Origin of the sequence: Streptomyces canarius, assembly GCF_014650735.1 — a bacterium.
Classification (GTDB): domain Bacteria; phylum Actinomycetota; class Actinomycetes; order Streptomycetales; family Streptomycetaceae; genus Streptomyces; species Streptomyces olivaceoviridis.
In genome coordinates this window covers 171087-228757 of the sequence record NZ_BMVN01000012.1, presented here as the reverse complement: position 1 = coordinate 228757, position 57671 = coordinate 171087, and the positions used below count along the sequence as shown (strand labels likewise).

Here is a 57671-nt window from a genome sequence, read left to right as displayed (position 1 = left end):
GCTGCCCGCCGGCAGCCGGTCCGTCAACCGCCGCACCAGCCCGTACGGGTCCTCGTCGTCGCCGATGAAGATGACCACGCCGAGCAGCATCAGCGCCACCGGCTGACTGAAGTCCAGCGTATTCGCCGCGTGTTCGAGGATCGCGTCGACGTTGCGCAGATCCTCGTCCAGATAGTCGGTACGGCCCTGCGGTGTGCTGGTCAGCAGGGCACGCGCGTGCGCGAGGACGAGCGGGTCGTTGTCGACGTACACGATCCGGGACTCCGGCGCGATCCGCTGCGCCACCTCGTGGGTGTTGTCGGCGGTGGGCAGCCCGGTGCCGATGTCCAGGAACTGCCGGATGCCCGCCTCACCGACCAGATGGCGCACCGCGCGGCCCAGGAACAGCCGGTCGGCGCGCGCGTACTCCCCGATCCCTGGGTGCAGTTGGCGGATCTGGTCGCCGGCCGCCCGGTCGACCTCGTAGTTGTCCTTGCCGCCGAGCCAGTAGTTCCAGATCCGGGCGGTGTGCGGCTGGCCGGTGTTGATACGGGCGCGCAGCGACACGGCCACGTCGTTGGTGGCTGCCGGGTTGTCGGTCACGTGGGTCAGCTCCTGGGTGCCTGATGGGATGCCTGACGGAATGGCGCCGTGCAAGACGCAATCTAGACGCCCGAGTTGATCTCCGCCGCCCGGCCCGGGGTTTCTCCGGCCGGAGCGAGCCGGGCCCCGCTGCGCGCGTGGCCCCACACCGACTCCGCCGCGACGTACGGCCGCAGGCACGCGGTCAGCTCCGGGTCACCCGTGCCGGCCGGCTCGTCGCAGGCGACGCGGCGGGCACCTCGGCCAGGAAGCCGGCGATCTGCACCCGGGTGTCGTCCCGGGAGCCGACCAGCCGCAGCCCGTGGAGCGCGATCCCGTCCCGCCGGGCGGTCCGCCCCGGCGTCCGCGCGTTCGGCCCGCCCGGGCGGGCTCGTAGCAGGGCGTTCGCGGACACGAGGAGCGTCCGCCGGGCGTCGGCTCCGAAGACCTCCCGACCCTGCCGGTAGAGGGAAACGGCGTCCGCCGGGTCCCCGGGCAGCAGGCCGACGGCCCGGTCCGCCACGAGGAACGCCTTCTCCGTCAGGTGCGCATGGGGCCGCCCGTGGATCGGCCCGTCGGCGGACGGCAGCCATACCAGCACCGCCCGGTCCGTGTTCCCACCGAGCGGGTTCTCCCCGTCCGACCCCGACTCGTCGCAGGCCACCTCCCGGACGCGGCCCTCCGCCGCGCCCCACCGCCCGCGCGTTCCGCCGGCTCCGTCCCCAGCCACGCCACAGCCCTTCGTCCCGACCGGGCCACATGACCAGCATGGCGCACGGCACCGCCCGCCCGTGGGGCCGGCCCGAGTCACCGGGCTTCGCCGGCAACGCCCGCCCTCCTACACTGCGGTCATGGACGACACGCGGCTCGACCGGCTCGGCTCCGGCAAGTACCTGCTGGTGACCAGCCACCGGAAGAACGGCACCCCCGTCGCGACCCCGGTGTGGGTCGTCCGGGACGGCGGCGCGGTCGGGGTGTGGACGGCGGCCGACAGCGGGAAGGTCAAGCGGATCCGGCGCCGCCCGGACGTCCTCGTCGGCCCGTGCGACGTGCGTGGCAATCCGACCGGCGACCAGGTGCCGGCCACCGCCGAGATCGTCGATCCGGCCACCACCGCCCGCTACCGGAGCCTGATCGCCCGCAAGTACGGCCTCCTCGGCCGCCTCACCCTGCTGGGCAGCCGGCTCCGGCGCGGCCTGGACGGCACCGTCGGCGTCCGGGTGACCCTCGGGGAGTGAGGGCCACCCGGAACCGGCGCCCTACGAGGCGTCCAGCACCGAACCGGACAGCTCAAGGCCCCCGGTCCGCGGCTCCCCGGTGTGCGGGTCGATCTGCCGGAACAGCACCGACTCGGTGGACTCCCGCACCCCGTCCTTCACCGTGGGCAGGGTGATCTCCGCGCTCGTCCTCCCCGCCGGGATGTCCGCCCACAGGTAGAACCCGGTCACCTTGGACAGCGGACGCTCCGGGTCGGGCTTCTCCCCGGTGGTGTCCCGCAGCCAGCCGGCCGGGACGTCCTTCGTGGACAGCTCCGGCGCGGTGGCCGGCGCGACCTCGAACAGCGCGCTCATGTCGACGTCCACCGGCTCCGACAGCGACACCCGCCACTTCAGCGTCTGCCCCTCGGTCACCTCACCGGCGACGGGCGTGACGGTCATCGCGGGCGCCGGATCGTCGTCGTGGACGGTGATGCCGCCCCGGTAGGAACCGACGACCGCACCCCGGACCGCCTTGACCAGCACGTCGTACGACACATCGGTGCCGTAGCGGGTGTTGCCCTTCACCTCGACCGGTACGTCGATGTCCTGGCCGCCCGGACGCACCGTCACCAGCCGGTCCGCGGCCTTGCCGGTGGCCGGGTCGAGCACGTACACGCGGACCTTGCCGCTGCCGCCCCGGCCCGTCACCTGGACCGGGACCCGGTAGGTGCGCACGCCCGAGTCGCCCTCGTCCACGGTCGTCCGGCCGATATCCACGCGCGGCAGCGCGTCGGTGCGCACCGCGGGCGTCCCCGGCCGCCAGCCCCACGCGTCCATGAGCCAGGCCCGTCCGGACGCCGAACGGGGCGTCAGCTCCAGGGACTTGACCGAGCGCAGGTCAAGCCCGGCGTGGCCGGCCGCGGTCAGCGGCACGCGGATCTCCTGCGCCCAGTAGGAGGCGGTCCGTTCACTGCCGGGCAACCCGGCGGGCGTGATCCGGCCGAGCTTGGCCTTCTTGCCGGAAGCGTCGGTCAGCGACACGTCCAGCTGGGCGGCCCGGGAGTTCGGCGGCACGAACAGCCGCAGCGCCAGCGCCTTCGCGCCGGACAGGGACACCGGCTTCGCCACGGTCATCCGGGCCGGGCTGCCGGGGCGCGTCCAGCGCAGCGCGATCGCGCTCCGGCCGGTCTCCCGGTCCGTCTCCCACTGCGCGAAGTGCGGAGAGGCCCCCTTGGCACCCGTGCCCAGGCAGGTCCTGGCCGGGCTCGGGTCCACCGCGGCGCACAGCCTGCCGCCGGTCACCGACACCCCGGCGTCCGGCAGGAACCCGCCGCCCCGGCGGGCGCCCACCGCATGGCTGAGGACCCGTGCCGGGTCCGCCGACGGCGCCCGCTTCCCGGAGCCGTCGAGCAGCGGCCGTACCCGGTCGTCCCCGGCGAGGAACAGCCGCGCGGCGGCGGCGATGTAGGTCGAGCCGGCCCGGTGCTGCCGGTCGGCGGTCAGCCGGGTCGCGGCCCGCTTGCCGCACACCGGGTCGTGGTGCTGCGGGTCGTCGAAGAAGTCGTCGTCGGCGGGCGCCGCGGACTGGCCCGGCGTCCACTCCGAGTTGAAGAAGTTGTGGTTGGCGCCGATCACGTACACCGCGCTGTGCAGTGCCGTGCCGTTGCCGACCGCGCGCGTGCCGTCGACGTACACCTCGCCCTGGAGGTCGGAGACGTCACCGTCACAGCCCGGCAGGATCGTCATCGACGGCACGTCCGGCACGGGGTTCTGCCCGAAGACGGTCGGGCCGATGAGGACGGTGCCCCGGATGTGCCAGCGCACCGGCCCGTGGTAGCCGTCCTGGTCGGCGGGCGGCGGGGTGAGGCTGTCCAGCGCGGCCCGGTTGACGCCCTCGCCGCCCCGCGAGTGCCCGACCAGCAGCACCCGCGACAGATCGGCGCGGGGCGCCTCGCGGACCACCTTCGGCGCGGACCGCGGGTGCTCGGCCCAGTCGGCCCAGCGGGCGAGGTGCAGCCGCACCAGCGACGACCGCGCCTGCGCGCCGCCGTCCTCCGCCGCGAAGTCCTGCGCGTTGACGCCGTTGGCCGAGACCGACACGGTCATGTAGCCCTGGGAGGCGAGCAGTTTCTGGTCCCGCAGGTAACCGCGGTGGCTGGGCACCGGCTTGGCACCGGCCTTGCAGGGCCAGTCACCGGTGATGTCCTGCCCCTTGTAGCAGGTGTAGTGACGGCCGTGCAGGAAGAGCGCGAGGGGGCGCTTGCCGGACGCGCCGACCGGCGCGACGACCACGGCGCGCATCTCCACGGGCGCGGAGAACCCCGGCAGCCGCACCGACTTCAGGCTGTACTCGCCCGTCCTGGTGCGGTACGCACCGGGCTTGCCCGGGTCCACCCCGTTCGCGGGCAGCGCTGCCGGCAACCGCGCCGCCGAAGCCGCATCTGCCGCGTCGGGGGCGTCCAACCGCCGCCCGCCGGACCAGACTTCCAGACCGCGCAACCCCGTCGCGGGCCGCCCGTCGAGCGGCAGCCCGAAGGTGTGCCCGTCCGCGCCGGGCCGCGGCACCCCCAACAGCCGCCCTCCGGCCCGGAACTCGACCCGCGCGTCCCCCATGGGCACCGGCCGGGCCGACCGCCACACCAGTCGCGACGCGGAGCCCTCGCCGGCCAGCCGCCACCCGGGCGGCAGTGGCGCGCCGTCGTTTCCCTGCGATGTGCCTTGTGCTGCGGCTGGTTGAGAGTGGGCGACCGCCACTCCCGGGGATGCCCCCGCCACCGCGAGCAACGCGGCGGCGGTCACCCATATACGCCGGGCACGGACCACTGATCCTCCTCGAACACCGACCTCGGGCGTCCCGGCAGTCCCGGACGCCCCTCGCCCCGGGAGGATGCGGAGCGGGGGCTGTGGGTTGCCTGTGCGGGCGAGGTGATGGTCCGCGTGGGCGGAGGAGGGGACCCGGCCGTGGTGTCAGCGGCACCGTGCCGGCGGGCTACGGCGGGTCAGCTCCAGGCCCGGTACGGCTCGTCCAGCAGCTGGAAGACCGGCTCCCCGCGCACCGGGTCCTTGGCGGTGGACAACCGCACCCGGTCGCCGCTGTGGATGCCGATCGGCGGACCCATGACCCGGCCCCGTACGACGAACCCCTCGGCCATCTCGATCAGCGACACATTGCGCGCCGCCGGTGTGTTGCGGTGCACCACCGTGGAGTGGCGGACCGTGCCGACGCCCTCGCTGCGCTCGGTGCGCAACTCACTGCCCTGGCAGACCGGACACAGCAGCCGGTGGTACATCGCGGTGCCGCACCAGGTGCAGCGCTGGAAGAGGATGGCGTCCTTGGAGTCCGCGGCGGCGGGATCGAGAACGCCCGCCGCGGAACCGGCCACCGGATGCGAGGTGCTTGCTGAGGGGGGGTACACGCTGGTCAACTCCCTGCGCTCGGCCGGAATCCCGCGTGCCCGGGGCGGACCGGGCACACGTGTGCGCGGTTGCCGTGCCACCGCGCACGCCGACAGAGTATGGCACTGAGTGTCACTCGTAAAGGCACTCGGTACCCCTCATCACCCCTGTTCCCGGTCAGGCCCGGCCGAGCGCCGTCTCCAGTTCCTGCACGACCCGCCACAGCGGCGCGTCCCGCCGGGACACCAGCACCACCACGTCGTCGGGCCGCCCCGCCCGCGCGGCGGGGGCCGGCGGAGCCTGAGCCGGCCGGCCGTACGTCTTCTGCACGTACCCCAGCGCGTGGTCCACGGCGGCCCCCGGGTCACCCTTGCCCTCCGAACGCAGCCAGGAGCGCAGGGCGTTGTTGTGCGCGGCGACGACCGCCGCCGCGATCACGTCGGCGCGCAGAGTCCCGTCGGGCCGTCCCGCGAAACGGGCGCGGAGGTACTCGGCGAGCGCGCGTTCGTAGCGCCACACCACCGACAGCTCGTACGCGCGCAGGCCCGGCACCCGCCGGGTGAGGCGGTAGCGCTGCACGGAGAAGGCCGGGTTCTCGGCGTACATCCGCAACACCAGCCGGGCCGCGTCGCACACCCGCCGCACCGGCTCGTGTTCCGCGCCGCCGGCCGCGAGGAAGGCGGTCATGTCGGCCAGGCAGCGCTCGTGGTCGGGGAAGACCACGTCCTCCTTGGAGGGGAAGTAGCGGAAGAACGAGCGCCGGCCCACCCCGGCCAGGGCCACGATGTCGTCCACGGTGGTCTGCTCGTACCCGCGTTCCAGGAAGAGCCGGAAGGCCGCCGCCACCAGGGCGTCCCGGATCGGCGGCTTCGCGGCCGGCGCCGCACTGCTGGAGCTCATGGACGGGAACGTAGCACCCGGACGGGATTCGTGGCACTCAGTGCAGCGTGAGTGTCCTTCCGGGGGAACCGAGTGCTTCCGAGGTCACCTCGGAGCGGTCCGACCGGGCCGTGCGGTGCGGGGCGGGAGACGGGTGGTGACCGGGGGTGGCCGAAAGCCGCCGCACCCTGCGGCGTAACCTTTCTCCGCCGTCACCGCCGCCGTCGAAGACGCCGCCGACACCGGCCCCGCACCGCGCCGCACCACCCACCCGCACCGCATCCGCAGCCCCCGCGCCGCCCCGAGGAGCCCCCATGCCCGCCGCCCGCCCCCGCCTGCTCTACGTCACCGACCTGGCGTACCGGGCGCGTGGGCGCCGTTACTGCGACGAGGACATCCACCTCACGTCCCGGCTGCGCGCCCACTTCGACCTGGCCCTGTGTCATCCGGTGGACGCCGCCGCCCTGATGGACGGCTTCGACGCCGTCGTCGTCCGCAACAGTGGGCCCGTCCTCGGCTACCGGAAGGAGTACGACGCCTTCCGCGCGCGGGCGCTCGCCGCCGGGACCCGGGTGTACAACCCGCTCACCGGGAAGGCCGACATGGCCGGGAAGCAGTACCTGCTCGACCTGGACGCCGCCGGTTTCCCGGTGATCCCGACCGTCGACCGCGCCGAGGACCTGGACCGGCTGCCGGCCGCCGAGCGGTACGTGGTCAAGCCGAAGCACGGCGCGGACTCCCTCGGCCTGCGCGTCGTCCCCGGTGGCGAGGTCGCCGGACTCGCCACCGGGGACGTCCTGATCCAGCCGTGCGTCGACTTCGCCTACGAGGTGTCCTTCTACTTCGTCGACGACGACTTCCAGTACGCCCTCTACGCCCCCGACCCGGAGCGCCGCTGGGAGCTGCGGCCGTACCGGGCCACCGCCGCCGACCTGGAGTTCGCCCGCCGGTTCATCGACTGGAACGACCTCGGGTACGGCATCCAGCGCGTCGACGCCTGCCGCGCCGCGGACGGAGGTCTGCTGCTGGTCGAACTGGAGGACGTCAACCCCTATTTGTCCCTGGACGCGCTCCCGGAGGAGGCGAGGGACGCCTTCGTCACCGCGTTCACGGCGTCCCTGAACCGGTTCGCGCGGGGGGTGCTCGTCCCGGCCTGACGGTGATCGGCGAGTACCCCGGCACCCCGCCCCTGACGTGGCGTTCAGGGCCGGGGATCGGTGCGGTGCCACCGTGGCCGTGCCTCACCGCCGCGGCGTCCGGCCACGGACGCGCGGCGCGGGCACACGCGCCGCACCCGGTCTGCCGCGCCCCCGGATTCCGGGAAGGTGTCCGGCCGGCCGACGTGCGGGAAGCGCGTCAGCCGGGAGCGGCTGAGGGACGGTCCGCGGACGGTCTGGTCCGGACCCGGCTCCCACGCGTGGACCCCGCCGACGGGCAGCCGGCGCCGGCCGTCCTCCTCGTCCGTCCACTGTCCGGAGGCGGCGACGGCGTACTGCTTCGGGCATTCCATGGTGTGCTCCGGAGCCGGCCGACCGTGACGGCGACGCGCGGCCGTCCGGTGTGGCCGGTGCGGAGCCCGTCGGCGGCCCTGCGTGCCAGGGGGCGGGAAGGCTCGTACTCGGTCGTCGTGGCACCGTCCTCGACTCGGCTGGTCCGCCTCCGCGTGCCCTGCCGGGCGCCCGCCACACCCCACGGCGCCGGCGGGCCCGCGGGACCGGAACGCCGTGCCTTACGCGCGGGGGACCTCACCCTGCTGCTCGCGGACCGTCGTCGTAGACCAGGAGCCCGTCATCGCGAAGGCGTACACCGGGCGTCGGGCTGTGCGCCATGAGGCGCCCGTCGTGCATCAGGTGCAGGGCGAGCGCGCCACGGGCCAGGACGGCGAAGTCGGCGATCAGGCGCCGGTGGCACCTCCACCACACCGCCTCGCTGCACATCACCGCGGTACGCTCCTCGCCCGCCTGCCGCAGCACGCCGTCCATCGCGGTCACGAACTCCGCGCTGCGCGTGTGAGCGGCGTAGCCCCGGAAGGAATCGTTGCGCCAGACGGTGTCGGGTGAGTCCGGCGACGGCTTGCGCCATCCGCCCAGCCGCCGCTCCCACCGGTAGGCGATCTGCTCCTCGGGCATCCACTCGGCCAGCCGCTGCCGTGACAGGTCCGGATCGCGGCGACTGCCCGGCGCGGTCCTGACGTCCACGACGGCGGCGACGCCGGCTTCCCGCAGGAGGTCCGCCAGCGTCGTCCGTCCGGCCGTGCCGTGGCCGAAGGTGATCAGCTCCAGGCCCGAGCGGGCAGCCCCGCCTGCGGGATCGGTGCGGACATGGCTCATACACCGAGTGCACCACGTGCGGGCGCGCCGGTGCGCGGCGCGGGGCTTACCTGCTCAGGGCCTGGGCACTCGAGAACGACACAAGCCGCCGCAGCCGCCGGCCTCTGTTCCCCGAAGTCATCGGGGCGCCGGCCCGGCCCGCGTTCGCCGCGGCACGCCGGCGGTGGCAGTCGCCGCTTCCGCGAGCCGCGCGACACGTTCTGTCGTCTACAGAAGGGGACGTCATGTATCGCAGCACCGTCCAGCCCGGCACCGGAGGGCGCGCCGGCGCGCCGGATGGAGGCGGGGCGTCATGTGCGGTCTGAGCGGGGAGGTCCGCTTCGACGGGCGGTCGCCCGACCTCGCGGCCGTCGGACGCATGACGGAGCGGCTCGCCGACCGCGGACCCGACGGGCAGGGCACCTGGAGACGGGGCGCGGTGGCGTTGGGACACCGCCGCCTGAAGATCATCGACCTGTCGGACAGCGGGTCCCAGCCCATGACGGACGCCCGGGGCGAGGTCACCGGCGTCTTCAACGGCTGTGTGTACAACTATCCGGAGCTGCGGGAGGAACTGCGCCGTCTCGGCCACCGCTTCGCGTCGACGTCGGACACGGAGGTGGTGCTGAACGCCTACCGGCAGTGGGGGACCGCGTGCGTGGAGCGTTTCCGGGGCATGTTCGCCTTCGCGATCGTCGAGCACCGCACCGGCCGCGTCGTCCTCGCCCGGGACCGGCTCGGGATCAAGCCCCTGTACCTGGCGCGGACGCCGGGCAGGCTCCGGTTCGCCTCCACGCTGCCCGCCCTGCTGGCCGCCGGAGACGTGGACACCTCACTCGATCCGGTGGCCCTGCACCAGTACCTGAGCTGGCACGCCACGGTCGCGGCCCCGCGCACCGTCCTCAACGGGGTGCGCAAGCTGCCCCCGGCCACCGTGCGGGTCGTCGAACCGGACGGCACCTACCGGGACCATTGCTACTGGCAGCCGTCGTACACGCGCCGGCCCGAGTACGCCGGCATGACAGCGGCCGAATGGCGGGACGCGGTGCTGGACGCGCTGCGCGTGGCCGTGCGCCGGCGGACGGTGGCGGACGTGCCGGTCGGTGTCCTGCTCTCCGGCGGCCTCGACTCCAGCCTCATCGTCGCGCTGCTGGCCGACGAGGGGCAGCGCGACCTGCTGACGTTCAGCGTCGGGTTCGAGACGGAGGGCGGCGAGGAGGGCGACGAGTTCCGCTACTCCGATCTGGTGGCCCGGGAGTTCGGCACCGACCACCGCCGGCTGATGGTTCCCTCCGAGCGGGTCTCGACGGCTCTGGACGGGGCGTTCGCGGCGATGAGCGAGCCGATGACCAGCCACGACGTGGTCGCCTTCCACCTGCTGTCCGAGCAGGTGTCCCAGGAGGTGAAGGTCGTGCAGAGCGGGCAGGGCGCCGACGAGGTCTTCGCCGGTTACCACTGGTACCCGGAGCTGGCGTCGGTCCCCCGCGAGGACGAGCCGGAGCGGTACGCCGCGACCTACTTCGACCGGTCGCACGCCGACCTCGCCCGGGTCCTGCGGCCCGGGACGCTGCCCCACGACGACGTCTCGGGACGCTTCGTCCGGGAGCACATGGCGCGGCCGGGGGCGGAGACGGCGCTGGACGCCGCCCTCCGGCTGGACACGCACGTCATGCTCGTCGACGACCCCGTCAAGCGGGTCGACAACATGACCATGGCCTGGGGCCTGGAGGCCCGGGTGCCGTTCCTGGACCACGAACTGGTCGAGCTGGCGGCGGCCTGCCCGCCGGAACTCAAACTGGCCGACGGCGGCAAGGGGGTGCTGAAGGAGGCGGGCCGCAAGCTGCTGCCCCACGAGGTCGTCGACCGCCCCAAGGGGTACTTCCCCGTGCCGGCGATCCGGCACATGGCGGGTCCCGTCCTCCGGCGCGTGCGGGAGGCACTTCAGGCACCGGAGGCAAGGCAACGCGGTGTGTACCAGGAGGCGTACGTGGCGGAACTCCTCAGGGCGCCCGACGAGCACCGGACCAGGCGGGGCGCGAACGCGCTCTGGCAGATCGCTGTGCTGGAGATATGGCTTCAGACCCACGGAATCAAGTGACCGACGACCGGGGCGCGCGGGCGGCGCACGGCCCGGCACCCGCCGTCATCCGCTCCGGACCACCAGGTCCGACAGGTCCGGGCCCCGACCGGTCCCCGGACCGCCGTACCGGGGACCTCCTCGACGCCGCCCGTGCCGCCGCCCCCGCACCGGTGCCGCTGCCCGAGGCGGGCGGCCCGCGAGACGCGGTGACACGGCTGCGCGCGCACGGCTGCTGGTACCCCTCCGCGAACGCCGACGGCAGCGAGACCGCCTTCATCTGCGACCGGGGAGGCGTCCCCCAGCTGTGGGCCGGGCCCGTCGACGGTGACGAGGTACGGCTGCTCGACACCTCACCGGACCCGGTCAAGGAGGTGTCCTGGTCACCGGACGGGCGCTGGATCGCGTACACCACGGCGCCGGGCGGCGGTGAGCACTCACGGGTGCTCTGCGTACGGCCCGACGGCACCGGCCGCCGCATCCTGGCGGGAGCCGACCCGGCGAGTTCCGCCTATCTGGGCTGCTGGGCCCACGACGGCTCGGCCGTCGCCGTCACCGTCGCGGCTCCGGCCGCCGCCGCGTACGGCGTCCTCGCGAGGCAGGCCCTGACGGACTCCGGCCCCGCGGACGACCGGCTCGCCGGGATGCGCCCGGCGGCCGACTGGGCGGACCGGGACGGCCACGCCACGCTCCTCGGCCCGGCCGCGCACGACGCCGCCTCGGGGGTGGTGCCGGACGGAGCCCCGGCCGGCACCACGGCACCGGCGGCCCGGCCCGACGGCGGCCTGTCGGTCTACCTGATCGACCCCGACGGCCTGGCCTCGCCCGTCCTGCTCACCACCGAGACCCACGCCGCCTCGCTGCGCGCGTGCGACCTCAGCCTTGACGGCGGCCTCGCGCTGCTGCGCCGGGGACCGCGCGGACGGCGCGAGGCGGTCGTCCTGCGCACCGCCGACTCGGTGACCACCCTCGTCGTGCCGGTCGCCGACGGCGACCCGTGGATCGGCCGGTTCTCCCCGGACGCGCGGACACTGTGGCTGCGCAGCAACGACGACCGCGAGTACGCCGCACTCGTCGCGATCGCCCTCGACGCCGACGGCGGGCCGCACACGGTGTCGGTCGCGGCGGAGCGTGCCGGAAGCGACCTGGAACTCCTCGCGCTGGCCCACGACGGCCGCACCGCCGCGCTCGCCTGGAACGTGCGCGGCGCGAGCGAACTGGAACTCGTCGAGACCTTCCCGACGGGGCGGACCCCGGACGACACGGGCCCGGCACGGCCGTTGCCCCTGCCCCACGAGGTCGTCACCCGCGTGACCGCCGCCGGTGCCGGGCGCCTGCTGCTCGCGCTGTCGGGGTCGCAGCGCCGCCCGGGCCTGTGGTGGGCCCACGAGGGCGTGTCGCTGCTGCGCACCCCGTGGTCCTCCCGGGACGAGGACGCCGTCCCGCCGGGCCGCCCACCGGTGCGCCCCGTCCCCGTGCGCCTGACCGCGCGGGACGGGCTGCCCCTGAGCGGCTGGTACTACCGGGCGCCGGGGCGCGCCCCCGACGAACCGGCACCCTGTGTGATCCACCTGCACGGTGGCCCGGAGGAACAGGAACGCCCGGTGTTCCACCCGCTCTACCACGAGCTGGTCGGGCGCGGCCTGGACGTCTTCGCACCCGACGTCCGGGGCTCCCTGGGGCATGGCCGCTCGTTCGTCGACGCCGACCTGGGCGCGGGCCGCTTCGCGGCCCTCGACGACGTCGCGGACTGCGCGGTCCACGCGGTCACCGCGGGCCCCGCCGATCCCACGCGGCTCGCGGTCATGGGCCGCTCGTACGGCGGCTATCTGACGTTCGCCTCCCTCGTGTGGCACCCGGACCTGTTCCGCACCGGAGTCGCCGTCTGCGGCATGTCCGACTTCCTCACCTTCTTCGCCGGTACGGAGCCGTGGATCGCAGAATCGGCGGCGCACAAGTACGGCCACCCCGAACGCGACCGTGAGCTGCTGCACGCCCTGTCGCCGATGAGCCGCATCGACGCGCTGCGCGTCCCGCTGCTGGCCGTCCACGGCGAACACGACACCAACGTGCCACCGGGGGAGTCCCAGCAGTTCGTACGGGCCGCGCGGGAGCGGGGAATCCACGCGGAACTGCTGACCCTGCGCGACGAGGGGCACGACTTCCTGCGCGCGGACAACCGGCGCCTGTTCCGCCGCGCCGCGGCCGACTGGATGCAACGGCACCTCCACACGTGAACCCCCCCGCCTCATCAAGGGGGAGCGGGGCCGCCTGAACGAGGCCGCGGCGGGCGCCGTATCCGAGGACGCGGGCCGCGCGGACCCCGCCCTCGCCCGCGGGACGGAAGGAGAACCAGGTGCCGACACCGCCCGACCCCGAACAGCCGCCGCCCGGACCGGTCCTGGAGCCCGTCCGGGTCGTACGCCTACGCCGCTTCGACGCCCTCGCGGAACTCATGCGGGAGATCCGGCCCGATCCGGTGACCCACGAGGACGACACCCGGGAACTCCCGCCCGTACCCGCCTCGGCCCCTCCCCCCTCGGGTACCCCCGGCCCGAGCGCGGGCCCGCGCCGGGCCACTGTGGCCGCGGCCGTCGTGGCGGCGGCCCTCGTCGGCTTCGGCTGCGCCCTGCTCCTCCCCGGCCGTCAGCAGGCCGCCGCGACCGCCCGCCCGGCCCCGCCGGTCACGACCGCACCGCCGGCCACCGCACCAGGCGGCCCGCCGGCTCCCACCCCGTCGGCCGGACCCACGGCCCCCGCCACCGCGCCCGACCCCGACGGCCCCGGCACCCTCCGCCGGGGCGACACCGGGCCCGACGTCGCCGACCTGCAACAACGCCTGCTGCGCGTCCCGGACGTCTACCGCGACGGCTCCACCAGCGGCACCTACGACACCACGCTCACCGAGGCCGTGGCCCGCTTCCAGCTCTGGTACGGCGTCAGCGGCGACGAGAGGGGTGTGTACGGGAACGACACGCGCCGCGCGCTGGAGTCCCGCACCGGCGTCGGCGACGATTCATGAGCGGCACACCGGGCACACGAGGACCACCGGGCGGCGGCGGACGGGAGCGGAGCGGCATGGCGGACGAGAGCGGCACGCGGGGCCGACAGGGGCGACCGGACCTGGACGGCTTCTTCGACCGGCTGGACCCGGACATGTGCGTGGTGACCGCCGCGGCGAGCGGCAGGCGCGCCGGTTGCCTGGTCGGCTTCGCCTCGCAGTGCTCCATCCAGCCGCCCCGGTTCGCCGTCTGGCTGTCCAAGGTCAACCAGACCTACCGGGTCGCCCGGGCCGCGCAGTTCCTCGCCGTCCATCTGCTCACCCGCGACCAGCGGGACCTGGCGGAACTCCTCGGTGGCGAGACGGGCGACGAGGTCGACAAGTTCGCGCGGCTCGCCTGGCGGGAGGGGCGGGGCGGCACCGCCGTCCTGGAGGACACGGCGGCCTGGTTCGTCGGTGCCATCCTCCAGCGCACCGACGGCGGCGACCACGTCGGCTTCGTGCTCGACCCCGTCGAGTGGGGCGAGGGCCGCAGCGGCCCCCTGTTGCGCCTGTCCGACGCCGTCACCATCGACGCCGGCCATCCCGTGGACTGAGCCCGGCGGGCCCGGACCGATCCGGACGCCGCCGTCAGCCCTCCGCGGCCTCCGTGGCGTCCTGCGCGTCCTCCAGGGGCATCCGGATGTCGAGCACGCACACGTCGTCGCGCCGCTCGTCCGCCAGCATCGCCGCGAGCAGCGCGTCCAGGGACCCGGACTCGCCGCGGCCGTGGGCGCGCACCACCTCGGCCAGCCGGGCGAAGCCCGCGTCCAGGCCCTCGCCGGGGCGTTCGACCAGGCCGTCGGTGTAGAGCAGCAGCCGGTCGCCGGGTTCCAGACGCAGCTCCCGCGACTCGTACGCGGGGGCGGCCGTCGCGCCGAGCAGCATGCCGCCGGGCCGGTCGAGGAAGCGGACCTCGCCCCGGCGTACCAGCAACGGCGGCGGGTGCCCCGCCTGCGCCCAGGCGAGGACGTGCTGGTCGGGGTCGTAGCGGGCGAGGACCATGGTGGCGCTGATCTGGCTGTCGCGGGAGTGCAGCAGGAGCTGGTTGAGCCGCGCCAGCGCCCCGGTGAGCGAGGAGCCGGTGCTGACCATGCCCTTCGCGGTGAACCTGAGCTGGGCCATGGTGGCCACCGCGTCGATGCCGTGGCCCGCCACGTCGCCGACCACGAACAGCGCGTCGTAGTCGGGCAGTTCGATGGCGCTGAACCAGTCCCCGCCGACGTGGATGCCGGCCTGCGCGGGCAGGTAGGCCACCTCGACGCGCAGCCCGGCCAGCCGCACCGGCTTGCTGGGCAGCGGCAGCAGGGCGTGCTGGAGCCGGGCCGCCAGGGCCCGTTCGGCCTGGAGGATGCCGCGCTGGAGCAGCATCGCGCGCTCGCTCTCCACCAGCGCGAGTTCCGCGCTGCGCTGCGCGGTGAGGTCCTGGACGAAGCCGTGCACCTCGACCGGGGTGCCCTCGGGCGTGGTGGCGGCCTCGGCGACCATCCGCAGATGCCGGATCCCCTCGGGCGTCTCGATGCGGAACGGCACGTCGAACGGGTGGCCGTGGGAGACGAGTTCGGCGATCGCGTGGGCCAGCGGCCCGGTGTCGTCGGGCAGTACCAGGTCGGGCAGCTCCTCCAGGCGGACCGGCCGTTGCCCGGGGCGCAGACCGAGCACGGCGTACGTCTGCGTGGCCCAGGAGATCTCCTGGGTGACCAGGTTCCAGTTCGCCCAGCCGAGGTTGCCGAGCCGCTGCACGTCGGCCAGGCGCTGCTCCTGGCGCTCCACCGGGTCGTGCCGCAGCCAGGTCACCACCAGGCGCTCGCCCAGCGGAGCGGCCCGCACGGTGTAGGTGGCGGTCACGGGCACCTCGCCGACCACGTCCTGGTAGGCGAACGGCTCGCCCTCGAAGGGGACCCCGGTCTCCAGGGCCTGGAGGTAGCCCCGCCACAGCGGTTCGCCCGCGACCGACGGATAGCTCTCCAGGACACGCCTGCCGACCATGTCGCGGCCGGTGCGGCCGAACACGTCGACCGCCTCCGGGGTGGCGGCGTCGATGAGGTAGTCCTCCACCTCGCCGGAGGGGGCGCGCAGCGGGGTCAGCAGGATCGTCGCGCCCGGCAGCGCGTCGAACACCGCCTGCACGGTCTGCGAGGTGTCCCCGGGCGCGCCGCCGCGCGGGTTGTCGAAGGCCCGCAGCCGGCCCGCGCACAGCCGGGCCACGGCCCGCAGCAGCTCCCGCTCGCGCCGTGTGAACGGCTCGCCGCGCCGGCGGAGCACCCCGAGGGCGACGCACGCGGTGTCCCCGGCCGGCACGGGCAGCCAGGCCCGGGTGGGCCACCGCTCCGGCGGATCGCCGATGAGCAGGTACCGGGTGCGGTCCAGGGCGATGTCCTCCAGCCAGCGCGGCTCCCCGGACTCCAGGGCGTCCAGCGCGGCGACGCTGGTCACCGGGGGGAGCCGGCGCCACTGGGCGGCGAGGGTGGGGTCGAGGCCGGCGTAGCCGATCAGTGCGAGCCCGCCCTCGGGCGGCCGTTCGTACAGCATCACCGCGTCGGCGCCCGCCTCGGACGCGAGGTGGTCCAGCAGGCATCCGGCCAGTTCGTGCGGCGAGCCGACCCGGAGCAGGTCGCGGCCGATGTGGCCCAGGGCGCCCGTCAGGTCCGTGGAACCGGCGGGCACGCTCTCCCAGGAGCGGACGGCGGCGGCCGGGGCGGGAGGCGTCGCGGGCTGCTGCCGGGGCGGCAGGGCGCCCAGGGTGAGCCAGCACTGTTCGAGGAGGGTGCGGTTGCCGTCCTTGGCGCGCTGGACCAGCTCCTGGTGGGCGGCGTCCGGGGTACAGGATGTGACGGCCATCAGCACGCCCTTGGCCCGCTCCAGGACCGCGGAGGTGGCGGCCACGTCCCGTAGCCGTTCCAGTTCGGCGCGCTGCCGGGCCACGACCTTGGCCAGCGCCGCGAGATCGGCGCCGGTTCCGCCGTCGACCGGGGGCAGGGGCTCGCTCGTCACGCGATGAGCATGGCACATCCGGGCCCGTTCGATCACTCGTCTGCCGGGTCGGGATTCACCCGACCGGTGGACATGATCGACGGCTCCGGAAGCGGTCGGAGAGGCGCCCGGGCAGGGCAGGGCGAGGAAGCGGCGAGGGAATGGTGCGGGATCGGCCTGGCCAGGTCAGCGGACCGTGACGCGGGCGGCCAGCGCCTCGCTGACCGCGCGGACGCTGCGCGCGATGTGCTGCAACTGCAACACCTCCGCCGCGTACAGCTTGATCGTGTGCTCGATCACCGATTCGGGCAGTCCGAGCACGGGCAGTTCGGCCCGCGCGGTCTGGAGGGCGGTCCGGGCGACCCGGATCTCCTGCTGCACCTGGATCTGCGCGTGCCGGGCCAGCAGGACCGGGTGCCGGATGAGCGCCGGGTAGCTGGCGTAGCGCGCGGGGATCAGCTCGCGCAGCCACTTGGCGGCCGAGCGCTCCCAGTCGTACGAACCCGGCGTCTTGACCTGACAGGGCCAGTCTGGGCTGATGCGCGTGCTGGTCAGGGGCATGTTCATCGCTTCCGGTGTGCGGCGTCGGAGGGTGGTCGACGGGTTCGGGGCGGCCCCGGTCTAGGGGATGACCGGGGCCGCCACGGGCGCGTCGCGCAGACGACGCGCCCCGGTACACCCCGGGCGCCGACGTGGGTAGGGGACGGCGGCAGGGGGTGTCCGTGCACGGGCCCCGGGCGCGGGGAACCGGCGCTGCGTGCGGTGGGGCGTGCGCATGGGCGGTCCGTCGGCTTTCTCGGGGCGGTGGGCGAGGGAGCCCGCCCGAGCAGTATTTATATATGCCGATCGCTTTGCAAGACGTATGAAAACATTCATGCGCGTTATGAGGTGAATCGTCCCCGTCCACGGCACGGATGACCGCAAGATCTTCACGGATGCCCGAAAGCGGGCGGGAGGAACGGCCGTACCGGCCCCGGTTCAGTCCTTGAGAAAGAACTGGTGCTGCTCGGAGAGCTGCTCGTACTTCTCCAGCCGGGCCTGGGTGCGCTCCGGATCGGCGTCGGTCATGGCCTGCAACAGCGCCGCGGCCAGCACCCCGGGCGCGGCGTAGGAGTCGAACACCAGCCGGGAACCGGTGCCGGTGGCGAAGGTGACGTCGGCCTCGTCGGCCAGCGGCCCGAGCGCCAGGTCCGTCACCAGGGCGACCTTCAGACCCGCGCCGCGCGCCACCCGGACGGCGTGCAGCGTCTCCTGGGAGTGCCGGGGCATGGCGAAGGCCAGCACCCAGCTGCCGCCGGCCTCGCGGGACTGCAACAACGCGTCGTAGGCCACGCTGCCGCCGCGGGTCACCAGCCGCACGTCCGGGTGGATACGGCGGGCCGCGTAGCCGAAGTACTCGGCGAGCGACACCGAGATCCGCAGGCCCAGCACGGTCAGCGGGGTGGAGCGGGACAACTCGCGGCCGACGTGGATCACCCGGTCGGGGTCGGCGAAGTCCCGCCGCAGGTTCTCCAGGTTCTCGATCTCGGCGTCCACGGCCGCCTGCAACTCGTTGGCCCGGTTCTCCTCGCCGGGCCCGCCCGCGAGGCTGCTCAGCGCGATCGACTGGAGCTTCTCGCGCAGCGCCGGGTAGCCGCTGAAGCCGACGGCGGCGGCGAAGCGGGTGACGGAGGGCTGGCTGACCCCGACCCGGTCGGCGAGCTCGGTGATCGACAGGAACGCGGCCTCGGTGATGTGCTCGATCAGGTACTGGGCGATGCGCCGCTGCCCCGGCGACAGACGCGGGCCGTCGAAGAGTTCCCTGAGCCGGGAGGTCGGGGCGGCCTCGGCCGCGGGCACCGTCCTGCCCGACGTGATCGCTGATGCCTGTGCGCGTGCCTGCTGCGGCGAGGGCACCGGTCGGCCTCCTTTGTCTGCCACGAGGACTCAACATAGCTCACCGACCGTCGTGACCAGGGGGTTGAGAGGCCGCGCTCACCGCCGGTACAGGCCGATGGAATGGCCCACTTCGCCGACCGGCCGACTGCTCGCCAGCAGCTCCGCGAGCCGGCCGCGCGCCTTGGCGGCGGCGGAGTCCGACACCGCCAGCAGCCCGTGCACCCGCTCCGGCGGCACCGTGCGCGGATCCGCCGCGCGGATGCCGTACGACGCCGGGACGCCACTGCCCTTGTACACCAGCCACACCCGCTCGCCCGGGTACCGCTCCCGGAGCCGGTCGGCGAGCCGGCCCAGGTCCTGGCCCCAGTCCACGTTCGAGTCGTGCAGCAGCCGGTGGGTGTGCGCCGGACCGCCGAACGCCTCGTTGGCGTACGGCAGGTAGTACGGGAACGTCCGCAGCGAACTCACCGCCACCCACAGCACCAGGGCCCCGGCCAGGAGCCCGCGCCACCGCCACCGGAGGGCCGGTACGCAGGCCGCCGCCACCGCGAGGAACACCGGGACGCACAGCGCGTACCGGGTGCCGAAGTCCCGCGCCCCCGTCATCGCCGCCGCGAGCAGCACCAGGGGCGGCACCAGCACATACGGAGCCGCCGGGCGCAGCCGCCGCACCGCCACCACCGCGACGGCACCGGCCGCGCCCAGCGCCAGCAGCCCGAGCGGGGTCTTCACCAGCAGGGCGGCCGGCAGGTAGTACCAGAGCGAGCCGGTGTACAGGTGCCCGAACAGATACCCCTGCCAGGGCCGTTCCTCCAGCGCGAACTGCACCCGCATCCCCGCCCGGTACGCCGGCGGCACCGGCAGCAGCTCCACCAGCCGCGCCCGCGGCCCGTGCGCAGCCGGCACCGGCCCGGCGGGTTCGAACCGCAACCGAGGGTCGACGACCAGGTACGCGGCCCACACCACGGCGAGGGCCACGACCGCGACGACGGCGGCGGCCACCAGCGCCGACACCGCCGGGCGCCGTGCCCCGAGCCAGGGCAGGGGCCACCGACCGCGCCGCGAGACCGGGGCGGAACGGTGGGCGGTGAGGGCGGACACCGCCGCCAGCGCCATCAGCACCGGTACCGCGGGCAGGGTGCTCATCCTGGTCGCCGTGGCCGCGCCCAGCGCCGCCCCCGCGAGCGGCAGGTACGGGACGGGGCGGTGCCGGGCCCGCCACGCCAGCCAGGCCGCGGTCAGGACGCATCCGGCCGCCGGCAGGTCCAGCGTGGCCAGGGAACCGTGCGCGATCACGTCGGGCGAGAACGCGTACAGGGCGAGCGCGACCAGGCCGCCCGCCGTACCCGTCAGGTCCCGGGCGAAGGCGAACACCACCAGCCCGCACAGCAGCGTCAGCGCGATCACCGGCAGCCGCGCCCACAGCATCAGCCGCCAGGGATCGTTGCCCGACCCGTACAGCAGGTGCCGGCCCACCTGCCCCTGGTCGCCGGTGTACGACGGGTCGTAGTGCGGGTCCGCCACCACCACCCCGGCCGCGATCAGCAGCTTCCCGAGCGGCGGATGCTCGGGGTTGTACCGCAGTCGGTGCTCGCGTACGTAGTCGGTGGCCGTGGCGACGTACACCGGCTCGTCGATGGTGGGGGTCTGCCGCACCGCCGTGGTGACCATCGCCGCGGCCATCTGCCCGAGGAGCAGGACGACCAGGACCGGCGGCAGCCACCGCGGGTGCCGGCGCAGCCGGGCCCACCGCCCCGACGGGCCCTGTCGTACCGGGACCGCGGCGGGAGCGGCGGGGGTGAGGACCGGGTGCTGTTCGCGCGCCATCATCCGTCCCGCGGCGGAAGGGGCCGTGCGGGAGCGGGCGGGCTCGGGGGCCTGATCACGGCCCTACCGTCGCACCGCCGCCGCCCCCGCGGCCGTCACCGCCGCACGAGTCGCACCGGCAGACCTTCTGCCGTGTACACGGGTACGGCCCGCGGCCCGCCGCAGTTCACCTCGATCCGCTCGAACCGCCCGGCCGGGGCGCGGCGAGGACCGGCGGGGAGGCTCAAGGCGCCGGGCGTGTGTGCCGAGGGTGGATGCGCGGGCCGGGCCGACCTGACGCACGCGACCGGGTCACGGCCCCGCCGGCCGTCGGGGGACCGTCGGTTCGCGGGGAGGGGTACGTCGGCCGGCGGCGCGTCAGCTCACGGGGCGCAGCACACCGGCCGGCACCACCAGGTCCGCCCACTGCCGTGTGGTCGCGACCAGGTCGGCGTTGCGCTGGTCCGAGCCCAGCACCCAGGCCACGGCCGCCTCGTGCTCCTTGCCGAACTCCTCGTGCCGGGCGACCAGCCGGCGGATCCGCTCGTCCTCGGCGATCTCGCAGAACCACACCTCGTCCAGGCACTTCCGCACCCGCGCCCACGAACCCTCCCGCAGCAGCAGGTAGTTCCCCTCGGTCACCACCAGCCGGGCCCGCGGCGGCACCGGGATCGCGCCCGCGAGCGGCTGCTCCAGCACCCGTTCGAACCCCGGCGCGTACACCACCTCGTCGGTCTCCTCGCGCAGCCGCCGCAGCAGCGCCGCGTACCCGGCCGCGTCGAAGGTGTCCGGCGCGCCCTTGCGGTCCCGGCGGCCCAGCCGGTCCAGCTCGGCGTCCGCCAGGTGGAAACCGTCCATCGGCACGTGCGCCGCCCACGGCGGGCCGTCGCCGTTCAACGCGTCCACCAGCCGCTCGGCCAGCGTCGTCTTGCCCGAACCGGGGCTGCCCGCGATGCCGAGCAGGGCACGCCGGCCGTCCCGGGGCAGGGCGCGGGCACGGCCGAGGAGGTCGTCGAAGGTCAGCGGCACACAGAGAGTGTGGCATCCCCCGTCCGCCAGGAGTGTGGCGTGCGCCACCCACTGGAGGGCCGCTTCGCGGGGAACAGTCCGGATATGACTCAGCTCGGTCTGCCCGACACCATCCAGGCCTGTCTCTTCGACCTCGACGGGGTCGTCACCAAGACCGCCGTCGTGCACGCGGCGGCCTGGAAGGAGACGTTCGACGCCTTCCTGCGTGACTACGAGGGGGAACAGGGGCGGCCGTTCGACGCCGTCACCGACTACGACGAGTACGTCGACGGCCGCCCCCGCGCCGACGGCGTCCGCGCCTTCCTCGCCTCACGCGGCATCCACCTCCCCGAAGGCGGCCCGGACGATCCGCCGGACGCCCGCACCGTGCACGGCCTCGGCAATCGCAAGAACGACCTGCTGCTGGAGAAGATCCGCACCGGCGGGGTCGAGGCCTACGAGGGCACCCTGCGGTACCTGGAGGCGGTCCGCGCCGCGGGGTTGCGCACCGCGATCGTCTCCTCCAGCGCCAACTGCCGGGACGTGCTGCGCGCGGTCGGCGCCGAGCACTTCTTCGACGTACGCATCGACGGCGTGGTCGCGGCCGAGCGGAACCTGCCGGGCAAGCCGCACCCCGACACCTTCCTCGCCGCCGCCCGGGACCTCGGCGTCGAGGCGTCCCGCGCGGCCGTCTTCGAGGACGCGCTGGCCGGCATGGACGCAGGCCGCGCGGGCGGCTTCGGCCATGTCGTCGGCGTGGACCGGGTGGGCCAGAGCGACGCGCTGTACGCGCACGGCGCCGACATCGTCGTCAAGGACCTGGCCGAACTGGGAGGCAAGCAGTGATCACCGACCGCTCCTACGGCGTCGAACCGTGGACCGTCCGGGAGACCGCCCTCGACCTCGACGTCCTCGCCCAGAGCGAGTCGGTGTTCGCCCTGTCCAACGGCCACGTCGGCTGGCGCGGCAACCTGGACGAGGGCGAACCGCACGGCCTGCCCGGCAGCTACCTCAACGGCGTGCACGAGGTGCACCCGCTGCCGTACGCGGAGGCCGGCTACGGCTACCCGGAGTCCGGACAGACCGTCATCAACGTCACCAACGGCAAGGTCATCCGGCTGCTGGTGGACGACGAGCCGTTCGACCTGCGCTACGGCCGGCTCGTCGCCCACGAACGCGTCCTGGACCTGCGCCGCGGGGTGCTGGAGCGGACCTGCGAGTGGACCTCCCCGGCCGGCTCCACGGTCCGGGTGCGCTCCACCCGGCTGGTCTCGCTGACCCAGCGGGCGGTGGCCGCCGTGGCGTACGAGGTGGAGGCCGTCGGCAGCCGCAGCCGGGTGGTGATCCAGTCCGAGCTGGTCGCCAACGAGAGCCTGCCCGACCCCGACGGCGACCCGCGCGCGGCGAAGGCGCTGAAGTCCCCGCTGGAACAGGAGGACGGCTTCGCCTCCGGCAACCGGCTGCGGCTGGTGCACCGCACCCGGCGCAGCGGTCTCAGGGTGGCCGTGGCCGCCGACCACGTCGTCACCGGACCCGAACGCACCACCAGCCGCAGCGAGAGCGGCATCGACGTGGCCCGGCTGACCGTCACCTCCGTACTGGAACCCGGACAGACGCTGCGGATGGAGAAGCTGGTCGCCCACGGCTGGTCCGGCACCCGGTCGCTGCCCGCGATGGCCGACCAGGTCGACGCCGCGCTCGCCGCCGCCGGACACGACGGCTGGCAGGGCCTGCTCGACGACCAGCGGACCTGTCTGGACGACTTCTGGGTCCGCGCCGACGTCGAGGTGGAGGGCGACGAGGAGATCCAGCAGGCCGTCCGGTTCGCGCTGTTCCACGTCCTCCAGGCCGGCGCCCGCGCCGAGCAGCGCGCCATCCCCGCCAAGGGACTCACCGGCTCCGGCTACGACGGGCACGCCTTCTGGGACACCGAGATGTTCGTGCTGCCCGTGCTCACCCACACCGCGCCCGCCGCCGTCGCCGAGGCCCTGCGCTGGCGGTACAACACCCTGGACGAGGCCCGCGAACGCGCGGCCCAACTCGGGCTCGCCGGCGCCGCGTTCCCCTGGCGGACCATCGCCGGCCCGGAGGGCTCCGCGTACTGGCCGGCCGGCACCGCCGCCTTCCACGTCAACGCCGGCATAGCCGACGCCGTCATCCGGTACGTTCAGGCCACCGGCGACACCGCCTTCGAGCGCGAGACCGGCGTCGAACTGCTGGTGGAGACCGCCCGGTTGTGGCGCTCGCTCGGCCACCACGACACCCACGGCGTCTTCCACCTCGACGGCGTCACCGGCCCCGACGAGTACAGCGCGGTCGCCGACGACAACACCTACACCAACCTGATGGCCCGCCAGAACCTGCGCGCCGCCGCCGACGCCGTCGAGCGCCACCCGGACCAGGCGCGGCGGCTCGGCGTGGACGAGGAGGAGAGCGCCGCCTGGCGGGACGCCGCCGATTCCATGCACATTCCCTACAACGCCGAACTCCGCGTCCACGAACAGCACGCCGGCTTCACCCGCTACCAGCGCTGGGACTTCGAGGGCACCCGCCCCGACCAGTACCCGCTGCTCCTCCACTTCCCCTACTTCGACCTCTACCGCAAGCAGGTCGTCAAACAGGCCGACCTGGTGCTTGCCATGTACACCTGCGGCGACTACTTCGAGCAGGAGCACGACGAGGAGCAGATCGCCCGGAACTTCGCCTACTACGAGCCGCTGACCGTCCGCGACTCCTCCCTGTCCGCCTGCTGCCAGGCCGTCATCGCCGCCCAGACCGGCCACCTGGACCTCGCCTACGCCTACACCGCCGAGGCCGCGCTGATGGACCTCCAGGACCTGGAGCACAACACGCGGGACGGGCTGCACATCGCCTCCCTCGCCGGCACCTGGATGGCCCTGGTCGCGGGCTTCGGCGGCATGCGGCACGACGGCGACCGGCTGCGGTTCGCACCCCGCCTGCCCGAGCGGCTGCGCCGCCTCGCCTTCACCATCCAGTTCCGCGGACGCCGGCTGCGGGTGGACATCGGCGCGGACAAGGTGACGTACGCGCTCCTGGACGGCCCACCGCTGACGCTCCGCCACCACGGCGAGCCGCTCACGGTCGGCACCGACGACCCGGCCGTCCGCGCGGTACCACCGGCACCGCGACGCCCCACGCCCCAACAGCCGGTGCACCGGGGGCCGGGCGGCGGGGAAGGCGGCGCGTTCGGCGGGTGAGCGGCTGTCGGCCGGGGCTGGACCGGGCGAGGAGGGCACCGGGTGCCGGGGCGTGGGCCGGAGTCCGAGGCACGCCGCGCGCCGGGCGGGGGTGGGGTGCCGGATGGGGGGCCGGTGCGGGTGGTGGCCGGGCTCCGGGCCGGGCGGTGGCTGAGGGTGCCGTGCGCCGGCCGGGGGTGGGTGCCGGACGGGGGTGAGGGTGCCGCGCGCCGGACGGGGGTGGGGTGCCGGATGGGGGCGGGTGCGGGTGGTGGCCTGGGCCCCGTACCGGGCGGCGGTTGAGGGTGCCGTGCGCCGGGCGAGGGTGGGTGCGGGTGGTGGCTCGGGCTCCGTGCCGGGCGGTGGCTGAGGGTGCCGTGCGTCGGGCGGGGGTGGGGTGCCGGATGGGGCCGGGTGCGGGTGGTGGCCCGGGCCCCGCGCCGGGCGGCGGTTGAGTGTCGCCGGTGCCGAAAGCGTGGTGAGCGTCGGTCTCTGGTGGCTCGGGCCCCGCACCGGAGGGCTGCTGAGTGTCCCCGGGTGTCGGCGTGCTGAGCGTCGGCTTCGGTGGCCTGGGCCCCGTACCGGGCGGCGGCCGAGTGCCCCCGGGGGTCGGCGTGCTGAGCGGTGCGCTCGTGCGCGGAGCGGCGCGGGCTCGCGTCCCTCAGTCGAGCGCCCCGGACAGCAGGTGCAGCAGGTCGCCGGTCGCGTCCGCGGCGAGCAGGGCCGGGAGGGCGCCGAGCGCGAGGACGGCGAGGGCCGCGGACCACAGACGCGGCGGCGGGTTCGTCTGGAGGGCCGCGATCCGGCGGGTGACGGCCCGGTCGGTGAACTGGAGGGCGCAGCCCACGCGCGCCCGGCCCGCGCTGAGCGCGGCCCGGGCCAGCGCCCGCGCGGTCACCCGCCGGTCCCCGACGACGGCCGCCGCCCGCTCGTCGGCCCACCGCTCCACGAGGAAGGCGACCGCCGCGCGCACCGGTTCCAGCAGCGGATCGGCCGCCGCCGCGAGCGTGACCGCCGACACCAACAGCCCGTGCCGGTGCGTGAGATGGGCCCGTTCGTGGGCGAGGAGCACCCGTCGCTCCGCGGGGCCCAGCGCGTTCAGCATCGCGGAGGTGACCAGGATCCGGCCCGGCCGCCCCGGGATCGCGAACGCCCGCGGCACCTCCGAGGCGGCGACGATCAGCTCGGTGTCCGCAGGCTGTCCCGCGCCGAGCCGCCGTAGCGCGCGCCGCGTGCACCGCTCGGCGCGCACGGCCCGGTGGACGCGCACCGCGACGGCCGCCAGTGCCAGACAGGCGGCGAGCCCGATCACCGTGGGCACCGGGTCGGTCAGCGGGTGCCCGTCCTCGCGGGCCTCGCGGATCACCGGCGGCGCGTCCCCGAGCAGCGCGGTGGTCAGCAGGAGGAGCGACCAGGTGGTGGCCGCCGCCGTCAGCACCGCGGCCGAGGCCAGCACGCGCGCGGCGAGCGCCGGCGCGGCCCGCCGGGCGAGCACGGGAGCGACGGCCGACAGCAGCAGTGACAGCGCCAGCGGGGCGTACACGTCGAACGTCATGCGCCGCACCTCATGAGCCCGGCCTCACGCGCCGTCTCCGGCGAGCAGCTCGCGCAGTGCCCGCTCCTCCTCGGCACTGAGCCCGGTCACGAACTGCTGGAGCGCGGCGATCGGGTCCGGCCCCCGGTCCAGGGCCTCGTGCATCGCCTCGGCGGTCAGTTCGGCCGCGTTCTTGGCCGGCCGGTACGCCCCGCGCCGCCCGTCGGCGTCGCGGAGCACCAACCCTTTGTCGTACAGCCGTTTGAGGATCGTATGGACCGTGTTGTACGCGAGCCCGCCACCGATCTCGTGCTGGATCTCCGCCGGGGTCAGCGGTCGCTCGGTGGCCCAGAGGGTGGCCAGCACCTCGCTCTCCAGCTCCCCGGCGCTGCGCCGCTCCGCTCTGCCGCGGGACCTTGTGCCAGCCATGCCTCAACCTTACAGCGCGTAGGGCCGTCGGCCGGATGGCCCTGCCTGCGGGCATGGTCAGGCCATTCACGTTAGTTTGACCGTGTTTTCCCCTACTCCCGCCTCCGGCCCTACGGGCCGTAGGGTGACCATGGGCCCTACGGGCTGTAGGGGACGGGGACGGAGGGGTGGTCATGGCCGGCAGTGCGCATGCGACAGTCGACGCGGTGAACCGCGAGCACGCGCGCCGCGCGTCCGCCGGCTCCGGGCACGCCGTCTGGCCGACGGCGGTCGTCGCCGCGGCCTTCAGCCTGGCCCAACTGGTCCTCGTGCGCCCCGGTCTGGGGCTCGGCTGGGACGAGACGGTGTACGTCAGCCAGGTCAGCGGACACGCTCCCGCCGCCTTCTTCAGCGCACCCCGCGCCCGGGGCGTCTCCCTGCTGGTCGCCCCCGTGGCGGCGTGGTCGTCGTCCACGGCCCTGCTGCGGGTGTACCTAGCCCTCCTCTCCGGCCTCGCCCTGTTCCTGGCCCTGCGCGCCTGGCGGGGGCTGTTCCCCGTCCGGGTCCTCGCCTTCGGCGGCGCCCTGTTCGCCTCCCTCTGGGTGACCTTGTTCTACGGCCCGCAGGCCATGCCCAACTACTGGGTCGCCGTCGCCGCCCTCGCCGCCGTCGCCTGCTTCCTGCGCGCCCCGACCGACCGGGGCGCCCTGTGGGGCCTGGCGGGGAGCGCGGCGGTGATGGCGTGGATGCGGCCGGTGGACGCGGTCTGGGCGACGGTGCCGCTGCTCGCCCTCGGCCTGGCGCGCCGCCACCGGCGGGCCCTGCTCGTCCTGCTCGCCGGGCTCGCCGCCGGCGCCGCCGAGTGGGTGATCGAGGCGTATGCGAGCTACGGCGGTCTGGCGCGCCGGCTGTCCGACGGCTCGGCGATCCAGGGCGGCCTGGGCTGGCACTTCGCCGTCGTGGACCAGCTGCGCGGCCTGGGCGGGCGCACGCTGTGCCGGCCGTGCACCGGCGCCCTGCCGCATCCGCTGGTCACGCTCTGGTGGTTCGCGCTGCCCGTGCTGGCCGCCCTCGCGCTGGTCGTCGCCCGGCGCGGACGGCGCCGGGCGGTCACGGTGCTGCCGCTCGCCTGCGCGGCGACCGCCGCCTTCCCCTACCTGTTCCTGATCGGCTACGCGGCACCCCGCTTCCTGCTCCCCGCCTACGCCCTCCTCGCGATCCCGGTCGCCGGCGCACTGGCACACCTGATCGCGAGGTCGTGCCCCCCGGCCCACCGCTCGACCCCGCCCTCGGCCCCTGCCCCGGCGGACCGTCCGACCCCGGACTCGCCCCCGGCCCCGGCGGACCGTCCGACCCCGGACTCGCCCCCGGCCGACGTTCCGACCCGGGACCTGGCCCCTGATCCGGCCCCCCGCCCGACCCCCGACCCCCGCTCGCGTCCGGCCCCGTACCGGTCCCCGTGTCCGACCCCGCCCCCCGGCCGGCTCCCGCCACCCCACTCGACCCGGCGCCCGCTGGCCCTCGTGCTGGTCTGTGCCTGTCTCGCCGTCCATCTCGCCGTGCAACTCGTCGTCCTCCTGCACGTGGTCGGCTCGGCCACCGCCGCGCACGACGCCTGGGGGCGCACCGCGGCCGAGATGCGACGCCACGGGGTACGGCCGCCCTGTCTGGTCACCGGACACGAGGCCATCCCCGTCGGCTTCGCCGCCGGCTGCGCCTCCGCCGCGACCGCCGGGCCCAACGCCAACACCACCGAGGACGGCATCACCCGGACCGCGCGGCGGACGCCGGTCGCCACGCTCGTGCCGGCCGGGTCCGCGCCGCCCCGGTACGCCCGCGACTGGCCGTCCGTACCCGTCGGCGCGGTCCGGCTCTACTACGTCGTACCGGGCGCCGCCTCATGACCTCCCCGGCCGGGCTCACCGCCTCCCTCGGCCGCCGGCGCGCCCGCTGGCAGGCCGGCGCCTGTCTCGCCGTACTGCTCGGCGCGCTGTACCTGGCCCACCGCCACTGGCCCGCGGTCGAGAGCGGCGCCGGGCGGCTCGCGGTCGCCGACCAGGGCTGGCTGCTGGTCGGGGCCGCCGCGGCCACGGGCACCTGGGCGGCCTCCGCGCTCGCCCAGCAGGGCGCCGTCGTACCGCGGCTGCCCGGACCCCGCCTGGTCGCCGCACAGTTCGCCGCCTCCGCCGCCAACCACCTGCTGCCCGCGGGGCTCGGCGCGAGCGCGGTGAACCTGCGGTTCCTGACGCGCTGCGGGCTCCCGGCCGGCCGCTCGGCCGGCGCGCTCGCCGTCAAGGCCGGCGCGGGCGCCGCCGTCCGCCTGGCACTGATCGCGCTGCTCGCCCCGGCCTGCCCCGGGCTGCTGCGCCTCCCGCACCTCTCCCCGACGGCGGTCGCCGTCGCCCTGGGTGTCGTCGCCCTCGCGGCGGCCCCGCTCGCCACCCCCTGGTGGCCGCGCTGCCGGCGAGCGCTCGCCGGCGTGGTGGCCGACATCCGCGCGCTGCACGCCTGCCCGGCCCGCGCCGCGGCCCTGTGGGGCGGCTCCCTGGCCTTCGCCGGGCTGCACGCGCTGGTCCTGATCGCCGTCACCCGGGCCGTCGGTCTGCCGCTCGCGCCGCTCCAGGTGGCCCTGCTGTACCTCGCGGCGAGCAGCGCCGCCGCCCTGCTGCCCTCCCCGGGCGGCCTCGGCTCGCTGGACGCCGCGCTCGCCCTCGCCCTCACCGCCGCCGGCACCCCGGGCGCCGCCGCCGCGTCCGCCGTCCTCGGCTACCGGCTGCTGACCGTGTGGCTGCCGCTGCTCCCCGGCCTGCTGGTGCTCGGGGTACTGGTGCGCCGCAAGGCCCTGTGAGAACGGGGGAGTTTCCCGCGGGCCCGCTTCAGGTAGGAGTCGGGTACTGCCGTGTGACACAGGAGGGGGAGTCATGCCGGGCAACGACAGCGCGGGCCTGCCGAGCGAGGCCTTCTTCACACCGGGGACGTCGTCCTTCACCGAGTTCCTGACCGCGCACCGCCCCGGGCTGCTGCCCACCGCGCCCCCGTTCCCGCCCGGCGTCCGCGTGCCGGCGGACCGGTTCCCGCACGGCACCACCGTGCTCGCGCTCACCTACCGCGACGGCGTGCTGATAGCAGGGGACCGCCGGGCCACGATGGGCAACCTCATCGCCCAGCGCGACCTGGAGAAGGTGCACCCCGCCGACGACCACACGGCCGTCGCCTTCGCCGGCACCGTCGGCCTCGCCCTCGACATGGTGCGGCTCTACCAGGTCGAGCTGACCCACTTCGAGAAGATCGAGGGCGTCCCGATGACGCTCGGCGCCAAGGCGACCCGCCTCGCGGCCATGATCAGGCAGAACCTCGCCCAGGCCATGCAGGGGCTCGTCGTCGTCCCGCTGCTCGTCGGCTACGACCTCACCGTGCCCGGGGGCGGACGCGGCCGGATCTTCAGCTTCGACGCGGCCGGCGGGCTCTACGAGAAGCGGCACTTCCACGCCGAGGGCAGCGGCTCCCCGTACGCCCGGGGCGCCCTGAAGAAGCTGTACCGGCCGGACCTGTCCCGCCGGGAGGCGGCCCTCGCCGCGCTCCAGGCGCTGTACGACGCCGCGGACGACGACTCGGCCACCGGCGGCCCGGACCTGCACCGCCGGATCTTCCCCGTCGTCTCGGTCATCACCGAGGACGGCTTCGAGCGGCTCCCGCAGACGGAGACGGAGGACCTGAGCCGCGAGACGGTCCGGCAGCGCGCCGGCCGCCCGGACGGCCCGCACGCCTCACCCTGACGGGCACCGCCGGGTCCCCCGGCGTGGCGAGCCGGCTTTCCCTCCCCATGGGAAAGGCCTGTCGCGGCCTTTACTGCACACGGCTTGCAGGTACGGAGGGTTGGCACGAGGCTGTAGAGCGCAGCCGCCCCGCACCGCCGGAGGGCATCACCTCCCGTGACGGCCGCCCCTGATCCCGCTCCGCCCCTCCCCGCCCGGGCCCGGGGACCCACACCCCGGCCCGGCACCGCGTCCACGGCTCCATGACGCGGCAGGAGTGGATCAGGGGCGGCGGGACGGCCGGCTCCGTCCTCCCCCCGCACCCGGTCGGCCGGCGCGCGCTCGCCGGCGTCGGGGCACCACGGGCACCACGGCACCCCGGCTTCGGCAGCGGGGGAGAAGTGGACGGCGGGCCTGGCCGAACGGTCCGCCGACTGATCTGCCCGGACACCGGCGGGGTTAATGATCCGGTCACGGGAAACGCGGACCAGGACCGCCCGCGAACCCGAAGGAGGCGACCATGAGCGACCAGCAGTCCGAGCAGACCCCCATGGCGGACGACGCCTACCAGCCCACGGGCAGCAACGAGGAACAGGAGGACGCCGGGCCACTGGACTTGCAGGACGCGATCGGCGAGCGCTCCTACGACGACATGCTCGACGAGGGCTACTCCCCGCCCGAGCGACCCCTCGGCGTCACCAAGCACGGCACCACCGCCGCCGAGCAGCACGAGGGGGAGAGCCTGGACGAACGGCTCGGCCAGGAGGTCCCCGACGTGACCCCGCCGGCCGGCGACGAGATCGGCGACCTGCCCGGCGCCGAGGGCGAGCCGGTCGACCCCGAGGCCGGCGCGGCCCGCGCGGGCCGGCTGGTCGCGCCGGACGAGGGTGCCCACGCCGACACCACCAAGGAGGAGATCGCCGAGGACGTCGGCATCGACGCCGGAGCGGCCGGGGCGGAGGAGGCGGCGGTGCACGTCGTACCGGACGAGACCCGACTGCCCGAGTGAGCGGCGACCGGCGACACTCAGCGGTGGACCGGTCGCCCTCCGTGTGACACCCCGCGCACAGGGCACCGGCCGGACTCGACGTCCGGCCGGTCTCCCCGTTCGGGTCCCTGTGCTCCCCGGACCGCCCTAGGGCAGCAGCTTCTCGATGGCCGCCGTGCCCTCCGACTCCAGCTTGCGACGCGCCCAGTCAAGCGTCTTCGGTGTGACGTCCCGGCCCGCCGCCATCACCAGGTCCTCCGGGGTGACGTCCTTGGCGGGCGCGGAGTGGAGCAGGGCGTCCGGGGTGCAGACGTCGTCCGACGAACGGGACTCTTCGGGTGTGGATGTCGACATGATGCCTCCTCCTCGGTCCGGATGACCGCATCCGTGCCGGTGCCTGTCGAACGGGGCACACTCTCACCATTGCCCTCCCCGGCGCACCCTGCATCCGGAAGCGCCTCGGGAGCGGGTGAGGACCTCCTGCCCACACCACGGCGAACCACTCGCCTAAGCTGGAAAACACTCGCATCAGGCACATACCGCCCGCACCGCCCCGCTCCCCGGGAGGCCGCCGATGGCCGATTCGCCGTTCCACGGGAACGGACCCCGTGACCACCGCTACCTGCCCATCGCCGAGCACGGACTCATCGGCGATCTGCGCACGGTGGCCCTGGTCGGCAGCAACGGCACCATCGACTGGTACTGCTGCCCGTCCTTCGACTCCCCGAGCGTCTTCGCGGCGATCCTCGACGCCGAGCGCGGCGGCCGGTTCGAGCTGGCCGCCGCCGTGCCGGCCCGCACCAAGCAGTTCTACTTCCCCGACACCAACGTGCTGATCACCCGGTTCTTCACCGAGGACGGGGTCGGCGAGGTGCAGGACTTCATGCCGATCACCGGCGAGGGGCCCGGGGACGCGGGCCGGCACCGGCTGATCCGGCGCGTGGTGTGCGTCCGCGGCACCGTCCCCTTCCGGGTGCTGGTCGCCCCCCGCTTCGACTACGGCGCCGCCGCGCACACCGTGCGCCCTCTGGACGGCATGGTGGTGTTCGAGTCGCCCGCCCAGTCGCTGTCGCTCACCTCGACCGTCGCCCTGGAGTGCGACGAGCGGGACGCGCGCGCCGACTTCAAGCTCGGCGAGGGCGAGTCCGCCGTGTTCGCCCTCGACCAGGTCGACGGCGAGGTGGCCCCGCGCGGCTGCGCCCACGCCGAGGCGGAGCACCAGTTCAACGCCACGGTCGCCTACTGGCGGCGCTGGCTGCACCAGTCCCGCTACCGGGGCCGCTGGCGCGAGATGGTGCACCGCTCCGCGCTCACCCTGAAGCTCCTCACCTACGCCCCCACCGGCGCCATCGTCGCCGCCCCCACCACCAGCCTGCCCGAGCAGCTCGGCGGCGAACGCAACTGGGACTACCGGTACGTGTGGGTGCGCGACGCCGCCTTCGCCGTCTACGCGCTGCTGCGGCTCGGCTTCACCGGCGAGGCCGAGGCGTTCATGCGCTTCCTGACCACGCACATCAGCCCCGGCTGCGGCGACGGCTCCGGTCCGTTGCAGATCATGTACGGCATCGACGGCCGCACCGAACTGCCCGAACGCGAACTGCCGCACCTGGAGGGCCACCGCGGCTCCGCCCCGGTCCGGGTCGGCAACGCCGCCGTCGGCCAGCTCCAGCTCGACATCTACGGCGCCCTCATCGACTCCATCTACCTCTACGACAAGTGGGCCCAGCCCATCTCCAGCGGCCAGTGGGACGACGTGTGCCGCCTGGTCGACTGGGTGTGCGACCACTGGGACCAGCCCGACGAGGGCGTGTGGGAGACCCGCGGCGGGCGCAAGGACTTCACGTACTCGCGGCTGATGTGCTGGGTCGCCATCGAGCGGGCCATCCGCCTGGCCACCCACCGCGGGCTGCCCGCCGACCACCGCCGCTGGCGCCAGGCCCGGGACGACATCTACCGGTGGATCATGGGATGCGGCTGGTCGCAGCGCCGCAGCGCCTTCGTGCAGTACGAGGGCGGCGACGTCCTGGACGCGTCCCTGCTGATGATGCCGCTCGCCAAGTTCATCGCCCCCACCGACCCCAAGTGGCTGTCCACCCTGGACGCCCTCACCCAGGACCTCGTCTCCGACTCGCTCGTCTACCGCTACGACCCGCAGGCCAGCCCCGACGGACTCCGCGGAGACGAAGGCACCTTCTCCATCTGCTCGTTCTGGTATGTAGAGGCGCTGGTCCGGGCCGGCCGGCTCGACGAGGCCCGGCTGGCCTTCGAGAAGATGCTCACCTACGCCAACCACCTCGGCCTGTACGCCGAGGAGATCGGCCGCACCGGCGAGCAGCAGGGCAACTTCCCGCAGGCGTTCACCCACCTGTCCCTCATCAGTGCCGCGTTCAACCTGGACCGTGCCCTCGGCTGAGCCGCCCGCACGTCCCGGTCGGGCCACGTCTGTCACCGCCGTGTCACAGCGCGTCCGCGCCCCACAACCACCCCCGCCCCCGCCGGGTCGAACCATGCGCCGGCACCGACCAGCCGGCCGACGGATCACCGATCACCCTCGGGGGTAAGGGACATGACCAGCAACACCCGACGCACCGCAGGCTCCGCCGCCGTCGCCGCGGCCTCCTTCCTGCTGCTGGCCTCGGCCGGCATCCTCGCCGCCCCGGCCGCGTTCGCGGGCGTGCCCGGCGGCACCACGGCCGCCGACCGCAACAGCGACTTCAACGGCGACGGCTACACCGACCTGCTCACCGGCGTCCCCGAAGGCACCGTCGACGGCAAGGAGGGCGCCGGCTACGTCACCGTGCAGTACGGCGCCCCGAACGGCATCGGCACCGACGCCACCGTCCCCAAGGGCCGGGTCCAGGTCGTCAGCCAGTCCACCCAGGGCGTGCCCGGCACCTCCGAGGCCTGGGACGACTTCGGGCAGGCCGTCGCTACCGGCGACCTGGACGGCGACGGATACGACGACGCGGTGATCGGCGCGCCCGGCGAGGACGAGGGCACCGTCGCCGACGCGGGCCGGGTGACCGTCCTGTACGGCTCCGCGAAGGGACTCGGAGCGGAGCAGAACGCCTCCGTCACCGCCGCGAAGCCCGCCGCCGGCGCCCGCTTCGGACTGTCGCTGGCCGCCGCCCGGTTCACCGGCGACATCGACTCCGACCAGCTCGTGGTGGTCGACCAGAACGTCGGCCTCACCGTGTTCACCTGGCACGCCGGCGTCCTGCGCCAGGTCGGCGCCCCGCACTCCACCGGCCACCGGCTCCAGCCCGGCTACGTCACCACCGGCGACTACGACCGCAACGGCTTCGCCGACCTCGTCGTCTCCGGCTACAGCCCCGACGACGACTACACCAAGGGCTGGTCGGCGTACTACGCGGGCGGCCCCGACGGCCTCGCCTACCGGCGGGACCTGCACGGCGGCCTCGGCTCGGCCTCCGGCGACATCGACCGCGACGGCTACGACGACCTCGTGGTCGGCCAGCTCAGCGCCGCCGACGAGGCCACCGGCGACGCGGACGCACCCGGCGGCCTGGTCGGCGTCTACTACGGCGGCGACGGCGGCCCGGCCGGCACCCAGGGCCCCGGCACCGCCCCGCAGTGGTGGTCCCAGAACTCCCCGGGCGTCCCCGGCACCGCCGAGGACGGCGACGCCTGGGGCGCCGACCTGTCCGTGGCCGACGTGAACGGCGACGGGTACGCCGACGTGGCGGTCGGCGCGCCCGGCGAGGACATCGGCACCGTCGCCGACGCCGGCGCGGTCTGGCTGCTGCCCGGCTCCCGCACCGGTCTCACCGGCAGCCACGCCCAGTCCTTCGACCAGAACACCCCGGGCGTCCCCGGCACCGCCGAGGCCGACGACGCCTGGGGCGCCCAGGTCCGGCTCGCCGACACCGACGGCGACGGCCGCGCCGAGCTGGTGGCCGCCGCGCCCGGCGAGAACGCGGGCGACGGCGCGGTGTGGCTGCTGCCCGCGAGCGGCGGCGGGCTGCTCGCCGACGGCTCCTGGTCCTACGGTGCCGCCGCGCTCGGCGGCACCGCCCACGGAGCCCGCTTCGGCGCCGTGATCGACGAGTAGCAACGGCCCGATCGGCCGGTGTGCCCGCAGGTCGCACGGGTACCCGGGGCGACGGCAAGCGGAATCGGCACAGGGTCGACAGAAGGAGGAGACCCCGGATGACCAGCACCAGCGAGACCGGCGACGTCACCGGCACCCGCGACAAGGACTACAACCTGATCTGGTACGTCGAGGCGTGCCTCAGCAACGCCCTGCGTCTGGAGCAGTACATCCAGGACGCCGAGCGCGACAAGGACAACGAGGTCGTGGAGCTCTTCCGCAAGGCACAGTCCGACAGCCGCAAGGGCGCCGAGCTGGGCAAGCAGTTGCTGCGCTCGCGACTCGACGGCGGCTGACCGTCGCTCGCTCAGGCGAACCGGGAACTCGGGACCGGCCCGGCGGACCGCACACGCGCCCGTTCACCGCGCAGCCACGTGCCCTTCACGACCGTGGCGAACGCGGCGAACTCCGTGTCGCCGTCCGCCGGGCCGTCGCCGTCCCCGGGGTCGGGCGACGGGTCCGCCGCGGTGATCCCGGCGGCGATCTCCGCCTCCGGCCGGTCGTCCGCCGGCCCCCGCTCGACCCCGCCGTCCGCTGACCGGCGCAGTTGCGGACCCCACGGCGCCACCACCGACTGGTGCAGCAGGGCGGCACTGTCCGGGGTGACGGCGGGCGGGTCCGTCCAGCAGCACGCGTGCGCGTGCAGCACCTGCCCCGGGGCGCGTTCGAACAGCTCCCCGACCAGCTCCGGCCCGCCGTCGTGCGCCGCGAGCCCGTCGAGGTCGTACGCCACGACCACCGTGTCCCCCCGGCCCGGCGCGAACGGCTCCGCCGGCAGGCCCAGCACCTCGGCCGCGGCCAGCCCGAGGACGCGCGAGTCCCGGTCCGGCAGCAGCGACACCGACCGGGGCCGTACCCCGGTGGCGGCCAGCAGGTCCCGCAGCCGCAGCAGGCCGCGCAGACACTGGTCCGGGGTGTCCTGCAACCAGGCGTAGCGGCCGTTCATGCCCGCGTCGTAGCCGTACGGGGACAGCGTGCCGAGGACCGTGCCGCCGAGCACGTACTGCCAGCCCCGCAGATCGGCCGCGTCGAGCCGGCCCGCCCGCCCGGCGTCGGCGGCCCGCGCCAGCATCCGGTCCTGCCGGTCCCGCGCCGGCCGCCACCGCTCGTCCTCCGGGTCGGGCAACAGCGCGTGCTGACGCCGGGCCAGCTCCAGATCCCCGCCCAGCACGGCGTTGAACACCAGCAGATACCGGTCCGGCCAGTCCGCCAGACGGTCCTCGTGGCGGGCGAGTTCGGCCACCGCCTCCCGGTGCCGGCCCTCGTCCTCGTACGCCGACACCAGCTCCCGCAGCACCGGCAGCGCCCCGCCGCTGAGGCGAAGTGCCGCACGCAGCGCGGGAATCGCCAGATCCGGCACCCCGCGTTCGACACACGCGTACCCGAAGTCGTAGAGCGCCCGGGGGTCCTCGGGGGCGGCGGCCAGCGCGGCGGAGGCGTCGGCGAGATCGCCGAACCCGGCCGAGCCCGCCGCCCGCGCCACCACCAGGGCCACCTCATCGAGCGGCTGATCCTCCCTGGCCGCCCGCACCTGCCGCAGCGCACCGGGTACGTCCCCGGCGTCCAGGGTCTCCCAGGCGGTGCGGAGGGCGGGCGACGTGGGCCGGGCGGTGCGGCGACTCCTGCGCGAGAACATGCCGGAGATCATCACCCGCGGGCCGGCGGGTCCTCGAACGATTTCCCCGCCCCCCCCGCACGCTCAGGGAAGCGGCTGCTCCGCCCAGATCACCTTGCCGTGCGGGGTGTACCGGGTGCCCCAGCGCTCGGCGAGCTGGGCGACCAGGAACAGGCCCCGGCCGCCCTCGTCGGTGCTCGCCGCGTACCGCAGATGCGGCGAGGTCGTGCTGCGGTCGGACACCTCGCAGATCAGGGTGCGGTCGCGCAGCAGCCGTACCCCGATCGGGCCGCGCCCGTAGCGGATGGCGTTGGTGACCAGCTCGCTCAGGATCAGCTCCGTCGTGAACGCCAGCTCGTCCAGGCCCCAGTCGGACAGCCGCCGGGTCACCGAGGCCCGCACCTCCGACACCGCCGCCGGGTCGGACGGCACCTGCCACTGCGCGACCCGGTCGTCGCCCAGCACCCGGGTGCGGGCGACGATCAGCGCCACGTCGTCGCTCGGCCGGGCCGGCAGCCGGTCCAGCACGGTACGGCAGGTGTCCTCGGGGGAGGCTCCCGGCGTCCGCAGCAGCGCGTCGCGCAGCAGGCCCAGCCCCTCGTCGATGTCCCGCTCCCGGTCCTCCACCAGACCGTCGGTGTACAGCACCAGCCGGCTGCCCTGCGGCAGTTCCAGCTCGGCCGTCTCGAACGGCAGCCCGCCCAGGCCCAGCGGCGGCCCCGCGGGTACGTCCAGGAACTCCACACCGCCGTCCGGCCGCACCAGCGCGGGCGGCGGATGGCCGGCCCGGGCCATCGTGCACAGCCGGGACACCGGATCGTAGATCGCGTACAGACAGGTCGCGCCCGTCACCACGGACGCGCCCGCCGCCGGTGCCTCGTCCTGGTCGAGCCGGCCGACCAGCTCGTCCAGCAGGCTCAGGAGCTCGTCCGGCGGCAGGTCCAGCGAGGAGAAGTTGTGCACGGCCGTGCGCAGCCGGCCCATCGTCGCCGCCGCGTGCAGCCCGTGCCCCACGACGTCCCCGACGACGAGGGCCACCCGGGCGCCGGACAGCGGCAGCACGTCGAACCAGTCGCCGCCCACCCCCGCCTGGGCCGGCAGATAGCGGTAGGCGATGTCCAGGGCGCCCTGCTCGGGCAGGCTGCGCGGCAGCAGGCTGCGCTGGAGGGTGACCGCCATGCTGTGCTCACGGGTGTACCGGCGGGCGTTGTCGATCGACACCGCCGCCCGCGCCACCAGCTCCTCCGCGAGGGCCAGTTCCTCGGCGTCGAACGGCTGCGGCTTCTCCGCCCGCCAGAAGCTCGCCACGCCCAGTACCAGGCTGCCCGCCCGCAGCGGCACCGTGATCATCGAGTGGATGCCGAACGCCAGCACCTGGTCCGTGCGCTCCAGGTCCTGCGCCCGCCAGCCGGGCTCGTCGCGCAGCCGCGGCACCTCGACCGACTGCCCGGTCGTCAGGGCCCTCGCCTGCGGCGAGGTGGTCACGAACCGGATCCGCTCGCCGAGCGGATACAGCGGGGACTCCTCGCGGACGCCCGCGCAGGCCGCGCGGCGCAGCGCCGTCCCCGGCCGCGGCTCCTCCCCGCCCAGCACCGCGTCGAACAGGTCCACCGTCGCGAAGTCCGCGAACCGGGGCACCGCCAGCTCCGTCAGCTCCTCCGCGGTCCGGGTCACGTCCAGGCTGGTGCCGATGCCCACGCCCGCCTCGTACAGCATGTTCAGCCGCTCCCGCGCCACCTCCGCGCGGCCCGACAGGGCGCGCAGCTCGGTGGAGTCGCGCAGCGTGGTGACGCTGCCCGGCGGGCCGCCGCGCAGGTCCGTGGGCCGCTGGTTGACAGCCAGCAGCCGGTCCTTGACCAGGTGCACCTCGTCCGTGGCGACCCGCCCCGAGGCCAGCAGCCCCGCCGTCTCGTCGTCCAGGCCCAGCTCCAGCACATGCCGCCGCTCGGCGTCCGCCGGCAGGCCCAGCAGGCGGTGCGCCTCGTCGTTGGCGAGCAGCAGCCTGCCGTCACCGCCGACGATCAGCACACCCTCCCGGACCGCGTGCAGCACCGCGTCGTGGTGCTCGTACATCCTCGTCATCTCGTACGGCCCGAGGCCGTGCGTCTGGCGCAGCAGCCGTCTGCTGACCAGGGCCGTGCCCGCGGTCGCCAGCGCCAGCGCGGCGGCAGCCGCGGCCAGCAGCAGCGGTAGCTGCTGGTCGGCGGCCCCGCCCACGTGCGCGGTGGTGATCCCGGCCGCCACCAGGCCCACCACCTGACCACCGGAGTCCTTCACCGGCACCACGACCTGCACCAGCGCCCCGATGGTGCCGTTGACGTGCTCGGTGACCGTGCCGCCGGCCACGGCCGGGGCGATGGTGCCGACGAACTTCTTGCCGATGCGGTCGGCCCTGGGGTGCGTGTAGCGGATGCCGTCGGTGTTCATCACGACGATGAAGTCCACGCCGGTCGCCTTGCGGGCCGCCTCCGCGCGCGGCTGGAGCACGGCCGTGGGGTCCGGGGAGCGCAGGGCGGCGGCCGTGCCGGGCGCGTTGGCGAACGTCTCGGCCACGGCGAGGGAACGATTGCCCGCCTCGGCGTCGCTGTCGCGCCGCACCTGGAGCACCTGGGCCACCACCGCCGAGACGACCAGCAGCAGCACGATCACCACTTGCAGGACGAACACCTGCCCGGCCACGCTGCGCCCGGTCACCGCCGCCCGCAGCACCCCCGGCCGGCTTCCGCCCGTGCCGCGGTCCGCCGCCGGCCGGCTGTGCGGTGCGCGCGGGTACCCGAAAGAGCGGGGCGGCCGAGTCACGGGCCGGCCGGGCAGTCGCACCATGTGCCCATGTCTACACTGCCCGGCGCCCTCAGGCGAGACCATCACCCGAGGCGGCGACGGCCGAGCGCCGGGCAGGGGGCGGCCCCGGGTGGGCGGGGTGGGCCGGTCACCGGCCGGGAGCGGGTGGCGGACGGCGGGCGGCCAGCAGCAGGGCCACGTCGTCGGGGCGGTCGGTGGCGTGCCGGGCGGTGGCCGTCAGCCGGTCGGCGACCCCGGACAGGGACCGCCCGCCGCCCAGGCCGGCACCGGCACCGGCCTGGGCGAGCGCCAGCCGCAGGGACGCGATGCCGTCGTCGATGTCGGCGCCGGGCCGCTCCACCAGACCGTCGGTGTACAGGGCGAGGATCGCGTCCGGCTCCAGCCACAGTTCGGTCACCGGGTATCGGGCGTGCGGATCCACGCCGAGGACGACGCCCCCGGAGATGTCCAGCAGCCGGGTCCGGCCGTCCGGGCAGCGCAGCAGCGGCGGCGGATGGCCCGCCCGGGCGACCCGGGCCCGGCCGGTGGCGGGGTCCAGGCGCACGTAACAGCAGCTGGCGAACTGGCCGGGGTCCAGGTCGATCAGCAGGTGGTTGGTGCCGCTCAGGACCTCGTCCGGCGGCCGGTCGCCCAGCGCGAACGCGCGCACGGCGCTGCGGAGCTGGCCCATCGTGGCCGCCGCCTGCACCCCGTGCCCCTGCACATCACCGATGACCAGCGCGAGCCCGTCCCCGGCCTCCACCACGTCGTACCAGTCACCGCCCACGTCCATGCCCTGCGTCCCCGGCAGATACCGCCCCACCGTCTCCACCCGCGGATGCGTCGACAGCCGACGGGGCAGCAGGGCCTGTTGCAGGCCGCGGGCGAGGGCCGCCTCGTCGTCGTAGCGCCGTGCCCGTTCCATCGCGTGCGCGATCAGCCCGGCGAGCGCGGTGAGGACCGTGCGTTCCTCCGTGCTGAAGGCGCGCTCGCGGTCGAAGCCGAGGATGCAGGAGCCCACCGGCCTGCCCGAGGCGATCAGCGGCAGGAAGGCACGCGAGCCCTCCTGCGCGTCGAGGGCGATCCCCGGATAGGCCGCCGCGATCTGCCCCATGGACTCGAAGAACAGCGGCCGGCCGGTGGTCAGGGTCTCCACACCGGGCACGTGCGCGTCGAGGCCGATGCCCTCGAACGGCGCGAGGAAGCCCTGCGGGAACCCCGTCTCCCAGGCCAGGTACAGATGCCGGTCCTGGAGCAGGTAGATGGCCAGCCGCCGGCCGCCGAACGCGGGCAGCAACTCCTGCATGACCACCGCCGACACCTGCCGGGCGGTCACCGCGTCCGTCAGCGCGATGGCCAGCGCGATCGGCCGGTACAGCGGCGTCATCGAGCGGGCGCCCGCCACCGTGTCCTCCGGGGCCCCGGCCGCGGGCGCCGGCCCGCTCGCGGTGTCCACCCGGCTGGCCGGGGCGAGCACGCAGGTCAGCAGGTCCGTTCCGGGGTGCACCGAGACCGCCAGCCAGTCGCCGTCACCGGGTTCGTCCCGGTCGTCGGCCGGCCGACGGGCGTGGAAGCGCACCGGCTCGGGGCAGAGCAGGGCGCCGCGCAGATGGTCGTCGTACGGCGGCCCGGTCAGCCAGGGCAGCGCCTCCCACAGCGCCTGCCCCAGCAGCCGCTCCCGCGCCCGGCCCGTGAGCCGGGCCGCCGCCGGGTTGGCGTACACGATCAGCCCCAGCCGGTCCAGGCAGAACACGCCCTCCGGCAGCAGGTCGGCCGCGCCGTCGGCGGAGGCGGCCGTACCGGGGTCGAACACCACCCCGTGGACCGCCGTCCCGGCGCGGTCCGCGCGGTCCGCGTCGGCCGGCCACAGGTCCAGCAGCCGCGGCGTGCCGTCGCGGGCGCGCAGGCTCAGCGGCGCGCTCGGCGGTTTCCCGGCGGCGGTGTCGCGCAGCGCGGCCAGGATCCGGTGCGCGTCGGCGGGGGCCACGGCGTCCGCGAGCGCCGTCATGGTCCCCGCGAACTCGCCGGGGCGCAGCCCGAGCAGGGCGTGCAGCCGGTCGTCCGCACGGACCACGGAAGTCGCCGGGTCACAGCTGAAGCGTCCTACGGCGACCCGGGCGGGCCGGCTCGCGGGCGGCCGTACGCACAGCGGCTCGCCGTCCCAGACGATCGCGTCCTCGTCGCCGTCGGCCAGGCCGAGCAGTTCGGTGCCCAGGCCCTCGGCCAGCCGGCCGAGCAGTTCCCGGTCGAGCAGGTCGTCCACGGTGTCCGCCACCGCCGGGTGCAGGACCGTGAGCACCCCCAGCGGTGCGGTACCGCCCGGCACCGGCACGTGCACCGACCCGAACGGGAAGGGCAGACCGGCCGCGAACTGCGGATACCGGCGCATGGTCTCCGTGACGTTCGGCAGGACCACCTGGATGCCGAGCCGGTAGGCGTCGGCGACCGGGAACGGACGGCCGACGTGCAGCCGCCACCAGGACCTGAACAGCGGACCGGGCAGCCCCGTGAGCACCGCCAGGCGCAGCAGGCCCGGGGTGCGGGAGCGCAGGTACACGCCCGCCGCCCGGCCGCCGGCCGTGGTGAGGACGCCGGTCGAGACGTCGGCCAGCAGCGCGGTCAGCCGGGCCCGCGTACGGACCGCCTGCTCGTCGCTCCCGGCCATCGGCCCCACCTCGTCCCGTGCGGCTCCGGGTGGATGACACAGCAAGAATGCGCCACGAAGCGCGCGGTACGCACCTGGGCGGGGTGGAGAGGGCCATGGCAGGCAGGGGTGGGGCCCCCGGTACCCGTCGGAGGACACCGGGCCGGCTCACACCAGTGCCCCGCCCGAGTGGCGGGCTCCGGGGCCCGCTCCTAGTAATGGAGTCCGTGACGCGGCGACCGCAGACGGGGCGCGGGTGCGGTCGCACCCTTCTCCTGGAGACGAGATGACGACCTGCTCTTCATCCCCCCGTCCCGACGACTCGGTGATACCCACGGCACCGGCTGCCCCCGGCGCCCCCACCTCGTCCCCGCACCTCCTCACGCGGCCCGTACGGCCGCTCCCCCCAGAGGAACCCGCGCACGGCGACCCCCTGCGCAGCCTGGTCCACGCGGCCGTCGCCGACCGCCCGCTGGAGGACGTGGTCCGGCTCATCACGCTGCTGGAGAGCACGCCCGAACCGGCCCGGACGACAGCCGACGTGCTGCGCGCGGTCGCGGTCGACCGGTCGGTGGAGGACGTCACCCGTCTGGTCACGCTGCTGACCGAACCGCCCCGGGACAGCGACAGCGCCGACGAGGCGATCCGGGCCGCCGCTCAGCGCCGCCCCCTGGAGGACGTCTCCCGGTTGGTGCAACTGCTGCACCGCGGCCCGGCGGAATCCCGCTGCGCGGAAGCCGCCGTGCGGGCGGTGGCGGTGCACCGGCCCGTGGAGGAACTCGCCGAGCTGATCGGTCGGCTGGCGGCGGAACGGCGGACGAGTCAGGCCGAGGAGCGGTCGGGGTCCGCCGCCGTGGCACCGGCGGTCGTACGGGAGGTGGGGTGGTCGGCCCCGCAGGCGTCGGCGGAGGCGGGGCGGTCCGCCCCGGAAGAGCCGGCGGTGCAGGGACGGCCGGCCGCGGCAGGGCCGGTGAAGACCCGGCGCATCGTTGTCGACGGGCGGACGAGGGCACCGCGGTCCGACGCGGAGGGGCGGACGGAAGGACGACGGGCGGGTGCGGACCGGGCAGGGGACGACCGGACGCCGACGGCCTGCCTGTGGGTGGCCCGGTGCGCCGCGCTGCTGGTGTTCCTGTGCGGGACGGCGCATGCCCCGCGCTACTGGACCGGGCTGTCCCACGGCGCCCTCGGGGCCACCCTGCTCGCCTCGGCGCTGTGCGGGCTGCTGGCGCTCGCCCTCACCGCGCGGGCGGCGCCGGCCCGGCTCGTGGCGGCGACGGCCGCGGTCGGGGTCACGGCGGTGCTCGCCGCCGGGCACGTGCTCGGCGGACGGTTCAGCCTGCCGGACCCGGCCCGGGTGCGGGCGGCGACCCTGGCACCGTCGTGGCTGGCCGGTCCGACCGCCGCGGCAGCGGCACTCGGCGCACTGGCGGTCCTGCTCACGGCCCTGACCCTGGGCAACGCCGAGCCGGACGAGGCCGGTCGAGGTCGTCCGGCCGGGTCGGGCCCGGTGCCCTGACCGGTGCCGCCGGGCTCCCTCTACGCCGAGGAGGCCGGGTGCTCGGGGGGTGCCCATGGGCGCAGCACCAGGTGGCCGTCCTCCCGGGTGGCCGCCATGGCCGACGGGAACGTGTCCGTCTCCAGGCACACGGCCACGTCCTCGGGATCGACACCGGCCCACCCTTGCCGCACACCGTCGGCCAGCCGTGCGGCGGCGGTGGAGCGCCGGGCCCGCGCCAGGTAGGGGCCCGGGTCGGCGTCGTCCGTTCGCACGCGTTCGGCGATGTACTCCGCGCAGGCCCGGTCCTCCTCGGCCCGTCCGCCGTCCCCGGTGACCACGAAGGTCACCGCCTGCGCCCGTACCCGCCGCAGCGCCCCGGCGGTCGCCCCGGCCACCGCGAAGCTCGCGCACAGCAGCAGCCCGGCGTCCGCCACGGCCAGCGCCCCGGCCGTCCCGGCGGTGGTCTTCTGGACGACCGTACGGCCCCGCAGGTCCAGCGCCCGCAGCCGGGCGGGCGAGTTGACCAGGTCGAACCCCGGCGTCGGCGCCCCGTCCTGGCAGGCGAGCCAGTCCGGATGACGGGCCTTCAGCGCGAGCGCCTCCCGCAGCGTGCGGGCGAAGACGATCCGCTCGGCGCCGCGCCGGAACGCCCAGGCGGCCACGGTGAACGCGCGCATCACGTCGACGACCACGGCCACGCCGGGGGCCGCCGGGGCACCGGGTATGCCGGTGAACACGGGTCGCATCGCCCCATGGTGCGGCATACCGCCGGTGCGGTACACCACGCCCGGCCGGTCAGGGCTCGGTCGTCCCGCCCGGCAGCGGCCGGGCGGCGCGCAGGCTGCGCAGGGCGAGGAGCAGGACGCCGATGTCGTCCAGGTAGACCGGGTCGGGCAGCAGATCGGTGGGCAGCACCAGATAGGCGACCGCGCCCCAGAACACCCACCGGGGCCCCGTCGGCAGCCCCGCCCGCCGCAGCGTCCGCCGCGCCCGCACCAGCCGCACCAGCAGCCGGACCGCGACGGCGAACAGCACCGCCGCGACGACGGCGGCGATCACCAGCAGGGTCGTGGTCGTGTCCATTGCGGCTCCTTGCCGGGCGGGGGCGCCTACGAACGGTACGACCGTCCATGTACCCCGACGGACTCCTACGATGAACGCTCGTCCGCATCGCCGCCGGCGCCCGCGGCCCCCGCGCTGTCGTCCGCCGGCGCCGTGCCGTCCGGTGGGGAATCCTCGGCAGACCCTTGCTGCTGCCGGCCCTTGGTCGTCAGCTTGAGCCGTTCGAACGTCCGCGTCAGCTGCTGCAACGCGCCCGGTGTCCGGGCGGCGGGCCGCTGCTGGGGGAGGGCGGGCGCGGGCACGTCGCGGTACGCCGCCAGGGCTTCCAGCGCCTGCTCGGCGGCCTGCTTGTACAGGTCCCGGGACTTCGTCATCGCCTCCAGCGCCTCGGCGTACATGGCGACCAGCCGCCGCTCGCGCTCCAGCTGCTCCTGAAGGGTCATCAGGGTCCAGTTCTCGCGCAGGTCCGTCAGCGCCTCCTCGGCGTCCGCCGGCAGCGGCCGGGGCAGGGCGACGAAGTGCCGTAGCGCCGCGAGGAGTCCGGCCGGTTCCGAACCGTCCAGGAAGACGGTGCGCACGCTGTGCTCCCGGCCGTCGTACCCCTCAGGTGCCGGATCCGGCGGCAGCAGCACCGCGCCGCCGCGCGGCACCTCGACGCCGAGGTCCTTCAACGCCCAGTTGACGGCGCGCAGTTGCTGCGGTGTGGCCCGGTGCTCGATGACGCGGTGCCGCAGGCCGGGCGGCAGCAGCCGCACCAGCGGCAGCCGGCCCCGCTCGTCGGGTGTCATCGCCTCGTGGACGACGACATGGACGCACCACGCCTCCCGGGCCGCGTCCCGCAGCCGGCGCCGCATGTCCTTGTCGTCCTCCGGCAGCGCGTTGACGTGCCGGAAGCGCAGGCCCGCGACCGTGGGGTGATGGTCCCAGGAGCCGTCGTCGTCCTCACCCGAGCCGCCCTCGGGCCAGAAGAGCGTCGCGGGCGACGGCCAGGCGTCGTCCCACGGACGCTCCGCCTCCGCGACCAGCCGCCACTCGTGGCCCGGCAGCCGGCCCTCCTGCGGTACGAGGGTGAGCCGGGCCCGCACGGTCACCGTGCCGCCGGCTCGCCAGCGGGCCTCGAAGACCCGCCGGGCCGGGTCCCCGGCCGCGGGCGGCTCGGCGAAGTCGTCGATGTCACCGCTCTCCTTGTGCCGTCGCAGGGTGCGGCGGACGACGTTCTCGGGGGCGGGACCGGTGTGGCGGCCCCGGGCCGCCCAGAGGGTCTGCGGGGTGGTGGCGCGGTCGCCGGCGGAGTTCGACATGAGCCAATCTGCTGATGGGGGCGGGTGTGCCTCCCAGTATCACCGTTCGGCGGGGCGACACGGCGGCGGGGGCCCGGCCCCGCGCGTCGCCCGGGAGTGCGACCGGAGCGCGGGGTGTGCGCCGTACGCCCGGGGTGTGCGCGGTGCGCGTCAGGTGAGCGCGGTTCACCCGTGCCCGGCCGGCGGTCGCGGCGCCCACAATGTCCGGCGAACGGGGCCCGCCCATCCATCCGCCCAGGGGCGGACCCCGTTCACCCCTGCCGGCACCCACCGGAACGCCACCCACCCCCGCGCGCCCGCCGCTGACCGGTCCCGGGGACGTTTCCCGGAGCCGTTGCGCACGCGTCGCCGTGCGAGCCGTTCGCACGGGCGGCGCGGCACCGCACGGAACGGGGCGGGGGCCGGCGCACCGGCGCCGGCCCCCTGGGACCCGGAGGGAGGAGGGTGCTTACGCCCCGCTCTCCCGCAGCATGTCCTCACGCTCGACGATCTTCACGCGCTCGCGGTCCTGCGGCTCGCCCAGGGCTCGCTCGGCGGCGTCCAGCCTGTACCAGCCCTCCCAGGTGGTGAAGCGGACGTTCCGCTCGGCGAGGAAGGCGTCCACGGCCTCCGGCTCGGGCGAGGCGGGGGTGTGCAGACGGCCGCCGGCGAAGTCGTCCAGCAGGTTGGCCACGGTCTCGTTGGCGTCGCCCTTGGTGTGGCCGATGAGACCGACGGGGCCGCGCCGGATCCAGCCGGTGACGTAGGTGGACCGCAGGTGGGTGCCGCCCTCCTCGATCACCCGGCCGCCCTCGTCCGGCACGGTTCCCGAGTCGATGTCCCAGGGCAGCTTGGGCAGCTTCTCGGAGAGGTAGCCGACCGCGCGGTAGACCGCCGTGACGTCCCAGTCCTTGAACTCGCCGGTGCCCTTGACGTTGCCGGTGCCGTCCAGGGCGGTGCGCTCGGTGCGCAGACCGACGACCTTGCCGTCCTGGCCGAGGATCTCGGCCGGCGACTCGAAGAAGTGGAGGAAGAGCTTGTGCGGGCGGTCGCCGACATCGCGGATCGCCCAGTTCTCCAGCGTCTTGGCGACCATGTCGGCCTGCTTGTTGCCGCGCCGGGTCTCGATCGAGCCCTCGTCGTAGTCGATGTCCTCGGGATCGACGATGACCTCGATGTTCGGGGAGTGGTCCAGCTCGCGCAGCTCCATCGGGCTGAACTTCGCCTGGGCCGGGCCACGGCGGCCGAAGACGTGGATCTCCAGGGCCTTGTTGGCCTTCAGACCGTCGTAGACGTTCGGCGGGATCTCGGTCGGCAGCAGTTCGTCGGCGGTCTTGGCGAGGATGCGGGCGACGTCCAGGGCGACGTTGCCGACACCGAGCACGGCGACCTTCTCGGCCTCCAGGGGCCAGGTGCGGGGCACGTCCGGGTGACCGTCGTACCAGGAGACGAAGTCGGCGGCGCCGTAGGAACCGTCCAGGTCGATGCCGGGTATGGACAGCTCGCGGTCGGCCATCGCGCCGGTCGAGAAGATCACCGCGTCGTAGAAGGCGCGCAGGTCGTCCAGGCTGATGTCCGTCGGGTAGTCGACGTTGCCGAACAGACGGATCTGCGGCTTGTCGAGCACCTGGTGCAGGGCGGTGATGATGCCCTTGATGCGCGGGTGGTCGGGCGCGACGCCGTACCGGATCAGGCCGAACGGGGCGGGCATCCGCTCGAAGAGGTCGATGGAGACACCGGGGTCGGCGGCCACCTCGGACTTGAGCAGGGCGTCGGCGGCGTAGATCCCGGCGGGGCCGGCTCCGACAATGGCTACCCGCAGGGGGCGCGGCATGATCTGGTTCCCTTCGAGCGTGAATGGGCGACTTGATCACGAAGCCTAAACTAAGGCACACCTAAGTCGGTACGCGGGTCCGGTCTATGACCTCATAAGTTGATCTTATGCCTTACCTAGCGGTGCCTTATGGGCGGGCAGTGCCGTCGGGTCCCCGTCAGGCGGGCCGGATGATTCGGTGGATCGCTGCCTCGCCGGCGCCGTAGATCGACTCCTCGCGGATGGACGACCCCGGTCCGGGGGCGTGGACCATCATTCCGTCGCCGGCGTACAGGCCCACGTGCCGGTCGTCCTGGAAGAAGAGGACGAGGTCGCCGGGTTCGAGCCCGGCCGTCGTGAGGGGCGTTCCGGCCAGCGCCTGCTCGTGCGCGGCGCGCGGCAGCGTGACACCGGCCGCCTTCCACGCGGCCTGGGTGAGGCTGGAGCAGTCGTAGGAGTCCGGCCCGGTCGCACCCCACACGCAGGGCTTCCCGAGCTGCGCCCGAGCGAACGCGATGGCCTTGGCGGCACGGAGGGCGCGAGGCGACTCGACGGAGGCGGGCGCGGACAGGGGGAGGGGCAGGGAGCCGGTGTCGGTCACGGAAGCGGTGATGCCGACCGGCGGAGCGGCTGCCATCGGTGCTGCCGACGGAACGGGTTCCGCGTCCTGTCGCTGCCACGGGACGGTCGAGGTCATGGCGGGGTGCGCCGTCTGCTGCACCCCAGCCGACCAGTCGGGCGGTACCGGTACCGGCTGAACGGCGGTGTCCGGCAGGCCGAGCCGGGCGGTGCGTCCGGACAGCAGATCACGCGCTGTGTCGAGCCTGCGCCGAGTTGCGGCCTTCGAGGCGGCGGGGGACAGGCGAACGAATCCGGCGGAGCCGGGGAGTGTCCGGGGCAGCTGAACCGCCGCCCGCTGGGCGGCGGGCTGCGCGACGACCGGCAGAACGTCAGGACTCACCGATTCCGCCGCGCCCCAGTCGGCCGTGTCTGTCGTACTGCCGCTCAATCCCAGGGCCGCACCCGGAAGTTCCATGCTGCTCGCTGTGTCGACCAGCGCCGTCCGCACGGTCTCCAGGGCCGGCAGGAACCCGCCCGTCGGGTCCGTCGTCGAGCCCGTCGTCAGTTCGGACACTGCCTGCCCGGTGCTCGGTTCCCGTGCCCCGGACCGCTGTTGAGGCAGGCCGCCCATTCCCAGCGCCCGCCGCTCACCGCCCGGCAGGGCGCGGCTCTCCCCGCCGCCGACCGGGAGAGCGGGGAGGCCGAGGCCCTCGCTGCCGCCCGTCGGGAGGCCGAGGTGCTCGCTGCCGCCCCCCGGCAGGGCGCGGGCCTCCCGCTCACCCCCCGCCGGCGGAAGCCGGTCCGTCGACGCTCGCGAACGCGCCGGTGCGGCAGCCCTGTCGGGCAGCCGGTCCGCGGGCAGTACGGCGGGGACGGTCGGGCCGACATCGGCGCGTACCGCGTCGAACCACTGCCGGGCGACCTCGTCCAGTGCCCGGTCCGGACGCTGGCCCGCCCGCTTGGCCAGCGGTACGCCACGCGAACGCGTCCGGGCGGCCATGGCCCGGGTCGCGTTGAAGTTGCCGGTGTCGTTCTCCGCCCGGTCGTAGAGGGATGCGATCCGCTGGCGGACCTCGTCGCGACTCTCCGGCGCCATGGAAGACGTGCTCCTTCCTTGCCCCGCAGGGCAGTTGGGCGGCTCGCCGGGGCAGAGCCGGGCGGCGGCCTCGCGTCAACCTAGCCAACGTGTGTACCTCGTGTGAAGGTTGAGGTGTGAAATGTCCGATACATATTCGTGATGTTCGCGACGGTGTTCGAGAGGGGAAGAGCGGCGGCCATGGTTTCCTGTGAAGCCCCGGTGAATTCGCGATTCTGTTGAACGCGGTGGCTCCGCCCGCCGTATGAAGCCGGGGAGCTCCATGCCCGACCGCCCGGCCCCACCCACCGGCGGTCAGACCACCGGCGATCACACAGGGGACGACCTTGGTACGCAACAGGCGCAGACGCCCGACCGGCGCACGACGCGCGACCCTCGCCGCCATGGCCCTGATGCTCGGCGGAGCCGGGCTCGTCGGGGCGAACGTCTACGCCTCGGCCACCGAGGGCTGGGGCGACGGATCCGGCACGGACGCCTCCGGGCACGTCCTGTCCTCGGGCACGGCGACCATCGACTGCCCCGATGTCGGCGGCCGGCTGACGGCAGTGCCGGACGCGGCCCGTCCCGAGGTCGACCGCGAACTCGCCGCGCTGGACCAGCAGATCGCGGCGGCGTACCGGCAGGTGCAGCAGGCGGGGCGGGACGGCGGCGAGGACGCCGGTTCCACCGGGGAAACCATCATGAAGCCGCTGGAGGAGAAGCGGTCGGAGTCCATCGGACGGATCGCCGACGCCGTCGGCCGGGCTGGGGAACGCCCGCGGGGCCTGGACGATCTGGCCGCCTGCACCCTGCGCCCCGGCGACAACGGTGAGCCCACCGGTACGCCGGACGACCACGGCCGACAGGGCGGCACCGGCCAGGCGCAGGACGGGGCCGGTGCGGACCAAGGCGGCAGCGCTCAAGGACAGAGCGGCGATCGTCAAGGCCAGAACGGCAGCGCTCAAGCGCGAAACGGCGCCGGGCAGGGCGGCAACGGGCCCGTCGTGTCGGACTACGCGGACATCACCGCCGTACCGCCCGAGGCACCGGCCCCGCCGCCGCAGGCCGACGCCTCGCGCGGCACGTTCACCTCCGACTGCGGTGTCAACGCGGGCGGCCTGTTCAACTCCGACAACGTCATCGTCGCCCCCGGCGTCTCCAACGGCGCCCACCACTTCCACGACTACATCGGCAACCAGGGCAACAACGCCTTCGCGAGCGACGAGGACCTGGCCAAGGCCGGTACGAGCTGTGCCGACCAGGGCGACAAGTCGTCGTACTACTGGCCGGTGCTGCGTCTCCAGAACGGCACCCAGGAGCGGGACGCCGGGGCCCCGGGCGGCGGGACGGAGGGCAACGCGGGCCGGATCGTGACACCCGAGCAGGTCACGCTGACCTTCGTCGGAAACCCGCGCGGCAAGGTCACCGCCATGCCGCGTCTGCTGCGCATCGTCACGGGCGACGCCAAGGCCTTCGTCAACGGCCCCGGCAACGCCAACGCGTCCTGGAGCTGCACCGGTTACGAGAACCGGCAGCTGAAGGACAAGTACCCGCTGTGCCCGCCGGGCAGCGACGTGGTGCGCACCTTCCGCTTCCAGAGCTGCTGGGACGGCCGCAACATCGACAGCGCCAACCACCGCACCCACGTGGCCTTCACGGCCGCCGACGGCTCCTGCCCGGCGGGCTTCCAGCCCGTTCCGCAACTGGTGCAGCGCATCGTCTACGACGTCGACGCGCCGAGCCTCGCGGACGGCGGCCGTACCGTACCGCTGTTCGCGGTGGACTCCTTCCCCGAGCAGCTGCACAAGCCCGTCACCGACCACGGTGACTTCATCAACGTCTTCGGCGAGGACCTGATGCGCGAGATGGTCGACTGCATCAACTCCGGCCGTGCCTGCGGTTCCTCCGCCGACGACGGCTCCGCCACGACGCCGACGCCCACGGCGAGTTCGAGCGCCACGGCGGCGCCGGGTGACGCCTCCAGCGAGGAGAACGGCGGGAGCGAGGAGAACGGCGGGAGCGTCACCTCCCCGCCCGCGCCGTCGGCGTCCCGGTCCGCTGAGACGCCACGGCACGACGCGACGACGTCACCCGCCCGCACCACCCAGCACGACACGGACGACCAGGCGGCACCTGCCGTGTCCGCCGCACCCCGGTCCACGCCGGTGCCGAGCCAGGCCGCCCCCGCGCCCGCCGCCGTCGCGTACGCCCCGCCGACGGCCGCGGGGACCGAGCCCCGGGCGAGCCGGGGCGGTCTGGCGGAGACCGGCGCCCATCTGTGGCCCGCGGCCATCGGCACGCTGCTCGCCCTGTCGGGTCTGTTCATGCTTCTCCGGGCCAGGCGCCTGCGCTACTGACCGTGCGCGCACGACGGCGGCCCCCCTTCGAGGCGGTCGCCGTAGTCCGCCCACGACCTCTGGCAGGAACACCTACGCCCCCTTGTGGGAGCGCTCCCAAGGAGGTGAGGATAGGGCATGCCGTCTCTCCCTCCGCACCCGCTGATCCGGCCCTACCGTCCCGCCGACCGCGACGCCGTGGCCGACGTCTGCGTCCGCACCGCGCACAACGGGGGCGACTCCCGGGCCCTCTACCCCGACCGGCGCCTGATGCCGTCGCTCTTCGCCGAGCCGTACTGCCACTTCGACCCGGACCTGGCCTTCGTACTGGACGACGGCACGGGCCGGGCCGTGGGATACATCGTCGGTACGGCGGACACCGAGCGCTTCGTGGAGGACTTCCGGCGGAGCTGGATCTCCCGGCTGGCCGGCCGCTATCCGGAGCCCGCCGCGCCGCCCCGCACGCCCAGCGAGGAGATGATCCGCCTCCTGCACCACCCGGAGCGGATGCTCGTCCCCGAACTCGCCGCCCACCCCGCCCATCTGCACATCGACCTGCTGCCGCCCTGGCAGGGGCGGGGCCACGGCCGCCGCTTGCTGCACACCTTCCTGGACGCCCTGCGCGGACAGGGCGTCCAGGCGGTCCACCTCGGCATGGTCACCGTCAACACCGCCGCCCGCGCCTTCTACGACCGGGTCGGCTTCCACGAGATCCCGGTCGCCGACGCGGGCCCTCTCACCTACCTGGGCCGGTCCACGGCCCGTGGGTGAGCGGCGGTCCTCAGCCGAGCTTGAGCGTCTGCTTGGCGAGGTCGTAGGCGGGCCGCATCTCCTCGTGCTCCTGGGTGTCCATGCCTCCGAGGTGCAGGACGACGGGGCCGTCGGGCGTGCTGACGGCGAAGGCGCTCTCCCTCTTCGTCTCGTCCAGGAGCTTGCTCGTGTAGAGGTACTCCACCTCCACCGCGGAGACGCCGCCGCCGGTCTTGAAGGAGTGGTACGTGGCCTTGCTGACGTTGTCTTCGGCGGCGACGAACGCGCGCAGCGCACCGCCCGCGTCCGCGTCGCCGGTCTTGCCCGTCCACACGCGCAGGAAGCCGATGTTGCCGGCCGGCTTGGCGTCGATCTCACAGGCGGCCGTGACCGGGCCCTGCCGCAGGAAGGCGTCGGCGAGCGCCCCGCTGAGATCGCCGTCCTCGCCCTTGGAGGACTTGGCCGACTCCTTGTCGGCGTCGATCGACTTGGCCTTCCAGTGCTGGGCGATGTCGAAGCTCACGGGCAGTTCGCAGGCCGAACCGGCCGCGCCGATCGTGCCGCCGCGGACCGCCGCCGTCCCCTTCGCGCCCGTGCCCCCGGCCGCCGTGCCCTTGGTGCTCGCCGACGCGCTCGCGGACTTCTCCCCGGCGCCGTCCGCGGACTCGGCGCACCCGCCGAGCACCGCGGCGAGCGCCGCCGCCACGACGATGCGGCCTCCGACGGTCCCCACCCCGACCTGCACTGTTGCCTCCCCTTCGGTTCAGAGCGGTCACTGTAACCGAGGGCACCGACAACGCCGACCGCGATGCGGGTCACCGGCTGCGGCTCACCGGCCGCCTGTCACCCGGCCTCGCGCACACAGTGCAGGAAGAGCTGCGGCTCGGGTCCCGCCTCGGGGGCGCGCGGGGTGAACACGGTCTGCTCCTCGGCCAGGACCGTCAGGCCCGCGCCGGAGGCCAGTTCGGTGAACGCCTCCGCGGTGAAGCTCGTGATCCGCACCGGCTGCCCCATGAAGCGACCCTCGGTGTCCTCCAGGTCCAGCGGCACGGTGGCGAGCACGACGAAGCCGCCGGGTCGTACCGCACGGACCAGCTTCGCCACGACGGCCGCCTGTTCGGCGCGGGACATCTGCACCAGCGAGAAGTACGCGCACACGGCGTCGAACGAGTCCTCCGGCAACGGCGTGTCCCGGATGTCGGCGAGCCGGAACTCGGCCCCGGGCACCTGCCGCACGGCCAGGTCGACCATGACCGGTGAGACGTCGATGCCCAGCACGCGGTGCCCGGCCTCGGTCAGTGTCCGCGCGGTCGGGCGGCCCGTCCCGCTGCCCACGTCCAGCACCCTGCTGCCCGGCGCCAGCCGCTCCACCAGCCAGCGCAGCGACGCCCGGTGCGGTACGGAGTCGGCGAACGCCTGCTCGTAGGCGAGCCCCAGCGCGTCGAACACCACGGCGGCCTGCGCCCTGCGGTCCTCGTCGACCACGACTGATCCTCCTGTCCCGGTCCGGCCGCGCGTCCCGCCCCCCGAGGAGCCGGTGGCGTGGCCTGGAACCGTGCCTTGAACGGCGTCTCGAAGTGTGCCTGGAATTCGCCTGAAGCCGCCGTTTGCGAGGAACGGTACGCGCACGGCAGGGTGCCGGATGTGCCTACCCTGCTGATCATCCATCACACCCCTTCACCGAACTGCCAGGCCCTGTTCGAGGCGGTCGTGTCGGGAGCCACGACACCCGAGATCGAGGGCGTGCGCGTCGTACGCCGGGCGGCCCTGTCGGCCACCGCCTCCGACGTGCTGGAAGCCGACGGCTACCTGCTCGGCACGCCCGCCAACCTCGGCTACATGTCCGGCGCCCTCAAGCACTTCTTCGACCAGATCTACTACCCCTGCCTGGACGAGACCCGTGGCCGCCCCTTCGGCTTCTACGTCCACGGCGGCAACGACGTCACCGGTGCCGTCCGCGCCATCGACACCGTCACCACCGGCCTCGGCTGGCGCCGGGCGGCCGAGCCGGTGACCGTCACCGGAGAACCGGGCAAGGCCGACCTCCAGGCGTGCTGGGAGCTGGGGGCCACGGTGGCGGCGGGCCTGATGCCCGGCGCCTGAGCCGTCGCGCCGCCACCGGAGTGGTCTTCATGCGGTCGTGCCCCGCTGACCGGCGGGGGCCGAAGTCCGCGCGCGAGGCGCTCTGTTGCCCGAGAGCCGCCCGGCTCGCCGGCATCATCGACGAACACGGCACCGTGCCCTCCTTCGACGGCCGCGGCGCCGGCGTCCCGAGGCCGGGCGCGCGTCGGCGGGCAGCCGGACGCCGCGCACCCCCGGGGTGAACGTCCCGGACGCCGGCAGCACCTCCAGGGCGTCGGGGTGCCGGGTGACGAACACGCCGACGGGCGTGCCGGACACCGGCCGGTGCGCACGCGACCCGGCGAAGAGGGCCGGGCCGCCCCGCCGGTCACCATGGGCGTGCGCGGCAGCGCCACCCGCTGCGGGACGTCGTCCTCGGGGATCGCGTCGTACGCGGCGAGCAGCTCCATGGCGGCCATTCACCCACCAGCCGGTGGACACCGCACGTCAAACAGGCATTCGGGGCAGAATGGGCGTGCGCGGGAGCGCGGTGCCGGTGATGACCGGCACGGGGGAGACAGCGGAGAGGAGAGCCCGATGCTGTCCGCATGGGCCGGGGCCCTGGTGCCCGTCTTCAGCGACACCGACGTGAGCGGCACCCGGCACCTGGTGCGGCCGTCCGGCACCGGATACGTCCTCGCCGCCAACCACACCTCGTTCTTCGATCCGGTCCTGCTCATCGGCACCCTGCACCGCCTCGGCCTGCGCCCCGCCGTACTGGCCACCGCCGGGCTGTGGCGGGTGCCCCTCCTGGGCCAGGTCCTCACCCGGGAGGGCCACGTGCCCGTCCACCGGGGCAGCCGCCGCGCCCCCGACGCCCTCCGGGCCGCCGCCGACGCCCTCACCGCCGGGCGCGGCGTGCTCATCTACCCGGAGGGCGGCCTGCCCCGCTACCACGCCTCCCACGACCGCCCGCCCGGACGGCTGAAGTCCGGGGTGGTCCGCCTCGCGCTGTCCACCGGCGCCCCGGTGCTGCCGGTCGGCCACGCGGGCGCCCGCCGGGTCTCCTCCGGCCCCCTCGCCAAACAGCTCGCCGGCTGGGCCACCGCGCCCGTACGCCGGCCCCGCGTCCACGTGCACATCGGCCCCGCCCTCCGGCTGGAGACGTCCGACCACCCACTGGACGACCTGGAAGCCGCACTCGCCCAGGCGTGGTCGACCGCGGTCAGCGCCCTGGAGGACGGGCCGGGGGAGGAGCGATCCGAGAGGAGGCAGGACAGGGCCGACGGGAAGCACGGCCCCTGAGGGGCGCGGGAGGCCGGCGGGGTGCCGGGAACTTGAGGGGCGCGGCGGGCCGGCGGGGGTGATGGGCCTGAGGGGCGCGGCGGGTCGGCGGGAGTGGCGGACCAGCGAGGAAGGCGGACCCGGCGAGGAGGCGGAGCCCGTGACGCCGGGCGCCCAGTGCGCGCCGGGCGCCGCTGACCCTCCGTCGGTCCAGGGGGGGAGCAGGCACGCGGCGGGCCCCGGTCGCCGTCACCGGCTGGGCCTGGTCACCCCGGCGGGCATGGGCAGGGACGCGGCCTTGGCGGGTCTGTGCGCCGGGCGCTCCGCCGCCGGCATGCGCACCGGCCGGCTCGCCGCCGGCGCCCGGCCGATCCGCTGGTTCGAACGCCTCGGCCGGGCCTACGACCTACGGTGGCCGGACCCGGACCCGGACCGGGTGACCGGGCGCCGTCGGGACGATTCCTGACGGTCGCCGCAGTGCGCCGGCGTCCCGGTGTCGTGCCGGTGCCAGACGGCGTCCACCACGCGGCCGTCGGGCAGGGTGTGGCGGCGCGGGCCCTGGTCGGGGACGAGACCCGCGCGGGCCAGCGCGCGCCGGCTCGCGGTGTTCCCGGTCTCGGCCCCGGCCCGGACCGTGGCCAGTCCGAGGTGGGTGTGGGCCAGCTCCAGGCCCGCGCGGAACAGTTCCGAGCCCAGGCCCTGGCCACGGCAGCCCGGGGCCAGCCAGCCGCCCATCTCGCCCGCCAGGTGCTGTAGTTCGAGGGCACCGGCGTAACTGAGGTCGGACCGGCGCACACAGACCAGCAGGAGCGGGTCGTCCGGGCCGGGCGTGAACGGTTCCGCCAGCTCGCGGGGGATCCGCCGGCCGTCCTCCCCCGCGGGCCGCCAGGCCAGCAGGGCCCGGCGGACAGCGGGGTCGGGCAGCACCTCGTCCGCCTTGGTGCCGAGCCACCCTTGCGCCTGCGCGTCCGCGCTCGCGGCGATCGCGGCGGCCACGTCCAGGCGGGTGCGCGGGGTGAACAGCAACAGCCGTTCGGTGGCCAGCGCATGCCGCCCGGGCTCGCACCGCCCCGGCACCGGAAGCCTCGACGCGATCCGGCTGCGGCGGAACAGCGACCAGCCCATGGAACCCCCGGCACTACAGCACTACAGCACGCACGGCGGACACGGCACCGGCCCGCCGAGAGCGCGGACGCTCCGCACCGGCGGCGAATCTAGCGGGTCGCGGTCGGAGTCGCCGTACCGCTGCGGGGGGCGCGCTCGCTCAGCCGATCCGTTGCTGGGTGTCGGGCTTGGGGCGGGTGCGGGTCCAGGACGGGTCGGCGGCGGGGGTCGGGGCGGGGGTCAAGGTGTGGTGCATGGCTGTCCTTCGGACGAGTGGGGGATGGTCCGGGGGCGGTGTGATGCGCGGTGCGCGGGGTCCGGTGAGGTCTCTCCCTCGTCGACGGAGGAGGGACCTCCCCGCCCGTGGCGGTGTCCTTCGGCAGACGGCCGGGGCGGGACGTGTGGCCCCGGAGGCGAGGCGGTCGGGGCCGTGGGACCCAGGGAGTCGACCGGGGTGCTCGCCTCCGGGTGGTACAGGGGCGCCGGCCCTGGCCGGCAGCCGGTGCGCGTCCGGCCTCTTGAGTGGGGTGCGGGCGTCAGGGGTCGGCCGGAGCAGTGAGTCCACTCTGGCACCCGCCAACCACGCTTCGCAACCGGCAGGTTGAAATTCGCAAGCCGCGAAGTGCATGCTGCATCCGCCGGAACGTGATCGAATGGGCGACGCACACGGATCGCGTGCGAGGGT

46 protein-coding genes (1 of these 46 only partly in view) are annotated in these 57671 nt (G+C 74.8%); 20 read left to right on the top strand and 26 right to left on the bottom strand.

The window, feature by feature from the left end; translation table 11 throughout:
- Positions 1–582 carry the 5' portion of an SAM-dependent methyltransferase gene (locus IE294_RS19605; protein WP_189887812.1) on the bottom strand. 249 nt of this gene lie to the left of the window's left edge, so only the first 582 of its 831 coding nucleotides appear in the window; its start codon is at positions 580–582; its stop codon lies beyond the left edge, outside the window.
- Positions 583–766: 184 nt separating this feature from the next.
- Positions 767–1291: a hypothetical protein gene (locus IE294_RS19600; protein ID WP_373315833.1), complete on the bottom strand. Its 525-nt coding sequence runs from the start codon at positions 1289–1291 to the stop codon at positions 767–769.
- A 121-nt stretch (positions 1292–1412) separates the two neighbouring features.
- Between IE294_RS19600 and IE294_RS19595 the strand changes: the two genes are divergently transcribed.
- Positions 1413–1799: a PPOX class F420-dependent oxidoreductase gene (locus IE294_RS19595; protein WP_189887810.1), complete on the top strand. Its 387-nt coding sequence runs from the start codon at positions 1413–1415 to the stop codon at positions 1797–1799.
- A gap of 21 nt (positions 1800–1820) precedes the next feature.
- Here the strand turns inward: IE294_RS19595 and IE294_RS19590 are convergent, their stop codons facing one another.
- The 3 genes from IE294_RS19590 to IE294_RS19580 form a co-directional block, all read right to left on the bottom strand.
- Complete coding sequence (locus IE294_RS19590; protein ID WP_229917228.1) at positions 1821–4373, bottom strand: hypothetical protein; 2553 nt, start codon at positions 4371–4373, stop codon at positions 1821–1823.
- A gap of 386 nt (positions 4374–4759) precedes the next feature.
- Positions 4760–5176, bottom strand: a complete 417-nt coding sequence (locus IE294_RS19585; protein WP_189887806.1) for a Zn-ribbon domain-containing OB-fold protein — start codon at positions 5174–5176, stop codon at positions 4760–4762.
- A gap of 157 nt (positions 5177–5333) precedes the next feature.
- Entirely contained in the window at positions 5334–6056 is a 723-nt protein-coding gene (locus tag IE294_RS19580; protein ID WP_189887804.1) for a TetR family transcriptional regulator, read from the bottom strand.
- 293 nt (positions 6057–6349) lie between these two features.
- Here IE294_RS19580 and IE294_RS19575 point away from each other — a divergent pair, with 293 nt between their 5' ends.
- Positions 6350–7192: an ATP-grasp domain-containing protein gene (locus tag IE294_RS19575; RefSeq protein ID WP_189887792.1), complete on the top strand. Its 843-nt coding sequence runs from the start codon at positions 6350–6352 to the stop codon at positions 7190–7192.
- Between the two features lie 44 nt (positions 7193–7236).
- Here the strand turns inward: IE294_RS19575 and IE294_RS19570 are convergent, their stop codons facing one another.
- Entirely contained in the window at positions 7237–7545 is a 309-nt protein-coding gene (locus tag IE294_RS19570; RefSeq protein ID WP_189887790.1) for a hypothetical protein, read from the bottom strand.
- A gap of 235 nt (positions 7546–7780) precedes the next feature.
- Positions 7781–8365: a DUF488 domain-containing protein gene (locus IE294_RS19565; RefSeq protein ID WP_189887788.1), complete on the bottom strand. Its 585-nt coding sequence runs from the start codon at positions 8363–8365 to the stop codon at positions 7781–7783.
- 292 nt (positions 8366–8657) lie between these two features.
- On the opposite strand from IE294_RS19565, the gene IE294_RS19560 reads away from it, so the two are divergent.
- From IE294_RS19560 to IE294_RS19545, 4 genes are all read left to right on the top strand, one after another.
- On the top strand, positions 8658–10442 hold the full coding sequence (locus IE294_RS19560; protein WP_189887786.1) for an N-acetylglutaminylglutamine amidotransferase: 1785 nt from the start codon (positions 8658–8660) through the stop codon (positions 10440–10442).
- Entirely contained in the window at positions 10439–12658 is a 2220-nt protein-coding gene (locus IE294_RS19555; protein ID WP_189887784.1) for a S9 family peptidase, read from the top strand. Before IE294_RS19560 ends, IE294_RS19555 begins: the two co-directional genes overlap by 4 nt.
- Positions 12659–12777: 119 nt before the next feature.
- Positions 12778–13443, top strand: coding sequence for a peptidoglycan-binding protein (locus IE294_RS19550; RefSeq protein ID WP_189887782.1), 666 nt, complete (start codon positions 12778–12780; stop codon positions 13441–13443).
- A gap of 56 nt (positions 13444–13499) precedes the next feature.
- Positions 13500–14018: a flavin reductase family protein gene (locus tag IE294_RS19545; protein ID WP_189887780.1), complete on the top strand. Its 519-nt coding sequence runs from the start codon at positions 13500–13502 to the stop codon at positions 14016–14018.
- Positions 14019–14052: 34 nt separating this feature from the next.
- On the opposite strand, the gene IE294_RS19540 is transcribed toward IE294_RS19545, so the two are convergent.
- From IE294_RS19540 to IE294_RS19520, 5 genes are all read right to left on the bottom strand, one after another.
- A complete protein-coding gene (locus tag IE294_RS19540) occupies positions 14053–16473 on the bottom strand; it encodes a SpoIIE family protein phosphatase (RefSeq protein WP_189887778.1) in 2421 nt (806 codons plus the stop codon).
- Positions 16474–16620: 147 nt separating this feature from the next.
- The gene (locus tag IE294_RS19535; RefSeq protein ID WP_189887776.1) at positions 16621–17001 is read right to left on the bottom strand and encodes a hypothetical protein; all 381 of its coding nucleotides are present in this window, start codon (positions 16999–17001) and stop codon (positions 16621–16623) included.
- Between the two features lie 411 nt (positions 17002–17412).
- A complete protein-coding gene (locus IE294_RS19530; protein ID WP_189887774.1) occupies positions 17413–18330 on the bottom strand; it encodes a MurR/RpiR family transcriptional regulator in 918 nt (305 codons plus the stop codon).
- Positions 18331–18408: 78 nt separating this feature from the next.
- Positions 18409–20142, bottom strand: coding sequence for a glycosyltransferase family 39 protein (locus IE294_RS19525; RefSeq protein ID WP_189887772.1), 1734 nt, complete (start codon positions 20140–20142; stop codon positions 18409–18411).
- A 354-nt stretch (positions 20143–20496) separates the two neighbouring features.
- A complete protein-coding gene (locus IE294_RS19520; RefSeq protein WP_189887770.1) occupies positions 20497–21147 on the bottom strand; it encodes a nucleoside/nucleotide kinase family protein in 651 nt (216 codons plus the stop codon).
- Positions 21148–21231: 84 nt separating this feature from the next.
- Here IE294_RS19520 and IE294_RS19515 point away from each other — a divergent pair, with 84 nt between their 5' ends.
- Both IE294_RS19515 and IE294_RS19510 read left to right on the top strand, forming a co-directional pair.
- The gene (locus IE294_RS19515) at positions 21232–21972 is read left to right on the top strand and encodes an HAD family hydrolase (RefSeq protein WP_189887768.1); all 741 of its coding nucleotides are present in this window, start codon (positions 21232–21234) and stop codon (positions 21970–21972) included.
- Positions 21969–24344 (top strand): glycoside hydrolase family 65 protein, encoded by a 2376-nt coding sequence (locus IE294_RS19510; RefSeq protein ID WP_189887766.1) that lies wholly within the window; start codon positions 21969–21971, stop codon positions 24342–24344. The genes IE294_RS19515 and IE294_RS19510 overlap by 4 nt, the downstream gene beginning before the upstream one ends.
- 640 nt (positions 24345–24984) lie before the next feature.
- On the opposite strand, the gene IE294_RS19505 is transcribed toward IE294_RS19510, so the two are convergent.
- Both IE294_RS19505 and IE294_RS19500 read right to left on the bottom strand, forming a co-directional pair.
- Positions 24985–25878 (bottom strand): M56 family metallopeptidase, encoded by an 894-nt coding sequence (locus IE294_RS19505; RefSeq protein ID WP_189887764.1) that lies wholly within the window; start codon positions 25876–25878, stop codon positions 24985–24987.
- 24 nt (positions 25879–25902) lie between these two features.
- The gene (locus IE294_RS19500) at positions 25903–26286 is read right to left on the bottom strand and encodes a BlaI/MecI/CopY family transcriptional regulator (protein WP_189887762.1); all 384 of its coding nucleotides are present in this window, start codon (positions 26284–26286) and stop codon (positions 25903–25905) included.
- A gap of 173 nt (positions 26287–26459) precedes the next feature.
- On the opposite strand from IE294_RS19500, the gene IE294_RS19495 reads away from it, so the two are divergent.
- The 4 genes from IE294_RS19495 to IE294_RS19480 all read left to right on the top strand — a co-directional run bounded on the left by IE294_RS19495 (position 26460) and on the right by IE294_RS19480 (position 31029).
- Complete coding sequence (locus tag IE294_RS19495; RefSeq protein WP_189887759.1) at positions 26460–28169, top strand: hypothetical protein; 1710 nt, start codon at positions 26460–26462, stop codon at positions 28167–28169.
- Complete coding sequence (locus IE294_RS19490) at positions 28166–29113, top strand: lysylphosphatidylglycerol synthase domain-containing protein (protein WP_189887757.1); 948 nt, start codon at positions 28166–28168, stop codon at positions 29111–29113. The genes IE294_RS19495 and IE294_RS19490 overlap by 4 nt, the downstream gene beginning before the upstream one ends.
- A gap of 73 nt (positions 29114–29186) precedes the next feature.
- The gene (gene prcB, locus IE294_RS19485) at positions 29187–30041 is read left to right on the top strand and encodes a proteasome subunit beta (protein WP_189887755.1); all 855 of its coding nucleotides are present in this window, start codon (positions 29187–29189) and stop codon (positions 30039–30041) included.
- A 499-nt stretch (positions 30042–30540) separates the two neighbouring features.
- On the top strand, positions 30541–31029 hold the full coding sequence (locus IE294_RS19480; RefSeq protein ID WP_189887753.1) for a DUF5709 domain-containing protein: 489 nt from the start codon (positions 30541–30543) through the stop codon (positions 31027–31029).
- Positions 31030–31155: 126 nt separating this feature from the next.
- Here IE294_RS19480 and IE294_RS19475 read toward each other — a convergent pair whose 3' ends face one another.
- Entirely contained in the window at positions 31156–31362 is a 207-nt protein-coding gene (locus IE294_RS19475) for a hypothetical protein (RefSeq protein ID WP_189887751.1), read from the bottom strand.
- A 220-nt stretch (positions 31363–31582) separates the two neighbouring features.
- Here IE294_RS19475 and IE294_RS19470 point away from each other — a divergent pair, with 220 nt between their 5' ends.
- The 3 genes from IE294_RS19470 (at position 31583) to IE294_RS19460 (ending at position 35415) form a co-directional block, all read left to right on the top strand.
- Positions 31583–33421 carry a glycoside hydrolase family 15 protein gene (locus IE294_RS19470; RefSeq protein ID WP_189887749.1) on the top strand — a complete coding sequence of 613 codons (1839 nt, stop codon included), beginning with the start codon at positions 31583–31585 and terminating at the stop codon, positions 33419–33421.
- 153 nt (positions 33422–33574) lie between these two features.
- Positions 33575–35080, top strand: a complete 1506-nt coding sequence (locus IE294_RS19465) for an FG-GAP repeat protein (RefSeq protein WP_189887747.1) — start codon at positions 33575–33577, stop codon at positions 35078–35080.
- Positions 35081–35178: 98 nt separating this feature from the next.
- Positions 35179–35415, top strand: a complete 237-nt coding sequence (locus IE294_RS19460) for a hypothetical protein (protein WP_014676749.1) — start codon at positions 35179–35181, stop codon at positions 35413–35415.
- An 11-nt stretch (positions 35416–35426) separates the two neighbouring features.
- Here the strand turns inward: IE294_RS19460 and IE294_RS19455 are convergent, their stop codons facing one another.
- The 3 genes from IE294_RS19455 to IE294_RS19445 form a co-directional block, all read right to left on the bottom strand.
- A complete protein-coding gene (locus IE294_RS19455) occupies positions 35427–36755 on the bottom strand; it encodes a hypothetical protein (RefSeq protein ID WP_189887745.1) in 1329 nt (442 codons plus the stop codon).
- A 63-nt stretch (positions 36756–36818) separates the two neighbouring features.
- Positions 36819–39557, bottom strand: coding sequence for a SpoIIE family protein phosphatase (locus IE294_RS19450; RefSeq protein ID WP_229917227.1), 2739 nt, complete (start codon positions 39555–39557; stop codon positions 36819–36821).
- Positions 39558–39663: 106 nt separating this feature from the next.
- Positions 39664–42180, bottom strand: a complete 2517-nt coding sequence (locus IE294_RS19445) for a SpoIIE family protein phosphatase (protein WP_189887743.1) — start codon at positions 42178–42180, stop codon at positions 39664–39666.
- A gap of 265 nt (positions 42181–42445) precedes the next feature.
- On the opposite strand from IE294_RS19445, the gene IE294_RS19440 reads away from it, so the two are divergent.
- Positions 42446–43678: a hypothetical protein gene (locus tag IE294_RS19440; RefSeq protein WP_229917226.1), complete on the top strand. Its 1233-nt coding sequence runs from the start codon at positions 42446–42448 to the stop codon at positions 43676–43678.
- Between the two features lie 20 nt (positions 43679–43698).
- On the opposite strand, the gene IE294_RS19435 is transcribed toward IE294_RS19440, so the two are convergent.
- The 5 genes from IE294_RS19435 to IE294_RS19415 form a co-directional block, all read right to left on the bottom strand.
- A complete protein-coding gene (locus IE294_RS19435; protein WP_189887741.1) occupies positions 43699–44406 on the bottom strand; it encodes a 2-phosphosulfolactate phosphatase in 708 nt (235 codons plus the stop codon).
- Between the two features lie 49 nt (positions 44407–44455).
- Positions 44456–44743 carry a YkvA family protein gene (locus IE294_RS19430; protein ID WP_189887739.1) on the bottom strand — a complete coding sequence of 96 codons (288 nt, stop codon included), beginning with the start codon at positions 44741–44743 and terminating at the stop codon, positions 44456–44458.
- A gap of 65 nt (positions 44744–44808) precedes the next feature.
- Positions 44809–46023, bottom strand: a complete 1215-nt coding sequence (locus IE294_RS19425; protein WP_189887737.1) for a hypothetical protein — start codon at positions 46021–46023, stop codon at positions 44809–44811.
- Positions 46024–46471: 448 nt separating this feature from the next.
- Complete coding sequence (locus tag IE294_RS19420) at positions 46472–47836, bottom strand: FAD-dependent oxidoreductase (protein WP_189887735.1); 1365 nt, start codon at positions 47834–47836, stop codon at positions 46472–46474.
- Positions 47837–47993: 157 nt separating this feature from the next.
- Complete coding sequence (locus IE294_RS19415) at positions 47994–49472, bottom strand: C40 family peptidase (RefSeq protein ID WP_229917225.1); 1479 nt, start codon at positions 49470–49472, stop codon at positions 47994–47996.
- A 392-nt stretch (positions 49473–49864) separates the two neighbouring features.
- Here IE294_RS19415 and IE294_RS19410 point away from each other — a divergent pair, with 392 nt between their 5' ends.
- On the top strand, positions 49865–51808 hold the full coding sequence (locus tag IE294_RS19410) for a DUF1996 domain-containing protein (protein WP_189887875.1): 1944 nt from the start codon (positions 49865–49867) through the stop codon (positions 51806–51808).
- A 117-nt stretch (positions 51809–51925) separates the two neighbouring features.
- Positions 51926–52558: a GNAT family N-acetyltransferase gene (locus IE294_RS19405; protein ID WP_189887733.1), complete on the top strand. Its 633-nt coding sequence runs from the start codon at positions 51926–51928 to the stop codon at positions 52556–52558.
- A 10-nt stretch (positions 52559–52568) separates the two neighbouring features.
- On the opposite strand, the gene IE294_RS19400 is transcribed toward IE294_RS19405, so the two are convergent.
- Positions 52569–53282: a lipoprotein gene (locus tag IE294_RS19400; RefSeq protein ID WP_189887731.1), complete on the bottom strand. Its 714-nt coding sequence runs from the start codon at positions 53280–53282 to the stop codon at positions 52569–52571.
- 98 nt (positions 53283–53380) lie between these two features.
- Positions 53381–54022 carry a class I SAM-dependent methyltransferase gene (locus IE294_RS19395; protein ID WP_229917224.1) on the bottom strand — a complete coding sequence of 214 codons (642 nt, stop codon included), beginning with the start codon at positions 54020–54022 and terminating at the stop codon, positions 53381–53383.
- Positions 54023–54181: 159 nt separating this feature from the next.
- On the opposite strand from IE294_RS19395, the gene IE294_RS19390 reads away from it, so the two are divergent.
- Both IE294_RS19390 and IE294_RS19385 read left to right on the top strand, forming a co-directional pair.
- Entirely contained in the window at positions 54182–54640 is a 459-nt protein-coding gene (locus IE294_RS19390; protein ID WP_189887727.1) for a flavodoxin family protein, read from the top strand.
- A 555-nt stretch (positions 54641–55195) separates the two neighbouring features.
- Positions 55196–55903 (top strand): lysophospholipid acyltransferase family protein, encoded by a 708-nt coding sequence (locus tag IE294_RS19385; protein WP_189887725.1) that lies wholly within the window; start codon positions 55196–55198, stop codon positions 55901–55903.
- Positions 55904–56281: 378 nt separating this feature from the next.
- On the opposite strand, the gene IE294_RS19380 is transcribed toward IE294_RS19385, so the two are convergent.
- Positions 56282–57007, bottom strand: coding sequence for a GNAT family N-acetyltransferase (locus tag IE294_RS19380; RefSeq protein ID WP_189887723.1), 726 nt, complete (start codon positions 57005–57007; stop codon positions 56282–56284).
- Positions 57008–57671 lie beyond the last annotated feature (664 nt).

What these genes read in the sequence shown, in the direction of transcription:
- IE294_RS19595 (WP_189887810.1), top strand. Translation starts at nt 1,413, where the DNA reads ATGGACGACACGCGGCTCGACCGGCTCGGCTCCGGCAAGTACCTGCTG.
- IE294_RS19590 (WP_229917228.1), bottom strand. Translation starts at nt 4,373, where the DNA reads ATGGGGGACGCGCGGGTCGAGTTCCGGGCCGGAGGGCGGCTGTTGGGG.
- IE294_RS19580 (WP_189887804.1), bottom strand. Translation starts at nt 6,056, where the DNA reads ATGAGCTCCAGCAGTGCGGCGCCGGCCGCGAAGCCGCCGATCCGGGAC.
- IE294_RS19575 (WP_189887792.1), top strand. Translation starts at nt 6,350, where the DNA reads ATGCCCGCCGCCCGCCCCCGCCTGCTCTACGTCACCGACCTGGCGTAC.
- IE294_RS19570 (WP_189887790.1), bottom strand. Translation starts at nt 7,545, where the DNA reads ATGGAATGCCCGAAGCAGTACGCCGTCGCCGCCTCCGGACAGTGGACG.
- IE294_RS19565 (WP_189887788.1), bottom strand. Translation starts at nt 8,365, where the DNA reads ATGAGCCATGTCCGCACCGATCCCGCAGGCGGGGCTGCCCGCTCGGGC.
- IE294_RS19560 (WP_189887786.1), top strand. Translation starts at nt 8,658, where the DNA reads ATGTGCGGTCTGAGCGGGGAGGTCCGCTTCGACGGGCGGTCGCCCGAC.
- IE294_RS19545 (WP_189887780.1), top strand. Translation starts at nt 13,500, where the DNA reads ATGGCGGACGAGAGCGGCACGCGGGGCCGACAGGGGCGACCGGACCTG.
- IE294_RS19540 (WP_189887778.1), bottom strand. Translation starts at nt 16,473, where the DNA reads ATGTGCCATGCTCATCGCGTGACGAGCGAGCCCCTGCCCCCGGTCGAC.
- IE294_RS19535 (WP_189887776.1), bottom strand. Translation starts at nt 17,001, where the DNA reads ATGAACATGCCCCTGACCAGCACGCGCATCAGCCCAGACTGGCCCTGT.
- IE294_RS19525 (WP_189887772.1), bottom strand. Translation starts at nt 20,142, where the DNA reads ATGATGGCGCGCGAACAGCACCCGGTCCTCACCCCCGCCGCTCCCGCC.
- IE294_RS19515 (WP_189887768.1), top strand. Translation starts at nt 21,232, where the DNA reads ATGACTCAGCTCGGTCTGCCCGACACCATCCAGGCCTGTCTCTTCGAC.
- IE294_RS19505 (WP_189887764.1), bottom strand. Translation starts at nt 25,878, where the DNA reads ATGACGTTCGACGTGTACGCCCCGCTGGCGCTGTCACTGCTGCTGTCG.
- IE294_RS19500 (WP_189887762.1), bottom strand. Translation starts at nt 26,286, where the DNA reads ATGGCTGGCACAAGGTCCCGCGGCAGAGCGGAGCGGCGCAGCGCCGGG.
- IE294_RS19495 (WP_189887759.1), top strand. Translation starts at nt 26,460, where the DNA reads ATGGCCGGCAGTGCGCATGCGACAGTCGACGCGGTGAACCGCGAGCAC.
- IE294_RS19490 (WP_189887757.1), top strand. Translation starts at nt 28,166, where the DNA reads ATGACCTCCCCGGCCGGGCTCACCGCCTCCCTCGGCCGCCGGCGCGCC.
- prcB (WP_189887755.1), top strand. Translation starts at nt 29,187, where the DNA reads ATGCCGGGCAACGACAGCGCGGGCCTGCCGAGCGAGGCCTTCTTCACA.
- IE294_RS19480 (WP_189887753.1), top strand. Translation starts at nt 30,541, where the DNA reads ATGAGCGACCAGCAGTCCGAGCAGACCCCCATGGCGGACGACGCCTAC.
- IE294_RS19475 (WP_189887751.1), bottom strand. Translation starts at nt 31,362, where the DNA reads ATGTCGACATCCACACCCGAAGAGTCCCGTTCGTCGGACGACGTCTGC.
- IE294_RS19470 (WP_189887749.1), top strand. Translation starts at nt 31,583, where the DNA reads ATGGCCGATTCGCCGTTCCACGGGAACGGACCCCGTGACCACCGCTAC.
- IE294_RS19465 (WP_189887747.1), top strand. Translation starts at nt 33,575, where the DNA reads ATGACCAGCAACACCCGACGCACCGCAGGCTCCGCCGCCGTCGCCGCG.
- IE294_RS19460 (WP_014676749.1), top strand. Translation starts at nt 35,179, where the DNA reads ATGACCAGCACCAGCGAGACCGGCGACGTCACCGGCACCCGCGACAAG.
- IE294_RS19455 (WP_189887745.1), bottom strand. Translation starts at nt 36,755, where the DNA reads ATGTTCTCGCGCAGGAGTCGCCGCACCGCCCGGCCCACGTCGCCCGCC.
- IE294_RS19450 (WP_229917227.1), bottom strand. Translation starts at nt 39,557, where the DNA reads ATGGTGCGACTGCCCGGCCGGCCCGTGACTCGGCCGCCCCGCTCTTTC.
- IE294_RS19445 (WP_189887743.1), bottom strand. Translation starts at nt 42,180, where the DNA reads ATGGCCGGGAGCGACGAGCAGGCGGTCCGTACGCGGGCCCGGCTGACC.
- IE294_RS19440 (WP_229917226.1), top strand. Translation starts at nt 42,446, where the DNA reads ATGACGACCTGCTCTTCATCCCCCCGTCCCGACGACTCGGTGATACCC.
- IE294_RS19435 (WP_189887741.1), bottom strand. Translation starts at nt 44,406, where the DNA reads ATGCGACCCGTGTTCACCGGCATACCCGGTGCCCCGGCGGCCCCCGGC.
- IE294_RS19430 (WP_189887739.1), bottom strand. Translation starts at nt 44,743, where the DNA reads ATGGACACGACCACGACCCTGCTGGTGATCGCCGCCGTCGTCGCGGCG.
- IE294_RS19425 (WP_189887737.1), bottom strand. Translation starts at nt 46,023, where the DNA reads ATGTCGAACTCCGCCGGCGACCGCGCCACCACCCCGCAGACCCTCTGG.
- IE294_RS19420 (WP_189887735.1), bottom strand. Translation starts at nt 47,836, where the DNA reads ATGCCGCGCCCCCTGCGGGTAGCCATTGTCGGAGCCGGCCCCGCCGGG.
- IE294_RS19415 (WP_229917225.1), bottom strand. Translation starts at nt 49,472, where the DNA reads ATGGCGCCGGAGAGTCGCGACGAGGTCCGCCAGCGGATCGCATCCCTC.
- IE294_RS19410 (WP_189887875.1), top strand. Translation starts at nt 49,865, where the DNA reads ATGCTCGGCGGAGCCGGGCTCGTCGGGGCGAACGTCTACGCCTCGGCC.
- IE294_RS19405 (WP_189887733.1), top strand. Translation starts at nt 51,926, where the DNA reads ATGCCGTCTCTCCCTCCGCACCCGCTGATCCGGCCCTACCGTCCCGCC.
- IE294_RS19385 (WP_189887725.1), top strand. Translation starts at nt 55,196, where the DNA reads ATGCTGTCCGCATGGGCCGGGGCCCTGGTGCCCGTCTTCAGCGACACC.
- IE294_RS19380 (WP_189887723.1), bottom strand. Translation starts at nt 57,007, where the DNA reads ATGGGCTGGTCGCTGTTCCGCCGCAGCCGGATCGCGTCGAGGCTTCCG.